At 42.7% G+C, this 45251-nt stretch carries 38 protein-coding genes and 1 pseudogene (1 of these 39 cut by a window edge); 19 read left to right on the forward strand and 20 right to left on the reverse strand.

The genetic code is table 11. The features are described 5' to 3' along the window. Positions 1-352, reverse strand: the 5' end (the start) of a protein-coding gene (locus tag HWQ23_RS27240; RefSeq protein WP_292835517.1) for a Uma2 family endonuclease. Its footprint begins 476 nt before the window's first position; 352 of the gene's 828 nt are visible here — the first part of the coding sequence; the start codon lies at positions 350-352; its stop codon lies off the left edge, out of view. A gap of 72 nt (positions 353-424) precedes the next feature. Here HWQ23_RS27240 and HWQ23_RS27245 point away from each other — a divergent pair, with 72 nt between their 5' ends. The 6 genes from HWQ23_RS27245 to HWQ23_RS27270 all read left to right on the forward strand — a co-directional run bounded on the left by HWQ23_RS27245 (position 425) and on the right by HWQ23_RS27270 (position 5104). Next, positions 425-625: a hypothetical protein gene (locus HWQ23_RS27245; protein WP_292835520.1), complete on the forward strand. Its 201-nt coding sequence runs from the start codon at positions 425-427 to the stop codon at positions 623-625. Positions 626-823: 198 nt separating this feature from the next. Next, a complete protein-coding gene (locus HWQ23_RS27250; RefSeq protein WP_292835523.1) occupies positions 824-1066 on the forward strand; it encodes a hypothetical protein in 243 nt (80 codons plus the stop codon). A gap of 278 nt (positions 1067-1344) precedes the next feature. Continuing rightward, on the forward strand, positions 1345-1671 hold the full coding sequence (locus HWQ23_RS27255) for a DUF6825 family protein (RefSeq protein WP_292835526.1): 327 nt from the start codon (positions 1345-1347) through the stop codon (positions 1669-1671). A gap of 155 nt (positions 1672-1826) precedes the next feature. After that, entirely contained in the window at positions 1827-3512 is a 1686-nt protein-coding gene (locus HWQ23_RS27260) for an ABC1 kinase family protein (RefSeq protein WP_292835529.1), read from the forward strand. A 22-nt stretch (positions 3513-3534) separates the two neighbouring features. Then, positions 3535-4272, forward strand: a complete 738-nt coding sequence (locus tag HWQ23_RS27265) for a Stp1/IreP family PP2C-type Ser/Thr phosphatase (RefSeq protein ID WP_292835531.1) — start codon at positions 3535-3537, stop codon at positions 4270-4272. A 634-nt stretch (positions 4273-4906) separates the two neighbouring features. Beyond that, complete coding sequence (locus HWQ23_RS27270) at positions 4907-5104, forward strand: NblA/ycf18 family protein (protein ID WP_094348015.1); 198 nt, start codon at positions 4907-4909, stop codon at positions 5102-5104. A 470-nt stretch (positions 5105-5574) separates the two neighbouring features. Here HWQ23_RS27270 and HWQ23_RS27275 read toward each other — a convergent pair whose 3' ends face one another. From HWQ23_RS27275 to HWQ23_RS27295, 5 genes and pseudogenes are all read right to left on the reverse strand, one after another. Continuing rightward, entirely contained in the window at positions 5575-7131 is a 1557-nt protein-coding gene (locus HWQ23_RS27275) for a serine/threonine protein kinase (RefSeq protein ID WP_292835579.1), read from the reverse strand. 860 nt (positions 7132-7991) lie between these two features. Further along, a complete protein-coding gene (locus HWQ23_RS27280) occupies positions 7992-9005 on the reverse strand; it encodes a glycosyltransferase family 2 protein (RefSeq protein WP_292835582.1) in 1014 nt (337 codons plus the stop codon). A gap of 730 nt (positions 9006-9735) precedes the next feature. Next, positions 9736-10182: a hypothetical protein gene (locus HWQ23_RS27285; protein WP_292835585.1), complete on the reverse strand. Its 447-nt coding sequence runs from the start codon at positions 10180-10182 to the stop codon at positions 9736-9738. Between the two features lie 110 nt (positions 10183-10292). Next, positions 10293-11532, reverse strand: a pseudogene (locus HWQ23_RS27290) (RNA-guided endonuclease InsQ/TnpB family protein). A 171-nt stretch (positions 11533-11703) separates the two neighbouring features. After that, a complete protein-coding gene (locus tag HWQ23_RS27295; RefSeq protein ID WP_292835588.1) occupies positions 11704-12963 on the reverse strand; it encodes an anhydro-N-acetylmuramic acid kinase in 1260 nt (419 codons plus the stop codon). Between the two features lie 251 nt (positions 12964-13214). On the opposite strand from HWQ23_RS27295, the gene HWQ23_RS27300 reads away from it, so the two are divergent. The 3 genes from HWQ23_RS27300 (at position 13215) to HWQ23_RS27310 (ending at position 17622) form a co-directional block, all read left to right on the forward strand. Then, the gene (locus HWQ23_RS27300; RefSeq protein WP_292835591.1) at positions 13215-14006 is read left to right on the forward strand and encodes an Npun_F0296 family exosortase-dependent surface protein; all 792 of its coding nucleotides are present in this window, start codon (positions 13215-13217) and stop codon (positions 14004-14006) included. Positions 14007-14483: 477 nt separating this feature from the next. Then, the gene (locus HWQ23_RS27305; protein ID WP_292835594.1) at positions 14484-15899 is read left to right on the forward strand and encodes a folate/biopterin family MFS transporter; all 1416 of its coding nucleotides are present in this window, start codon (positions 14484-14486) and stop codon (positions 15897-15899) included. Positions 15900-16125: 226 nt separating this feature from the next. Then, positions 16126-17622 (forward strand): carotenoid oxygenase family protein, encoded by a 1497-nt coding sequence (locus HWQ23_RS27310; protein ID WP_292835597.1) that lies wholly within the window; start codon positions 16126-16128, stop codon positions 17620-17622. Here HWQ23_RS27310 and HWQ23_RS27315 read toward each other — a convergent pair. From HWQ23_RS27315 to HWQ23_RS27340, 6 genes are all read right to left on the reverse strand, one after another. After that, complete coding sequence (locus tag HWQ23_RS27315) at positions 17594-18781, reverse strand: universal stress protein (RefSeq protein ID WP_292835600.1); 1188 nt, start codon at positions 18779-18781, stop codon at positions 17594-17596. The genes HWQ23_RS27310 and HWQ23_RS27315 overlap by 29 nt on opposite strands. 380 nt (positions 18782-19161) lie before the next feature. Next, positions 19162-19755, reverse strand: a complete 594-nt coding sequence (gene kdpC / locus HWQ23_RS27320; RefSeq protein ID WP_292835602.1) for a K(+)-transporting ATPase subunit C — start codon at positions 19753-19755, stop codon at positions 19162-19164. Between the two features lie 93 nt (positions 19756-19848). Next, positions 19849-21954, reverse strand: a complete 2106-nt coding sequence (gene kdpB / locus HWQ23_RS27325; RefSeq protein WP_292835682.1) for a potassium-transporting ATPase subunit KdpB — start codon at positions 21952-21954, stop codon at positions 19849-19851. A gap of 139 nt (positions 21955-22093) precedes the next feature. Further along, the gene (locus HWQ23_RS27330) at positions 22094-22444 is read right to left on the reverse strand and encodes a helix-turn-helix domain-containing protein (protein ID WP_292835605.1); all 351 of its coding nucleotides are present in this window, start codon (positions 22442-22444) and stop codon (positions 22094-22096) included. A 45-nt stretch (positions 22445-22489) separates the two neighbouring features. After that, positions 22490-24175, reverse strand: a complete 1686-nt coding sequence (kdpA, locus tag HWQ23_RS27335) for a potassium-transporting ATPase subunit KdpA (RefSeq protein ID WP_292835608.1) — start codon at positions 24173-24175, stop codon at positions 22490-22492. A 554-nt stretch (positions 24176-24729) separates the two neighbouring features. Next, positions 24730-24867: a hypothetical protein gene (locus tag HWQ23_RS27340; protein WP_292835611.1), complete on the reverse strand. Its 138-nt coding sequence runs from the start codon at positions 24865-24867 to the stop codon at positions 24730-24732. A 64-nt stretch (positions 24868-24931) separates the two neighbouring features. On the opposite strand from HWQ23_RS27340, the gene HWQ23_RS27345 reads away from it, so the two are divergent. Next, a complete protein-coding gene (locus HWQ23_RS27345; protein WP_375466464.1) occupies positions 24932-26035 on the forward strand; it encodes a sensor histidine kinase in 1104 nt (367 codons plus the stop codon). Between the two features lie 102 nt (positions 26036-26137). Beyond that, entirely contained in the window at positions 26138-26812 is a 675-nt protein-coding gene (locus HWQ23_RS27350) for a response regulator transcription factor (protein WP_335128704.1), read from the forward strand. Positions 26813-27385: 573 nt separating this feature from the next. Here HWQ23_RS27350 and HWQ23_RS27355 read toward each other — a convergent pair. Together HWQ23_RS27355 and priA are read right to left on the reverse strand one after the other, a co-directional pair. Next, on the reverse strand, positions 27386-29380 hold the full coding sequence (locus HWQ23_RS27355) for a PQQ-dependent sugar dehydrogenase (protein ID WP_292835619.1): 1995 nt from the start codon (positions 29378-29380) through the stop codon (positions 27386-27388). Positions 29381-30064: 684 nt separating this feature from the next. Beyond that, positions 30065-32632, reverse strand: a complete 2568-nt coding sequence (gene priA / locus HWQ23_RS27360) for a primosomal protein N' (protein ID WP_292835621.1) — start codon at positions 32630-32632, stop codon at positions 30065-30067. Between the two features lie 800 nt (positions 32633-33432). Here priA and HWQ23_RS27365 point away from each other — a divergent pair. Then, entirely contained in the window at positions 33433-34605 is a 1173-nt protein-coding gene (locus HWQ23_RS27365) for an RpoD/SigA family RNA polymerase sigma factor (RefSeq protein WP_292835624.1), read from the forward strand. Positions 34606-34676: 71 nt separating this feature from the next. Here the strand turns inward: HWQ23_RS27365 and HWQ23_RS27370 are convergent, their stop codons facing one another. Continuing rightward, positions 34677-34859: a hypothetical protein gene (locus HWQ23_RS27370; RefSeq protein ID WP_292835627.1), complete on the reverse strand. Its 183-nt coding sequence runs from the start codon at positions 34857-34859 to the stop codon at positions 34677-34679. Between the two features lie 223 nt (positions 34860-35082). Here HWQ23_RS27370 and HWQ23_RS27375 point away from each other — a divergent pair, with 223 nt between their 5' ends. The 4 genes from HWQ23_RS27375 to speB all read left to right on the forward strand — a co-directional run bounded on the left by HWQ23_RS27375 (position 35083) and on the right by speB (position 39639). Then, a complete protein-coding gene (locus HWQ23_RS27375; RefSeq protein ID WP_292835630.1) occupies positions 35083-35577 on the forward strand; it encodes a GNAT family N-acetyltransferase in 495 nt (164 codons plus the stop codon). Positions 35578-36040: 463 nt separating this feature from the next. Further along, the gene (petJ, locus tag HWQ23_RS27380; RefSeq protein WP_292835685.1) at positions 36041-36376 is read left to right on the forward strand and encodes a cytochrome c6 PetJ; all 336 of its coding nucleotides are present in this window, start codon (positions 36041-36043) and stop codon (positions 36374-36376) included. Between the two features lie 491 nt (positions 36377-36867). Then, complete coding sequence (locus HWQ23_RS27385; protein WP_292835633.1) at positions 36868-38457, forward strand: FAD-dependent oxidoreductase; 1590 nt, start codon at positions 36868-36870, stop codon at positions 38455-38457. Positions 38458-38595: 138 nt separating this feature from the next. Beyond that, the gene (gene speB / locus HWQ23_RS27390) at positions 38596-39639 is read left to right on the forward strand and encodes an agmatinase SpeB (RefSeq protein ID WP_292835636.1); all 1044 of its coding nucleotides are present in this window, start codon (positions 38596-38598) and stop codon (positions 39637-39639) included. Positions 39640-40238: 599 nt separating this feature from the next. Here the strand turns inward: speB and rsmG are convergent. Next, the gene (gene rsmG / locus HWQ23_RS27395; protein ID WP_292835639.1) at positions 40239-40976 is read right to left on the reverse strand and encodes a 16S rRNA (guanine(527)-N(7))-methyltransferase RsmG; all 738 of its coding nucleotides are present in this window, start codon (positions 40974-40976) and stop codon (positions 40239-40241) included. A gap of 247 nt (positions 40977-41223) precedes the next feature. Then, the gene (locus HWQ23_RS27400; protein WP_292835642.1) at positions 41224-41898 is read right to left on the reverse strand and encodes an ABC transporter ATP-binding protein; all 675 of its coding nucleotides are present in this window, start codon (positions 41896-41898) and stop codon (positions 41224-41226) included. A gap of 317 nt (positions 41899-42215) precedes the next feature. Here HWQ23_RS27400 and HWQ23_RS27405 point away from each other — a divergent pair, with 317 nt between their 5' ends. The 3 genes from HWQ23_RS27405 (at position 42216) to HWQ23_RS27415 (ending at position 44172) form a co-directional block, all read left to right on the forward strand. Further along, on the forward strand, positions 42216-43175 hold the full coding sequence (locus tag HWQ23_RS27405; protein ID WP_292835645.1) for a Sll0314/Alr1548 family TPR repeat-containing protein: 960 nt from the start codon (positions 42216-42218) through the stop codon (positions 43173-43175). Between the two features lie 104 nt (positions 43176-43279). After that, complete coding sequence (locus HWQ23_RS27410; protein WP_292835649.1) at positions 43280-43732, forward strand: DUF3531 family protein; 453 nt, start codon at positions 43280-43282, stop codon at positions 43730-43732. An 8-nt stretch (positions 43733-43740) separates the two neighbouring features. Then, positions 43741-44172 (forward strand): NUDIX hydrolase, encoded by a 432-nt coding sequence (locus HWQ23_RS27415; protein WP_292835652.1) that lies wholly within the window; start codon positions 43741-43743, stop codon positions 44170-44172. 16 nt (positions 44173-44188) lie between these two features. On the opposite strand, the gene HWQ23_RS27420 is transcribed toward HWQ23_RS27415, so the two are convergent. The 3 genes from HWQ23_RS27420 to HWQ23_RS27430 form a co-directional block, all read right to left on the reverse strand. Further along, positions 44189-44590, reverse strand: coding sequence for a type II toxin-antitoxin system HicB family antitoxin (locus HWQ23_RS27420; protein ID WP_292835655.1), 402 nt, complete (start codon positions 44588-44590; stop codon positions 44189-44191). Further along, entirely contained in the window at positions 44556-44744 is a 189-nt protein-coding gene (locus HWQ23_RS27425) for a type II toxin-antitoxin system HicA family toxin (protein ID WP_292835658.1), read from the reverse strand. The genes HWQ23_RS27420 and HWQ23_RS27425 overlap by 35 nt, the downstream gene beginning before the upstream one ends. A 157-nt stretch (positions 44745-44901) precedes the next feature. After that, positions 44902-45120 (reverse strand): hypothetical protein, encoded by a 219-nt coding sequence (locus tag HWQ23_RS27430; protein ID WP_229494754.1) that lies wholly within the window; start codon positions 45118-45120, stop codon positions 44902-44904. Between the last annotated feature and the right edge of the window lie 131 nt (positions 45121-45251).

Consider the following 45251-nt stretch of genomic DNA (forward strand, 5'->3'; position numbering starts at 1 on the left):
CTGTTGATTGCGAAAGAATTTCCAGAATTACATTCGGATATTTGCCATCTTCTTCCCAGACTACCCAACTTTTACGGGTTTTGCGTTCAGTTCCCAGCACTACAAAAAAGTCTGGGCCTCGGAAGTGTTCTGATTTAAGTTGGCGTGGACTGTAATAGATAGTCAGGTTTCCCGCCACATAGAAATCATTTCTATCTCGCCATAGCCATTTTAGGCATTTGAGTAAGAGGATGATTTGCTCTAGATGAAGTTCGCTTTCCAAGGGAGGTTCGTCACTATATAGATCACCTGGAGGAAATATAACATTTTGGCAGATGCCTTCTTGAGAATCTAATTCTTGAGCAATGGTCATAGAATGGATATGGCATCAAGTAGTTATGGATTTATTTTAGCAGTCTTGTAGTAGGCGATCGCTTAGTTATAGATGCAGGACATCTTTATCAAAATTCCTCCTGAACCTCTGCGTTCTCTGCGCCTCTGCGGTGAAAAATTTTTATTAACCACAGAGACGCAGAGGGCACAGAGAAGAAAAAGCGATCGCTACCCTTCCGAAATTCCTTCATGCTACACTGTAGTCAATATCAAACCTGATCACAACTCCAACGAGATAGCACAAATGAAGTAGTACCAAACACCTGTTGCGCCCAAGGAAAAAATGTCAACGAAGAATAAACGCAACTAGTTTGACAGGGTTACTTCACATAGTCATGCACTAAAATATTGTCATTACTCGTATCTACATTGAACGGCTTGGTAAGTGTCTGCGGCTAAGTTTATTTTGTGATCACGCGGGTGGAAGTTTGCGAATTGAGGTTTGAGAAAAATGCCGAAAAAATCAATATTGTTAGCTGAGAATTTAACCTACGAACTCAGCTTGGATAGAACTTTGTTTCAAAAAATTCAGGTGAGTATCGAAGCAGGCGATCGCAACCTATTTACCCAGTACACCAGAGCAATACTATCGACAGTTGCAGGAATGTCACGATATATAATATTATCCCAGATCGGTGTAGCTCTAGTTTGTGTGCCCTATCACTTTGCCAATTCTATGAGACTGTTGGCGTGATAGGGGATCTAACCCATCAGCCCCAATCCATCTTAATTTCAGTGCGTTTCAACGCACTTTAGCTATTAGCCCGCAATTTATTACAGAGCGGGAAAGCAACGCAAAACCAGGATTTTAGGGATGGGGGGTTTAACCGCTCGTAAATCGACCAACAGTATCTTCTATTCACCAGGGTTGAAGTAGCACATCGCGTCACATAAATCTCTAACTCCTCAGCAGAAGCCGTAAAGCATACTGGCAAGTTATAATTCTCTTGCGGATCAACGTCACAAAAATTTATGAGTAACCCCCTTGTGCAAGCCTTTTTCGTCGGCAGAGCAGTAGCTGAAGTAGTTAATGAGCGTTTAGAGGTCGCCTTGACCGATGCTTTGAGTGATTTGGGCAGATTTGATGCGGAAGCTAGAGAGCAGTTGCGCCAGTTTACAGATGAAGTCCTAGAGCGGGCAAATCGGGCAGCAGAAGCTGCTAATGGTGGTCAAGCTACTACAGGTGGTGGGCAAGCCAGTTCTGAATCAGTTGACTTGCAAGCAGATATTGATGAATTACGAGCAGAAATTGCCCTGTTACGCACAGAATTGCAACATTATCGCAGAGCTTCTGCATAATTTTATTTTAGTCATTGGTCATTAGTCATTGGTCAAAAATTATGTACAAATGACAAAGGACAAAAGACAAATGGCACTTGATCAAAAACAGTTTAGGAATCAGAGTGTCTTTTCTTCCAAATGATTCGGTTTCAAACCAACGGTACACAAAGCATATGGAACAAGGTTATTCAGATAAGGCATACCGTTGGAATCGGGAAAACTACTCTAGCAGACGGCGTTTTGTGGACATTTGGTCTTTTGTCTTGACCTTAATGTTCAAGCTTTGGCTATACAACAAATCTTGGAGTTACGCGGGTGGAGTAACTGAGGCAAAGCAAGCTGCAAGACGCAAAACTCAAGCGGTTTGGATTCGCAATACTCTGCTGGACTTAGGGCCAACCTTTATCAAAGTCGGGCAATTGTTTTCTACCCGTGCTGATATATTCCCAGGTGAATACGTAGAAGAACTAGCCAAACTACAAGACAAAGTACCAGCATTTAGCTATGAGCAAGTAGAAGCGACCATTGAGAAAGAACTAGGCAAGAAAATTCCTGAACTCTTCCATAATTTTGAACCTGTTCCCTTAGCTGCTGCTAGCTTGGGGCAAGTACACAAAGCTGTGCTGCATAGTGGGGAATCAGTTGTTATCAAGGTGCAACGTCCTGGACTAAAAAAGTTATTTGAAATCGATTTACAAATTCTCAAGGGAATTACTCGCTATTTTCAAAACCATCCCAAATGGGGAAAGGGGCGAGATTGGTTAGGTATTTACGAAGAGTGTTGTCGCATTCTTTGGGAAGAAATTGATTATCTTAACGAAGGTCGTAATGCTGATACTTTTCGCCGGAACTTTCGCGGCTACGATTGGGTGAATGTCCCAAGAATATACTGGCGTTACGCCACGTCCAGAGTGCTGACCTTGGAATATCTCCCTGGAATAAAAATTAGCCAATACGAAGCTTTAGAAGCAGCAGGTTTGGATCGAAAGGCGATCGCTCGTCAAGGCGCTCAAGCCTATTTAATACAGTTGCTCAATAGTGGCTTTTTCCACGCCGATCCCCACCCAGGCAATATTGCCGTTAGTGGAAGTGGGGCTTTAATATTCTACGATTTTGGGATGATGGGGCGGATTAAAGCCAACGTCCGCGAAGGATTGATGCAAACACTGTTTGGTATTGCCCAAAAAGACGGCGATCGCGTTGTTCAATCTCTAATCGATTTAGGTGCGATCGCCCCAACCGATGATATGGGGCCAGTCAAGCGTTCCGTCCAGTACATGCTGGATCATTTCATGGATAAGCCCTTTGAAAACCAATCGGTCGCAGCAATCAGTGACGATCTTTACGAAATAGCTTATAATCAGCCATTTAGATTTCCAGCAACCTTCACTTTTGTGATGCGAGCCTTTTCTACCTTAGAAGGGGTAGGCAAAGGTTTAGATCCAGAGTTTAACTTTATGGAAGTTGCCAAACCATACGCAATGCAGCTTATGACCGATATGAATGGTTCTGAGGGGAATAGCTTTATTAACGAATTAAGTCGTCAAGCAGCTCAGGTAAGTAGTACTGCCTTTGGTCTACCACGTAGGTTAGAGGATACGCTAGAAAAGCTAGAACGGGGAGACATACGCTTGCGCGTTCGTTCTATAGAAACTGAACGGCTGTTGCGGCGGCAGAGCAGTATTCAGCTCTCAATAAGTTATGCTCTGTTAATCAGTGGTTTCACACTTTCAGCTACGATCTTAGTGGTTAGTAATCATGCATGGTGGGCACTAGTCCCAGGTTTAATTGCAGCAGGGCTTTCAGTGATCCTGATCCGGCTACTTTTACGCCTCGACCGTTACGATCGTATGTATTAATTGTTGGTTGCAAAAAAAATTTATGAAACTTAATTTCACGGGTTTTAGCGATCCGGGACTTATTCGTTCTAATAATCAGGATGCTTACTATATCGACCCAGATGGGCGGTTTTTCGTTGTCGCCGATGGCATGGGTGGTCATGCCGGAGGTGAGGAGGCAAGTGGGATTGCCATTAAGGAAATTCAGGCGTATTTGGTGGCAAATTGGCAATCTTCTAAATCTTCTCAAGAATTGCTAGAGCAAGCTTTGTGGGGTGCCAATGAAGCGATTTTGCACGATCAGCAAAATCATCCTCAACGCGCCGACATGGGTACAACGGTTGTAGCGGTAATTTTTCGCTCCCCAGAGTCGCCCTGGTGCGCTCATGTTGGCGATTCGCGGCTGTATCGCTTCCGAGAGTCGCAATTAGAACAGGTAACGGAAGACCACACTTGGGTAGCACGGGCAATCAAAATCGGTGACATCACCTTAGATGAAGCACGGTTACATCCTTTTCGTCATGTATTATCGCGCTGTTTGGGGCGTGAAGACTTGCATCAGATTGATGTGCAACCACTGGATGTAAAAATTGGCGATCGCTTGCTGTTATGTAGCGATGGCCTTACAGAAGAACTTGTCGAACAGAAGATTGCTAGCTGCCTCCAAAATACTCCTTGGCTTGATAAAGCGGCCATCTCTCTAGTTGAGGCTGCCAAAGAGCATGGAGGGCACGATAACATCACAGTTATCATCGTCTCACTCGAAGAAAATAGTCATTAGTCATTTCTCATTGTCCAAGGACAAAGGACAATTGACAAATGAAGTAAATATACTCAGCAATTTGTTCAGCGTGAGCATTTTTCCTTTTTACAATTTGATACAAATACTTTTAGCCTCCAAAGTTCCCTAATGAGGCTAAATTTGCATAAATTGGTAGCCTTGACATCTTGCACGTAATAAGGTATAGCGACTATAATTCAAGCTTATTACCATTCATTCCCCAACCTCCTTAAAATCCCTAGCCTGCGAGTTTCCTCCATATTGGACCAGACAGCATCTTAGTTTTTCTGAAACAGAAAAACTATTGAGGGCTAAGGATAGCACCTAAGCTTCTCCTCAAAGAAGAGTTGTGCAAACCATCAAGGAGTGAGAAAGGTAGTTATACCTATCTGAGTCCAAACAGAGCCTATTTTCCGGAATATGGTTCGGCTGACTTGGGTGGTATATCAGTAGGATTAGGTGCAAGATATCAGAGCAGAAAAATTCCACATTTAGGAAGTGGGCAAATCTGTCAAACAGTTGTTATCTTTCTTAATACGGAGCAACAGTTGGACAGTTAAAAGTCCAATTATTATCCCATTTGGACTTCTGTAACCTAATATCACCTTTACACGTTGTTTTTTCGGAGTTAATTATGAACCAACCAATGAAACTATCCTTGGAACAGCAATTCAGTATCTGCTCATTTTCTACTCAGGTGCAAAATATGAGCCACGAGCAAGCTAAAGACTTTTTGGTCAAGCTCTATGAGCAAATGGTAGTGCGCGAGGCAACTTATCAAGAGCTTCTTAAGCACCAGTGGGGCTTAGATTCCGGTTCCACTATGGCATAGAGTCGTTCTGATGTCGCAGTGGACGACCTCCTTCTCTTGCTTGGTTCCAAAGAGGAAAAGAGCTGGGGCTGTCGGGGCGTCAACTTCGATAAGTAATTACACAAGAGTGGCGCAAAAGTTAAACTCACTAAATTAACTAAGAATGAGCAAACATTGTCTACGGCACATCTACTGGAGTCTAGACCTAACTTTAGCTTTGTAGGCTAAATTCATTGTTTGGTTTAGCCAAACTTGTTTTTGTTTCGTCTAGTCTGAGAATCACACCTGCGTAAATTTATAATCTTCTGGAATATCTACACAGGAAGATTTAGAGAGAATTTAGATCCCCCTGCTTTGACAGTTTGTGATTTGACTCTCTATACATATAACTAGAACTTACATGTTTATATATATTTTGTTTATAAAAGTTTACATTTCTGGAGTAACACCCCTTAGTTGCGTTTAAGATATGTAACATTAAGAAATTATTCTTAGCTGGAAAGATCGTGTGGAGAATCTGTATCAATATTTTCCAGTTTTGCCAGAATTTGAGGCTTAATCTTTTCGTACTCTCTTTTGAGTAAGCTTTTACTAAATTTCGGGTCGGCAGAGGACATCAATGTATTGCTCATTGCGACCCACTCTTGTAGTCGTTGGCGCTGGGCAGAAGCGATGCTGGAAAGTAAGATATGGGTACAGCGATTTGGTGTTTCTCGTGCAAAGAACAACAGGCGGTAGTAACCTCTATGCTCTAGTAAACGGGCAATTTCTTGACCAAGACTGGTTTTGAAATCAAGGTAATAAGGTAACCATTTAGCGCCATGTTTGCGGTTGTAGATGACAGTAATCCATAGCAGCATGGGATGGGGAATAGAAATGAAAAGAAATTGGTTATAGCGGGTACAGAGTAAGCGCTTTTGAATTTCCTCTTGCGGTAGCATCACCCACAGAGCTGGTAAAACCTCCCCATTGGTATGAATGGGCTGGGGAAACACAATATCGGCAATTGGTTTATTTTCGGGCCAGGAAATGGTACGAGCGATTTCATCGTTTGACCAGGATGGCGGCAAATCGGCTTTTTTCTTTAGTTCAACAACCTTAGGGGTAAGTATAGTAGCAGGAACTAGAGCATGGCTGCCTTGCTTAGGGATGCGTGTATGCTCAGGCTTTTCTAGAGATGCTAAAACTCTTAGGATTTCAGCGATATTTTGGGGGCGATCGCGTGGTACTTTAGCTAGACAACTCATCACCAAATTTTCGATTTCTTTTGGTAGTTCTAATCCCAGCGCAACCTCAGCAAAAGAACGTGGTTTTTGATAGTGATGTATTTTATACCATGATCCAAAAGAGTGAGTTGGTGCCACCAGTGGCATTTTGCCTGTGAGCATCTCAAACATCATCACGCCCAAACTATAAATATCAGCACGGTTGTCTAATTCTTTACCTTCCATCTGTTCGGGAGAAGAATAAGCCAGTGTCCCCAAATAAAATTTTGTATGGTCGCCATCTGACTGTAATAACTTGGCAATACCAAAATCTAGAACCTTCACCAATTCTCCGAAACTGGGATCTTGAATCACCAGTATATTGCTTGGCTTGATATCGCGATGGATAATTGGGTAAATTGTGCCATCAACTGGGATACCATCATGGGCGCACTGTAACCCCAGGCTGAGTTGACGCGCCATACTCAGGAATCTTGGTAAAGGCAATCGTTGCTTGCGAATAATATTGTTCAGGCTTTGTCCTTGTAGGTATTCCATGACGTAGAACGGGGTATTATTGTCATCTACGCCATAGTCCATAACTCGGACAATGTGGATGCTTTTTTGCCCTAGTAAAGCACAGGTTTTTGCTTCTCGCTCAAAGCGGTCTTGCAATCGCAGCTTTTCATTTTGGATTGATAGAGCGAGAAACTTAACGGCAACAGGTACACCTCCCAACAAAGTATCTTTAGCACGATAAACCCGACCCATTGCTCCAGTACCGATTAACTCCTGGAGTTGGTAGCGTTTGCTGAGTAAGCGACCAATGTTGGGGTCTGACATAGAGAATTTGAATCCAAAAGCAGGTTGTAAGTGTTTGGCAGGAAAAGTGCATTCAAACTGATATTTGAATTATTGCGCCGAGAAATGATTTTCTAAACTTGTACGGACAGGCAGAAGTCACAAGTCAAAAAGCTTATAGGGTAAGCTTTTGTGAAAATTTCAATCGTTGTCCTAGCTTTTTTCAGTCCTCTTTTAGAGGATTGAAACCATGATCTGGCAGTTTGCAACCGAAACGGTTATTACAACTGGTGCAGCATACTAGATCAAACAAGCAGAAAGGGCAGATTTATAATAACGCTTTGTACCATTTTGCACTTTAATTGTCGTGTAGTTTTAGTTTGCCCAATTTTGACTAAATAGATAACTCTAGGATTTGCCAAAAACCTTAATTAGGTAGCAGCGCACTCACCACACAGTTATCATAACTGTGTGGTGAGTGCGGAGTTTTGAATATCAATAAAGCCAGAGAGGGCGACATGAAGCCGTGCTGGGCAGATTTTATAAGCTCTAAGCCCTCATACTTCGTAAATAATACTCTAGCTTATTCGGATTTATAACTGTTATTTTAGTGGGCAATGACCCACAACTAAAGTTTTGCTTGATTAGCACTTTCCTCCTACCTCCAGCAAGACTGTCCTCTGCCTTGTTTTGTAAGTAGGGGTAATCACAGATACTTATTGCCTGACTAGCACGCCACGGCATAAATAGAGCAACCATTTCAAATCCCTCTCATAGCTTATTCCATAATACTTTTGAATGCGTGAATGCGTGACTTCCGCCCTGCGGTACTGGCTTATTAACCTTCAGGCTCATTCTGACTACGTAAGGATCTATTATTTTTTAATGAAACTGTGATAGTACTAATTGGGAATTTTTCGTTTTTTCTGGAGGTTATAAGACATGTCAAAAACTGATTTATTCCCCTTCACATAGTATTGAATTCGACGTTCGATAATATTGCTAAATCGAGAAATAAAATCAGAAACAAAGTACGGATTTTTGCTTATTTCTGTTAATGCTGTTAACCATTTCCTTTCTTTCATAGGCACTACAACTTGAAAGTAAGCTAGATTCCTCTTAAATACTGCAAGATTATAAGACAGAGCACGCATTAAAGCTGGATTTTTTTTCACAACTTCTTGTTGCATGAAAGAATTAGTAGCTATGCAGCATTGATTTAGACGTGACAATATGCTTTGACGTACAATAGAATTAGGGCGTGAGCGGTAGAAATAATAGGGTTCTGGCACCAGAAAAAAGCGAGCGCCATTGATTAAGCATTTCATATCAAGCCAAAAGTCCTCAGTTATCCTTATGGTTTCATCGTACTCAATGCCATGCTTAACCAGAAATTCTCGTTTGAATATAGGCTTACTTAAACCAAGATGCAACCCTATTTGTCCATAGACATCAGTTTCTACAAAATAAATGATATCAATTTGGAAAATTTTATCTATATGTTCTCCACTTTCTTGAATCAATGTACTCCAAGGAGATGTTGCACCATCTTTGATTAAATAAAGATCGTCAGCAATCATATCTGCATTTGTTTCCTCTGCCAGCAACACAAGCTTTTCTAATCTTTCAGGAGCATACCAGTCATCTGAATCAAGAATAGCAATCCATTCTCCTTGGGCTGCTCTGAGGGCACGATTACGCGCAGCAGAAACCCCAAGGTTTTGCTGATTAAGTATCACTTGGAGACGTTGGTCAGTAAAAGTTTTAGCGACTTCTACAGTTTTATCACTTGAACCATCATCGACCACGATAACTTCAATATCAGTGAGCGTTTGATCTAAGGCTGACTCTATTGCCTTGGCAATATAAGCTTCAGTATTGTAAGAAGGGATAATGACAGAGACTTTAGGATTCACAAAACTGAACTCCTGACTATTGACTACACCGTTAAATTAAAATGCTAAAACCCTAATGATAATTTGAAAATTTCTTTCTTACTATAAATACGTAGATATAAATAATTCAACCTTTGTAGTGAGCCGCTCTAGCCCTATTTTGAGCACTAGAGCCGCTTACTAACAGCCTATTTAATGAATTTTACATTGCGTAATATAGTTTGACCTATTCTTGCCTGCTTAGTTAGAACTTAGTCGTTAGGTGAGAATAAACGATTACTCCTTAAGTTCGGGCATAAGACATTCTATAGATCACAAACTTTTCTCCAAAGTGCGATCGCTGTCAGATCCTATACTCTGTAAAACCTTTTGTCAAGCAGCACTTGACCCGTTAAAACGACTATATCGAGATAAAGCTTTTTTCCGGGAATTTTTAGAGCATTAAGCTGCCCAGAGTTGTCAGAGCGGCGGCTTTCGATATCTTTGAGATCAAACTTCAGGATAATTGCCTTGCTCAATTTCTAAGAACTGATCAATTTGCTTTTGATCGATTTTAAATGGTTCTACCAAGAAGGCGAAGGGAAAAGGGGAAAGGTAAAAAGCGAGTGAAATTGTGAGCGAAATAATTCTTGTGTTATGGGGAAAGTAAAAAGCTATGAAGGTATGGTGGGCGACCTAATTCATCCTTTTGCCCTTTGCCCTTTACCCCTCTTTTTTATCTTTGCCGTGCTGTACTAGCTAGTTACTGCTCTTAGGTTGACTGACGCTCTAGACTAGCTTCCATTGTGTTAGTTAAAAAATGACCAGCCAAGACGCCACTACTGAGGTAGTATGTATCTTCCGAAATCCGATGTAGGGTTTCAAACCCACTACGACGCTGAGGATCGCCTAGTACCCGGTAATGCTGCACAATAGTATCTAGACCAATCCAGCCTTCGCCTTCAACCTGCCCCAAAAGATTATGTTGGAGTAGAAAAGTATACTGACGTTCTCCATCATGCAACCGCCCCTTGTATTGCAAAGAGATTTCCGAGCGATCGCTACCAGGAAATATCAGTTTTGTAGCCATAGTGAACCAGTTATCTCGATTCCAAGCTACCAAGGTCATACCCTTGACGCTGATTGGCATACCATTACGTTCCAGCCAATTTCCCTGCATTGCCCAGCGTCCTGGTTCCAATAAAAAAGTATGAGCCACCTTCTATTCCCTGCCTTGATCGAGTACCGCCAAGACTACAGTTATAGCAGTGCTGAGTAATGAAATGCTGATTGACACTCTCCGGGCTGAAGCCACGGAGATTCTTGGATCTATGACAGAACTTGCTCAATCAGGGTTTCCCCAGACTGAGTAGAGGTTTCATCTCCCCAAGTGTTGCTTACGTCTGTCTTGGAAAGGTTGACGCGGGAATCCTCCCGCGCCCAACTTTCCGCTAGCGCAAAGGTTCCGGTATGCCCTACCGTACCCAATCCACGACTAAGGATAATTCTAGCTGCATTTTCGTCTCTATCCATCACGCAACCACATAAACATACGTGTGTTCTGGTAGATAAAGTTTTCTTAACAACTTCACCGCAGCTAGAGCATTCTTGACTACTGTATTGCGGGTTAACCGCAACCGTAACTCGTTTAAACACTTTCCCAAAGTATTCAACCCAGACACGGAACTGATACCAAGATGCGTCATTAATAGACTTGGCTAAACAATGATTTTTCACCATATTTTTAATTCTCAAATCTTCGTAGGCTATCAAGTCGTTAGACTGAACTACGCACCGTGCTAATTTCACAGCATGGTCTTTACGTTGCCTACTTATTTTGAGGTGGCGCTTACCCAAAATCAGCCTAGCCTTACCCCGATTTTTTGAACCTTTTACCCTTCTGGAAACACGACGCCCAAGGCGCTTAAGAACCTTTTCCCCACTACGCAAAAACTTAGGGTTTTCAGTCATAGCGCCGTTAGAATCGGTGTAGTATTCCTTCAGCCCAACATCTAATCCAACTGTGTTACCAGTAGGTTCTATGTTTTCAGAACGGTCTACATCAATACAAAATTGAACATACACACCATCCGCACGTTTTACCAATCTCACCCGTTTAATCTGGTTGACTTGGTAGAAGTGCAAGTCACGAGTACCTTTAAGCTTTAGTCTCCCAATCCCTTTTTTATCGCTAAAAGTTATAGATTTTCGATTATCTGCAAGCTTCCATCCTGACGTTTTGTATTCAACAGAACGACAATTTTTATGGAATTGAGGATATCCTTTTAGACCTGGAATACCTTTTTTGCAGTTGTCGTAAAATTGAGAAATAGACGACCATGCTCGTTCGGCGCTGGCTTGTCTAGCCATTGAATTGAGTTCCGAGGCAAACGGAAAATTAGCCGCAAGTACAGCACAATATTTCTGCAAATCGTTTTTACCTATGCCTTGAACATCCATCCATAGCCGAATACAACTATTGCGGATGAACTTTGCTGCTCCGTTTTGCATCATCCACTGCGATCAATTGCGCTGACTTCCCATAAGCTTTAAACTCAAAAACTAGCATCGCTTTTACCTCCCACCTTATACTAGTCTGTTTGGTATAAGATGTCTAGATATTTGCGTTTTGTAAAATTCTGAAGGCGGTTAAAACGCGAAATGCGCCACGGGGAGTATCCCCGTGGTCACTTTCGCCGCTCGTGTCGTTTTTCATCCCTGCTCTGAAGAGACAGGGCTTTCAAACTTCCCAGTCTTTCTTGTAAATTTCTCCCAAAAGCACTTCTTGAGGTGCCCCAGTGGCAGTAGGTAGGTTGCCAGGAATACCCAAATGTCGCCAGTAGGCTAAAACTGCAAAGGCGATCGCTTCTTTAAAATCTGCACTCAAACCAACTTCATCTGTAGTCAAGACTGGTATTGATGGCAACAATAACTCTAATCGACGTTTCAAATAGAGATTGCGACTACCACCGCCACATAATAATACCCTTTGTGGCATTTCCGGCAAAAAAGTGCGGTAACTATGAACAATTGAAGCAGCTGTAAGTTCGGTGAGAGTTGCCAATACGTCGGCAGGATTGAGTTGGTATGCTTGAGCATCTTTTAAACACTGATGCATGTAAGTCACACCGAATAACTCTCGACCAGTAGATTTGGGTGGCGGTAGATGAAAGTAGTCTTGGTTGAGCCATTCTTCTACCAATGGATGGCAAGGAGTACCACTCGCTGCCCAATTGCCATCTTCATCGTAAGTTTTAGCACCAGCGCTTAAATGCTCCACCGCTAGATCCAATAGACTATTTCCTGGGCCAGTATCCCAAGCGCGAATTTTTGAGAGCCAGTCCCCATGCCGAGGCGGAATATAAGCAACATTACCAATACCGCCAATGTTTTGAATACAACGCCCTTCTTCAGGATGACTGAGTAAATAGGCATCTACTCTGGGCACGAGGGGCGCACCGTGACCACCAATAGCGATATCAGCAACGCGAAAGTTGCTCACCGTTGTAATGCCCGTAATATGGGCAATTAATGCACCGCGCCCTAGTTGGAGACTGTAACCCAAGGGAGTGCTAAGTGAGGAGTTAGAAATTAAGATTTCTCTCCTCCCCTGCTCCCCTGCTCCCCCTGCTCCCCTGCTCCCCTGCTCCCTTGCTTCCCCAGGTGGTCGATGATAAACCGTCTGACCGTGGGAGCCAATGAGAGTGGCTGGCTGATGACCAATTTGAATATTTTGGGCGGCTTGGGCAAAGACAATGGCGATCGCATCATCTATTTGTGCCAATTCTGCCATTGAGATGGCAACGCCTGCACCAACTGCCAATATTCTTTCTCTGAGTTCGGCTGGATAAGGATATGTTGCTCCGGCTAGCAACTCAACTTTGAGATCCAATTCTGTACCAGATATCTCTACCAACGCAGCGTCTATGCCATCTACGGATGTGCCACTAATTAAACCGATAACGCGAGTAAAGACAGCAGCTTCTTCAGTCGGATGCATTTATGCACCTTTTATAAAAAAAAGTTTGTTTACAATTTAGCACTGATAACTTTGCGCTTTCTACATAAAGCGATAGGCATCAGAGAACATAATATCAGTAATTTTCCTCTAAATGAAGTTCAATAAATTACATTTTTATCTGGGCGGAAGCAAATCGAAAAAGTAGTAATCCTTCTGATGTTGAAATCTATAAGCACATCGGACAATGAGCGTTGAACGAAAAGAATTTTAAAACCGAGAAGCATTCTAAAATGAAAAATCTTTTAATCAAGTCCGCGATCGCTTCTAGTGTTGTTTTGTCCTTAGCTACTCTTACCCGCCCTGTAATGGCTTCGTCTTTTACGGTATCAATAGAAAACGCAGGCGTACAAAATGCACAATTATCAAATCTTGTGAATGCTCATGTACAAACATTTGATGGACAAACACAAGGTTACACTACAACAGGCTTCCAATCGAATGATGGAACGACAAATGTTGGTAGCTATAAGAATACTCTGATCCAGAATGCAGACCAATATGGTGGTGCTGGTGGAACAGGCAAATATTTTGATGTAAACGCCAACATATCTGGTCAAACGCTTTCTACCCTAAATTTGACAACCGCACAAAGTTACTTTGGGCTTTGGTGGTCTGCGGGAGACGCTAATAACGTACTTACATTTCTTTCACAAGGTAAGGTTGTAGAAACTATCACTACTGCTGATGTGGTTAGTTATATCGGAAAGCTAGCAAATAAAGCCAGCTACTACGGTAATCCTAATTCGCCAACTCAAAATACTGGAGAACCTTATGCGTTCATCAACTTCTACGATGTTGCCGGAACTTTTGATCAGGTTCAATTCACCAATATTGGCGGAACTGGTTTTGAATCAGATAATCACACAGTCGCCACTGGCTACAAGAGTATCATCGGTGATGTAGTTACCAAAGCAGTTCCTGAGTCTTCTTCTCTATTAGGAGTTTTTGTGATTGGTTTTGTGGGTGCTGCTTCAGTTCTGACTCGTCGAGTCAACAAAAAGTCAGTTTTGCAATTGTCATAAGTCTAGCGGCTTGCAAACAAGACAATTTCTAGCTCACATTAAGGGTCTTCTGCACTTGTGATGAAATTTGCGGGAATGTCAATCTCAAGCGATCGCCACTTTCATAGCAGCGTTTTAAAGCAATCTTATTAAAGATACCAATTCTAGCTCAGTAAGATTTGCCTGATTTTCTCTATGCCTTACTCCCAGGCTCCACGTTCGCGTAGCGTGCCGTAGGCAAAATTTCAGAAGTTCCAGCCAGAAGTCAACATTAAATACAAGTTTGGGTGAGCTTACTTAGGTAAACTCGCCCTATTTATTTTATCAGCAGCCACTCTACAACACTTAGATAATGCTGGGATTGGCTCCTGCTTTAGCTTGGAGATGTCGTTATTACCCAGCCTACAGGCTTAACTTGGGATAGAGCTGATCCTAAAGCCGACTTTTTAAGAATCGATATGATAGAAAAGTAGATAAAACTTAAAAAATATTTATCGAATGGTGCTTCAATCATCTGGCTTGTCCAAGGTCAAAGACTCATTAACACAAAAAATCTTCTTGGGTAATGAACCTAATGCAGAGTTAATTGCAATTCTCACCGTTTATTTTGTCCAAGGAATTTTAGGATTATCGCGTCTAGCCGTTAGCTTTTTCCTCAAAGATGAACTGCTGCTGAGTCCCGTCCAGGTGTCGGCGCTGTTGGGAATTGTCTTCCTACCTTGGATGATCAAGCCGGTGTTTGGTTTTATTTCTGATGGGTTGCCGATATTTGGCTATCGTCGGCGTCCTTATTTGATTTTATCCGGGATACTGGGAACTGCTTCTTGGGCGAGTCTGGCCACAATAGTTCATACTAGCTGGGCAGCTACCTTAGCGATCGCTCTTAGTTCTCTCTCTGTCGCCATGAGTGATGTCATAGTTGACTCGCTGGTTGTAGAACGGGCTAGAGGCGAATCGCAAGCGAAAGCCGGTTCATTACAATCTCTGTGCTGGGGTGCTTCTGCGATCGGAGGTTTGATAACAGCATACTTTAGCGGTCTGCTGCTTCAATACTTTACTAGCCGTACTGTTTTTGGAATTACCGCCTTATTCCCTCTGATCGTTTCAGGGGTAGCTTGGTTAATTGCTGAGTCCCCGGTTAGCAAAGATGCTCAAGATAGTAACCACACCAACCCTTTACCAATCAAACATCAACTGGGGCAGCTACGCCAAGCCATTAGCCAAAAAACAATTTGGCTACCAACGGCGTTTATCTTCATCTGGCAAGCTACCCCAAATGCTGACTCAGCCTTTTTCTACTTCTCTACCAACGAACTCCACTTTGAACCAGAATTTTTGGGGCGAGTCCACTTGGTGACAAGTTTCGCTTCTTTAGCAGGTGTTTGGATTTTTCAACGTTTCCTCAAAAGCATCCCTTTTCGCGTGATTTTTGCTTGGAGTACTGTCCTTTCCTCAATTTTAGGGATGACAATGCTGTTGTTAGTGACTCACACAAACAGACGGCTAGGTATAGATGACCACTGGTTTAGTTTGGGTGATAGTCTGATTCTCTCTGTGATGGGGAAAATTGCCTTTATGCAAGTGATGGTGCTAGCAGCAAGGCTTTGTCCCTCTGGTGTGGAAGCGACATTATTTGCCTTGTTAATGTCGGTGTTTAATTCAGCAGGAACAGTTTCCCATGCATTTGGGGCATTAATCACCTATTGGTTGGGGATCACCGCAACGAACTTTGAATCACTTTGGCTATTGGTGCTAATTACTAACCTCAGCACGCTGTTACCCCTACCATTTATCAACTGGCTACCTGCTGCTGAAGAACAAGCTGAGACACCCAAAGATGAGGAACAAGTGTTTTTGCCAGATTTGATGTCTGAGTTGGTACTGAGAGAACCAGAGTCGAAAATAGTCGAATAAATCTCACGCTAAGTAGAGGTAGTGCGCTGCCTTACCGTTGTAAGCTGTTCCACATTTAACTTGCTCCCATTAGGGCGGGCTTTCCGGCCCACCCCACAAGAGTTCTGTTTAATTCGGTTATGCAAATTAGATGTTTTTCAGCTTAGTAACTAGTGTAGTAAATCTACAAAAAAGTCATTTTGAGTGTCTACATATCCTCGTGCAAAATAACAAGAGAACAAAGTATATGCATTTGAAAAGTCAAGAAAGCCAAGTTGCAGAAAAATCCTACACCCGTGCAGACTGGCAAGGAGGATATCAATCTCTCACCCAAGAGTTTGATTATTGGATTGATGATATAGAAGGACAAATTCCCAGAGAGTTACAAGGTACGCTATTTAGAAATGGCCCCGGTTTGCTGGATGTGAATGGGCAACTTCTTCATCACCCTTTTGATGGGGATGGGATGATTAGCAAATTTACCTTTACCAATGGTCGTGCCCATTTTCGCAACCGCTTTGTCCGCACAACTGGCTATTTGGCAGAGCAAAAGGCGGGAAAAATTCTCTATCGCGGTACTTTTGGTACTCACAAACCCGGCGGTTGGCTAGCTAATATTTTTGACTTCAAACTCAAAAATATCGCCAATACAAATGTTATCTATTGGGGTGGTAAACTGCTCGCACTATGGGAAGCCTCTGAAGGATATCGTCTCGATCCTTATACTCTTGAAACCTTGGGGAATGAATATTTTAATGGTGCTTTGTCAGCAGGTGAAGCTTTCGCTGCACATCCCCGTTTGGAAAAGAATTGTGAGCAAGATGGGGGCGCACCTTGCTTGGTAAATTTCTCGATTAAGCCGGGATTATCTACCACAATTACTATTTTCGAGCTAAACCCAGCAGGTGAAATTGTCAGGCAGCACGCTCATAAGGTTCCTGGTTTCTGTTTCATTCATGATTTTGTCATTACTCCCAATTACTGCATCTTCTTTCAAAATCCTGTCACTTTCAATCCCATACCTTTCGCTTTGGGAATACGTGCGGCGGGAGAATGTATCAAATTTCAGCCAAATCAGCCAACTCAAATTCTAATTATTCCCCGCTTCCCCAAAGAAGGGCAACTCGAGATAAAATTTCTGGAAACTCAGTCTGGTTTTGTCTTCCACCATGTTAATGCTTTTGAGGTAGGAGACGAAGTTTTGATTGACTCCATTTGTTACCAAAATTTACCAGAAGTGGAACCCAAAAGCGATTTTCGACAAGTTGATTTTGAGGCAATTTCACCTGGGCAACTTTGGCGATTTTGTCTGAATCTAAAAGATGGGACAGTCGGGCGGGAATTGATTGAGAGCCGATGTTGTGAATTTCCCAGCATACATCCGGCGAATGTGGCACGCCCTTATCGATATCTATATATAGGTGCGGCTCATGCGGAGACTGGTAATGCTCCCTTACAAGCATTGCTGAAAATTGATTTAGAGTCTCTTGAAAGACAACTTTGGAGTGCTGCACCCCGTGGTTTTGTCGGTGAACCGATTTTTGTCCCGCGCCCAGGTTCTGAAAAAGAAGATGATGGTTGGGTATTAGCTTTAGTTTATGATGCTACCCATCACCGTTCAGATTTGGTAATTTTAGATGCTAGTGATTTCTCTAAAGGAGCGATCGCACGGCTACATCTGAAGCATCATATCCCCTATGGTCTGCATGGGAGCTTTACTTCTGAGCTTTTTGAAGAAATTTGATCCCCTCTTTCGGTGAAACCATTTTTTCACTGGAAATGATATGCAAATCAATGTTTTTGAGTAAGCGCACCAATTTTTGCGTCAAAGATCCTTTGAGGAACATTTGCCAACGCGATCGCTGACTTTCACCAATAACAATTTGGGTGATCCGATATTTACCGGCGACTTCAGCGATCGCATTGGCTACGTTACTGTTGGTAACACGAAGAAAAGTACCTTCAAATTCTTTACAAAGTTTCTCACAAGTGTCAATATGTAGGCTTTCCTGCTTGGTGAGGAAGCGTTCTGGATTGGCAACGAACAAGCTATAAAGTGGGGCATTCATATAGTTAGCCAGCCTCGCACCCCGGCGTAACAGCTGCACTGAGTTGGGATAAGTGGATATGCACACCAAAACCCGCTCGTGAATATTACAGGATTGGCCGTTAGGAATAGTGGCGATCGCATTTTCTTCTACGTTGTCTGCTACTTCGCGCAAAGCCAATTCCCGCAAAGCAATCAGATTACGGCGTTGGAAAAAATTATCAAGGGATTGTTGGATTTTTTGGGGTGCATAAATCTTCCCTTCTAATAACCGTTCTTGTAGGGTTTCAGGTGTAACATCCACTACCACTATTTCATCTGCATCATCTAGAATCCTGTCAGGAACCCGCTCACGCACTACCACACCTGTAATTCTGGCTACTAAGTCATTGAGACTTTCCAAATGTTGCACATTCATTGTGGAGTAGACATCAATACCTGCTGCCAAAACTATTTCTACATCTTCGTAGCGTTTTTCGCGTGGTGAACCAGGGACATTAGTATGGGCAAGTTCATCGATTAAGACTAATTGGGGCGATCGCTTTAAAATAGCATCTGTATCCATATCCGTTAGCATCAATCCATCCCGAAGATATTGCTTGCGGGGAAAAATCTCCAATCCCTCTGCCTTCTGAGCTGTTTCCTTGCGCCCGTGGGTTTCCAAAAGCCCAACGACGACATGAATTCCTTCATGTTTGAGTGAATGTGCCTCTTCCAGCATCCGGTAGGTTTTGCCTACTCCAGGAGCCATGCCAATAAAGATTTTATGCTTGCCCCGCCGTCGTGGCGGATAAAGCGAGTAATTTGCAGAATTTAAAGGAGTGCCTGCCGAACTAGTATTACTATTATCTGACATTTTAAAATAGGGAGTAGGGAGTAGGGAGTGGGGAGTAGATATTTTCATCCTTTGTTGTGTTTGTGTAGCGTGCGCTTTGTACTCACTTTGTTTATGGTGCAATACGGTTCAGTTAAGGCTAAAACTCTTTATCAAAGCCAAATTTTTAACGTAGACGCTGCATCGGCTTGCCGCAAGCTACCGCAGAGGCGCAGAGTAAACACAGAGAAGAGAAAAAAATGCTTAACCCAAGCGTATTGGTTTATGGTATGTCTTGCACGAATATTTTAAAATATCCTTTTATGGTTCGCGCACAGCCGCAGAGAGTAACAAAAAAGTTATCTATTTATTCTTAACTCCCCACTCCCCACTCCCCACTCCCCACTCCCCACTCACTGATTTTACTGACGAGAAAAATCTTGCACGTCAAGAGCATAATTCAATCGGAGAACATTGACTCCCGGCTCACCAAAAATCCATAAAAATCTGCCATCAGTAAACTTATTAATTAAAGGTAGGATTTCATCTTCTTTTACTCCCCGCGCACTAGCAACTCGTGTCAATTGCTGCCGTGCTGCTTTCAAGGAAATATGCGGATCTAAACCGGAGCCAGAAGTGTAAATTATATCAGCGATCGGTTGAAGATTTTCGTCTCGCAATTGATTTGCCTGTTCTAGAATCCGCTTGAGTAGTTCTGGATTGCTAGCAGCGAGATTGCTGGCTCCAGAGATGCCAGTTGGCTTGGCTCTTTTGCCTTGGCTATATCTAACAGTACTGGGACGAGGATGGAAATAGCGATCAGATGTGAACACCTGACCAATCAAAGCCGAACCAATTGGTTCACCATTTTGATTCAGCCTGATGCTGCCATTAGCTTGGTAAGGGAAAAAAGCTTGACCTACTACAAGGATTATCAGAGGATAGATGATTGCAGTCAATAACCAAAGCATTAGAGTTATAAAAATTGCTCTGATAGTTTCTCGAATAATAGCCATAAAAATTTTCCAATTGCTGCTAATATTTTATTTTTAATTTTTGATGTGGTCGGTGCGCCAATTTGGTCAAGATGTGCTCGTTTACCAGCGTCCTTAAGCCAAGCCCACAACTGTAATTAGTATATCGATCAACTTAATGGCGATAAACGGCGCAATCACGCCACCTAAGCCATAAATTAAGATATTGCGTTGGACTAGCTGATTAGCTGTCAGGGGTCTAAATCGCACACCCTTCAATGCCAAGGGAATCAAAGCGGGAATAATTAAAGCATTATAAATCAGCGCTGATAGTACAGCAGACTTCGGGCTAGTCAAATTCATAATATTCAGGCTTTGCAGGTTAACAGCAACAAATATCACTGGGATAATTGCAAAGTATTTAGCAATATCATTAGCGATAGAAAATGTCGTCAATGCACCACGAGTAATCAACAATTGTTTGCCAATGCTAATGATATCGAGCAGCTTTGTGGGATCGGAGTCCAAATCGACCATGTTGGCGGCTTCTTTTGCAGCTTGTGTCCCTGTATTCATCGCAACGCCGACGTTAGCTTGGGCTAATGCTAGAGCATCGTTAGTTCCATCTCCCGTCATCGCAACCAGTTTGCCTCCTGCTTGTTCCTTTTTAATGACGCTGATTTTCTCTTCTGGTGTGGCTTCGGCAATAAAGTCATCCACCCCAACTTCTTTGGCAATGACAGAAGTTGTAATTCGGTTGTCTCCAGTTAGCATGATGGTACGCACTCCCATCCGTCGCAGTGCAAGAAAGCGATCGCGGATACCAGGTTTGACAATATCTTTAAGATAAACAATCCCATAGATTTCGTTATCTAGGCTGACTGCTAGGGGTGTACCTCCCAGGCGAGAAACTCGTTCGTAGGCAGCATTCAATTCTGGGGTCTCGCGGCCGTTGCGGGAACGGACAAATCCTTTAATCGCTTCTACTGCTCCCTTTCTGGCCTCATGTCCACCAGGTAAGTTAGTGCCACTTATGCGTGTTTTTGCGGAAAAATCGACTCCTTCTGCCTGACTGGAGTCAAAATCAAACCGTGCGCCTAAATTTTCTGCTAGTCGGACAATGGATTTACCTTCTGGTGTATTGTCAAAGACACTAGCCGCCCACGCAACATTAGCAATTTCCGACATTGAATGACCCCCTAGCGGAATAAACTCTTCCGCCAGGCGGTTGCCAAGGGTAATTGTACCTGTCTTGTCGAGAACTAAAGTGTTGACATCACCACAGGCTTCGACTGCTCCTCCTGAGGCGGCAATGACGTTAAATTGGGCAACTCGATCCATACCAGCAATGCCGATGGTACTTAGTAAGCTGCCAATGGTTGTAGGAATTAACGCCACTAATAGGGCAATCAAAATTGGGATGCTGACTGGACTGTTGACATAGTAGGCAAGTGCGGGCAGAGTGGCCACGACTAACAAAAACATTAAACTTAGAACTGCCAGCAATACCGTTAGGGCAATTTCATTGGGTGTTTTGCTGCGTTCTGCCCCTTCTAAGGAGGCAATCATCCGGTGAATGAAACCTTTGCCTGGGTCAGATGTGATATGGATAATCAGTTCATCTGAGATAATCCGCGTCCCACCAGTGACGGAACTAGCAACCTCGGAGCCTGATTCTTTTAATACTGGTGCGGATTCCCCAGTAATTGCTGATTCATCTACGGAGGCGACACCCATGATTACTTCGCCATCGGCGGGGATGAGATCACCAGCAACGACGTAGATGGTATCGCCCTGTTTGAGGCTGGTGGATGAAACTTCACTAATTGTGCCATCAAGAGCAAGTTTTTTAGCGATCGCTTCTGCCACTCTTGATCGCAAGACATGGGCTTTGGCTTTACCCCGCCCTTGTGCCAGTGCTTCAGCAAAATTGGCAAACCAAACTGTCAAGAATAAAATCCCTGACAATAAGCCGTTGAAAACTTGCGGGTTCTTTTGCAGGGCTGGCCCAAATAGGTTGGGATCAATTGTTAGCAATAGGGTGATGATTGTCCCCACCCAAACCACAAACATTACTGGGTTTTTGATTGCATACTTAGGGTTTAGCTTCACAAAAGCATCCCTAATTGCCCTTAAGTACAGCCACTTATTACTTGTCCTGGCCTTTTTACGTGCTTGGCGGCGATCGCCAGGACGAGAATTTGGGCGTCTAGCTTTGAAGTTAGTTGCCACTTGATTTATAAATAAAGTTTAGGAGTTAAGAAGTAGAAGTTAGCAGTTATTAGGAACTTACAGTCAACTGCCCCACCGACTTTTCGGTTGGGGCTTGTAACCAGGAAAGAGTATTTCCTGAAACATACAGGTATTGAGGTTAGATTTCCTAGATTACTTTATTGGGATCTTTGAGAAAATTAGCCTCAGCAAGTTTGCGTTTGCGTCCCAGATAAGTATTTACTGTACCTCTATTAATTTCAAGCAATTGTGGCACTTGACGTTGGCTCTGTCCTTGATCAATTAATTCATCTATTTTTGCTTTATCCTCATGGGTTAAACGTCGTTTATATTTACGACTATCAAAATATTCGCCAGATTCTGATTGCAATGGTAAAGGGACAGACACTTTGTAAGCATCCCACTTGGAATAAAGCTTAACTCCATTTACAGATTCTTTGGCAAATGAGATTGATGATGGAATGAAGTAGCAACTATCAGGGGTTACGACCCAAAGCATATCAAAATCCTCTATTCTATATTTATGAACTAACTCATAACTTTTCTAACTGCCAGATGCTAGTTTCAAACCTTCAGCTATCGGGCCTAAAGCCATAACGGGAAAGAAAGCCAACACTCCCAAAACCAGTGTCACTCCAGCCGTGATAGTAGTAAATACCAGAGAATCAGTTCTCAGGGTACCAGGGGTTTCTTGTACTTGTTGTTTGCCAGACATGCCGTGAGCTAACAGCAGTATGGCAATCATCGGAATGTAGCGTCCTGCGATTAAGCTAACTAAAGTACTCAAGTTCCACCACAGGGTGTTATCCCTCAACCCCTCTAAGCCGGAGCCATTATTTGCTGCTGCTGAGGCGTATTCATAAACTACTTGAGAAATACCGTGATTGCCAGGGTTGCTAATTCCAGATAGAGAGATGGGGTAAGCCAAGGCGATCGCACTGGGAATCAAAACTAGAATTGGGTGAATCAACAGCACCACGCCGGCGAGGACGATTTCCCGCTTTTCAATTTTGCGTCCTAAAAACTCTGGGGTGCGTCCTCCCATTAGTCCAGTTAGGAACACTGTGACAATTAAGTAAATAAATAAGTAAGCTGTTCCAGTTCCCTGACCACCCCAGATAACGCGGATAAATAAGTTGAAGAGAGTCGAAAATAGTCCTTGCGGCATCAAAGAATCGTGCATCCCATTCACAGCACCAGACATAGTAGCAGTAGTCATCACTGCCCAAAATGCCGTTTGTGCCCAGCCAAATCGAACTTCTTTACCCTCTAAATTGGGCTGTTCTAATCCAAAGGCGGTATTAACCAGGGGATTACCTTGCAGTTCTCCCACGGCTGCTACCCCCACCAGAACTACAAAAATCACAAACACCATCCAGAAAAGTAGCCAAGCTTGTTTGATGTTGTTGGCAAATATACCGTAGGTGTAAATTAAGGCTGCTGGTATAGAAATCATCGCGATCATTTCTATCAAGTTAGAAGCGCCATTGGGATTTTCAAAGGGATGTGCTGAGTTGACGCCAAAAAAGCCTCCGCCGTTGTCGCCGAAAAGTTTGATCATTTCAAAGGATGCTACTGGCCCTCTGGCAAGATATTGCGTCCCGCCTTCTAAGGTTCTCACATCCAAAGTCTTAGCTAATGTTTGTGGTACACCTGTTACAACCAAGGCGATCGCGCCAATAATCGAAATCGGCAGCAATATTCGCGTAATTCCACGGACGAGATCGACGTAAAAGTTTCCCAGTCCTCTACCCGTTAACCCGCGAATAAAGGCAATTCCCACAGATAAACCGGTAGCTGCGGAGGTGAACATCAAAAAGCCTAATGCCGCTACCTGGCTAAAATAGCTTAAGGTTGTCTCACCAGCATAGTGTTGCTGGTCGCTATTCGTCACAAATGAAATGGTTGTGTGCAGCAATACATCCCAGTCCGGCGCACCGAAGCCGTTAGGATTCCAGGGCAAGAGTCTCTGAAAGTATATCAGCAAATATACTGAAATACCCATGAGAATGTTGCTGTACAGTACAGCCACGATATACTGCCAACCCGTCATATCATCCTTCCTGCGAACACCCGCTAGTACGAACATACTTCGCTCTATCGGGTTCATTAAAAAATCAAGCAGTGTTCTTTCTCCCAAGAAGACACGCGCTATGTATCTTCCCAATCGCGGAGTGATTGCTATGACAATACACAGCGTTAAGCCTATTTGCAAAAAACCTTGTCCCATATATTTCGCGCTCAATTAAATTTAAGTGCTAGCAAGCCAATTCTTAGAAATAACAAATTAACTGTTGGAGTATTTTATTTCAAGGGATTTACCGAAACAGAATACATGCGTCAGTCGTCAGAATTCAGAATGAATTGAAATCCGATTGGCGAATGAATAACCGGCGTTTTTGCACCCCCACCAAATTTTATTGTTTTGTGGTCAACTTTCGTAGTGGCGGGTCTGAATCCCCTACTGATAGCGTAGTCGGTAGTAAGTCCACGTACCCTTACAATACAAGCAAGCTAGCAAGAGCGTCTATCTGCGACACGCTATTTGCGTTCGTAGAGAGCGTCTGAATTCTTATTCAATACTATTTTCCAGATACTTGTTAAAATTTTTGTTAAGAATATTTAATTTTTAGTCTTAATTCATTTATCTCACTAGTTAGGATTATTTGTTTATACAATACTTTTTCCAAGTTTGCTACTTTCAAAGAATATAAATATCCCAGAGGATTTTATTAATGGGATTAGGGATTGAGAAGATTGTGGTAGATACGCCGCTCGTTGTGGTCAAACTACCCAGTCTCCAATGACCATTACCGCGATTCCCCATTCCCCAGTTACCTTGACTGCATCTGGCTGGATAAACGTAATTTTAGGATTAATTCTCAAGTTGGCATTTGCAGATATAGATTGAAGATAAACCATAATTGGTGAATTAAATTAAATAGTTATACAGATTGTACGATCGCGATTTTTTAGTAAATCAGAAATGACGATGTTAAGTCGATTAGTGACTATGAAAGAAGCTATAAGTGAGCGTAGGGAGACATATGGGCTAATAGCGATCACCTTTGCTATCGTGATCACGTTGGAATATTTGACACCATCTGAGTACGTATTTGGCTACCTCTACACAGGGACGATTTTGTTAGCAGATTATCGATTGAATCGGGGAGCAGTATTAGCAGTCACTCTTGCAGCGACAGGATTAACATTATTGAATTTGTTTGTTCCCGGAGGAGAAATGATTCATCCCCCAACGTTGGCAAATAGGTTGATTGCAGTGTTGGCGTTGGTGGTAACGGGTTGGTTAAGCGATCGCAACCACCGCAATGAAGAAGCGATCGCTTATACGCAAGCACAATTACGTTCCCAAGAACAACTAGCTATCATGCGGGAAGATTTTGTTTCTACCCTAACGCATGATTTGAAAACACCCCTATTAGGAGCAATTGAAACGCTGAAATATTTTCAAAATGAGCAATTTGGTGAAATCACGCCAATGCAAGCAAAAGTTCTCCAAACAATGGCTCGTAGTCATCGGAGTACACTACAATTAGTCCAAACGCTTTTAGATGTATACCGCAATGATGCTGAAGGGCTGAAACTACAGATATCACCTGTTAATTTAGTGACAGTGGCGGAGGAGATCATCGCTACCCTGAGTGAACTAGCGAGAACACGTCAGGTTTATATTTCTCTGCACTATGGCGAATCAGATTTTCGCAGCTTTCTCTGGGTAAATGGCGATTCTTTGCAACTTGGGCGAGTCTTCACCAATCTTTTGAGTAATGGTATTAACCATACCCCGCGTGGCGGTAAAGTGGAAGTAGTACTTGAAGGTTATTCTAGCGATCAAGTGGTAAAAATACTTGATACTGGTTCCGGCATTACCGAAGAAGAGTTACCCCACTTATTTGAAAGGTTTTATCAAGGACATAGCGATCGCCACGTCTCAGGATCTGGACTTGGGCTTTATTTGACCAGGCAAATTATAGTTGCTCATCGGGGTACAATTTGGGCAGAGAATCGCTCACCACGGGGCGCACTGTTTGGTTTCCGACTCCCAGCTTGTCCACCACCGGGGAGTTGAGAAATCAATTCACGCATTCACGCATTGAAGAACTCTTGCCTTCTGCTTTCCCAATGACAAATGACCAATAACCAATGACCAATGCCCAATGCCCAATTACTAATGACAAAAATCTTGCTCGTTGAAGATGATGAATTATTTCGGCTTGGTCTGCGGATGCGCTTGCAACAAGAAACTAGTTTGGAGATTGTCGCAGAGGCAGAAGATGGGGAACAAGCTGTAGAATTAGCAAATCGCTATCCCCTGGATTTAGTCTTGCTGGATATAGGTTTACCAGGGATTGGCGGGATTGAGGCTTGTCGCCAAATCAAGCAGAAGCACCCAACTTTACCAATTCTGGTTTTAACGTCTCGTTCTGAAAAACCCTTGATTTCACGGTTAATTGCTGCCGGGGCGCAAGGTTACTGCCTCAAAGGTATTCCTGCTGAGTCTCTAATATTGGCAGTGCGATCGGTTGCAGCAGGGGCTTCTTGGTGGGATCAAACGGCAACAACAGAAATTAGAGCCGCTTTTGAGGGCAATTCTACTGTGTTGCTGCCTGCAAAAACTGAGGAACCCTTAGAAAATCCCTTAACCAAGCGGGAACAAGAAATTTTGGCACTGGTAGCACAGGGCAAAAGCAATCAAGAAATTGCTGAGATTCTCTACATCGCCCCTGGTACAGTGCGGGTTCATGTCCATGCTATTTTACAGAAACTAGAAGTACGCGATCGCACTCAAGCCGCAGTTTTAGCTATTCAAAAAGGATTGGTAGCACCAGAATTATTAATTAATTAGTAGAGATGCAAAATTTCTAAACTATTAGGACTTACGCACTGTACAAATGCATCGCGATCCCAATTAACGATCTTGAGAAAGTTTTCAGGCTTTTCTTAATTATCCAGGACTTACGCAAAATACCTCTCAAACTCTTATTCCTCCGTGTCCCGCCAGTTGCTTCTCCCTACACCTACAGCCCTGCGGGCATCCTACGGCAGGCGCTAGCCACGCGCGTGAGGGAGAAGGAAAGACCCGCAATTTCCAAGTCTTGCTTCACCGCTTTGCGTCTACGATTTTCCGTTACCTGTGCGTAAGTCCTATTATCCTGCGATGCCTACGGCGGTAAACTACGTAAATAGATCATGCTGTGCCCTTACGAAAGATATGGTTTTTAACCTTGCTCCATATTTGGTATTTCTTGTCAATGCGTAAGTCTTAGTTAAAATGAAGGGCTGATAAAGCTTTTGGAAAACTTCGATCTACTGATAAGCTGTTCCACATTTAACTTGCTCCCATTAGGGCGGGCTTTCCGGCCCACCCCACAAGAGTTCTGTTTAATTCGGTTATGCAAATTAGATGTTTTTCAGCTTATTAATGCAGTGGACGCAGAAGTGTAATTTTGCCCATGCCAGTCCCTTCATTGAGTTGCGCCACGTATATATGTCCATTTGTCGGATTCTCAACCAAATCCAATGGACTTGGGTTAAAACCGGTGAAGCCAGTAATACCCGTTTGGAAATCTACAATATTTAATTTTGCGCCACCTGGTGTTAGCACAATGATGTCTTTACCAGCACTGTAGCGTGTCACCAGGAGTTTGCCTTGTAGCTTGCCACCTAAAACATTACTACGGTACTCAATGATACCATTGGGTGAAAAATGCTCTCCGAAATCGAAAGCAATACCCTTCCAATTCCGGTCAGGTAGAGTACCAATGGGATATTCTTTTACCTCACCAGGGTCTGTAGCAGCTGTGGGATTTCCTCCATTCAACACCCACTCACAACGCTTAGAATTGGGGTGTCCATAGTAACCGTTTTTAACAACCCGAAACAGATAATCTCGCTGCGTGCCTATATTCTTGAGGCTAGGTACGGATGGACTGGTATAAGCCCTATTAGTAGCTTTATCGATCCGGTTTTGGCAGGCAAGAGGTAGGGGGATAGGTGTATTTGGCGTATTGCCACCAGCAGCTGAACCATTTGTTGGCACATACAACTGACCATTGGTATGCCAAACCAGATCGTAGCCATTGCGTATACCGCTAGCAAAGATAGTTACAGCTGCTCCCGCCTTAAAGGGATTATAAGTACCTCCATCCTCCGTTTTAACGCTTAAAGGAAGTGAGGTGATCTTGGACAGGTCAACTCGTAATACAGCAGCACTTAATAACCGCTCAGGACGGTTACTCCAGGCATTGTTTGGTGCGCCCGTACTATTATTACTACCCTGCAACACATACAGCACTTTTGGCTGATTAGGCTTAAACTCAATGCTGTTGGTTTGATGATCCCGGCTTGATCGTGGTAAATCAACCACATAGTCTTGTACTGTCTCTAGGTTGGAACCACTCAACCGAGTAATTTTACCACTCCACTCCGGCGCATTAACAGTTCCATTCCAGTAGTAGTTGTTTGTTACCCATAGAATTAGGTTGCTAGCATTTGTTGATGAGGGATCAAAGTGCATACCAATGATAGTTCGGTTACCACCATTTGCAGTCTGCAATGAGGAAATCGTTTGTGGCTTACCCAGAGTGCCATTAGCATTGATCGGGAAGCGCAAAATCTCACCTTGTAAGGTGGCAGCATAGAGTTTATTGTCAGGCCCAATCGATACTGTGGTGTAAGGTTTGGCAGGTACATTCGGTAGTGAGATTTGCTCAAAACTAATATTGCTTAGAGATGGGGCTTTGGTGCCTGTTGTGAAATTGATGCTATAGGGTAAGAATCCAACACCATTGCTATCTTTAACCCCGTCGGTGATTTGTAACAAATATTTGGTATTATTTTTGAGATGATTTATCGGGGATACTACAATCACATCTCCGCCACCCGAAGTGTTGTAATTGGCATCCACTTGTGTATTAGTGCTGCTATCGATCAGCTTGATGGTTGAGGCTGAAAGGGTATTAACCGCAATCCCACTGTTGGGGAGATTTACGTCTGCTGTAATCGAGATATCTGGCGGGACATTTGTCTGACTATCAGTAAGATTGCTCGTTCTGACCGAGGGAAGTTTACCCGGTGCGATCGCAATAGAGTTGAGCTTGGTATTGTTACCACCTTTAGCATCAATTGTCAGCTTGCCGTCGGTAACATTAACAATTCGGGTAACTGTGGTCAACTTTTTGCTTGCCGTTGGTACAAATAAGCTATCTTCACGCACCCAACCAAAGTTCCGAGTATCATTGTAGGCTTGACCAATGTCTTTAATATACTTATACTCAGATGGTACAAGAGCGCTATTTGGTTGAAAACTAATCGTTTGAACAATTGCTAATACCAGTATTTTGGGTTTGATGTTGTAAATCATATATACCTTGCCGTTGTAGTCGTAGTTGATACGTGAGTCGTCTATTGACATTGGCCAAGTATTTGCAATGATTATTCCTGATGATTTTTTACTGGACAGAAACGAAAATGATGACCGCAAGGGTCAGGGAAACCTATTTTGCTCGGTTCTCCGCTCACTCCACTCACCAACGTTAGAGCGCACAGCATTCTGTTCTTGAAGAAGGCAGTCCCAATCAAAAAACTTCACTACCAAGCATAAAAAACGGACTGGAAACTAATATTTATACTCACCACGGGCTAAACCCTAGCTATGGGCTAACAGCACTTTCAAGCTAGAGGGTACAAGGGATGGAATACTGTGTACAGATTATTTACAAATACTTGAAATTACGTAACCCGCCAACTTCTTTTTTAAGGGAACATTCTAAGTCATCAGCTTGCCGCAGTATGATTACGTAAAAAGCAATAAATCTTCAAAATTATCATCGCAACCCTTTAACTTTTGCTGGCATTCATTTTTGTCTGTGCTGCCAATATCTAAGTAATATCATGATTCATCCCGCATTTATGCAACGCCAGAAAAAGATTTTTAGGCGGTGATTGTGTACGCAATTCATAATCAGATAAGGGACTTCCAACAAATAAATTACCCAATATTGTGGGGTGGGCATCTTGCCCGCCCGTATAGAAAGGCGGGCAAGATGCCCACCCCACAAGAAGTAGTTGAGTATTTTTTTATTTGGAAGTCCCTAATTCACATAATATTTAATGGGTCTACATCTATTGTCAAGCTAACAGACGGCGGGCAAAGCGATCGCACTTCTTCCCAATCTGGTAATTGTGGCAATGCATCCGGGGCAAATTTAATCAATATCTGCCAGCGATAACGATTAGCTACTCGTAAAATACTCGCTGGTGCTGGCCCCAATATCTCGAATTGTTCTTCTGTACTCAAGGCTGTAGCAATAATTTGTGCCGTATTCTGCACTTGAATCGGGTCAAGACTACTTAAGCGCAATAAAATTAACCGCCCGTATGGGGGATAATTGAGTGCTTGGCGTTGTTCTAATTCCGCTTGAGAAAAAGACAGATAATCGTGCGATCGCACTGCTGCAATTACTTGATGCTCTGTAGTATAAGTTTGCACAATGACTCTGCCGGGATCGTCGCCTCTACCAGCACGTCCAGCGACTTGAGTCAAGGTTTGAAATGCCCGTTCACTGGCGCGATAATCTGATAAATTTAGCAATCCATCGGCGGCGACAACGCCCACAAGTGTCACCTGGGGTAAATCTAAACCTTTGGTGAGCATTTGCGTACCCACTAATAAATCTGCTTCGCCATTGGCAAATTGTGTGAGTAAGGTACGGTGTGAGCCTTTGTTGCGAGTGGTATCGCTATCAAAACGAATTAAGCGTAACTCTGGGAATTGTCGCGCTAGTTCCTGCGTTACTCGCTGAGTACCGCTACCGAAAAATTTCAGGTAAGGGGAACTACAATCAGGGCAGAATTTGGGATGCGATCGCGCATAGTTACAGTAATGACAACGCAATAATTCTGGCGCTTTTTCTTCGGTGTGGTGATACGCTAACGACACGTCACAGTGCGGACATTCTAAGACATATCCACAACTGCGGCAAGATACAAAAGTACTGTGTCCCCGCCGATGGATAAATAAAATTCCCTGTTGTTTTTTCTCTTGCAACTGTTGCAAAGCTGCTTGCAGCGATCTACTAAATATAGAACGATTTCCCTGCTGCAACTCTTGCCGCATATCGACGATTTCCACCGGCGGTAGAGGCCGGGAATTGATCCGTTCCGGCAAACTTAAGTAATAACTCCTGCCTGCTGACTTCTGATTTCTTTCTTGTCCCCCCTCTCTGCTTGCAAAGAGGGGGCTAGGGGGTGAGGTTCCGACGCTTACCCAACTCTCCAACGAAGGGGTAGCGGAACCCAACACTAAGGGACAATTTTCTAATTCGGCTCGCCACTGGGCGACGGTGCGGGCGTGGTAGGTGGGTATGGGGGAGTCTTGTTTAAAGCTGCTGTCGTGTTCTTCATCTAAAATAATTAAACCCAATTTAGGCAAAGGGGCGAAAACGGCGCTGCGGGTACCAATGACAACTTGGGGTTCTCCTGTGAGCATTTGCCGCCAAGTGTCGTAACGTTCACCATCTGAGAGGGCGCTGTGATAAACGCTGACTTTATTACCAAAACGGGCGCGAAAACGATCAGTTAGCTGGGGTGTGAGTCCAATTTCTGGCACTAAGACAAGCGCGGATTTGCCGACTTTCAAAAGGGGTGCGATCGCTTGTAAATATACTTCTGTTTTTCCCGAACCTGTCACCCCATGCAACAAAATTTGAGCAAATCCATCTAGTGTTTGGATTGTTTCTAGGGCGTTAGCTTGGGCAGTAGTTAAGGATTTAGCACCATCGCCTACTAATGCTGGGCCTGTTTCTGTTCGCAATACTTCCCGTTCTTCGATGACGATGTAACCCTTTTGGGCCAGCGTCTTCAGGATAGAGGAACTAGCATTGCAAATTACGAGTAATTCATTTTGCCACAACTCACCCCCACGCCGCCGTAGTATTTCCAAAATCTCTCGTTGGCGAGTAGTTAAGTCGTGGTCGATTGTACCTGTGAGTGTGACTGCTTTTTGCAGCTTTGGTCGAGTTAGCCGTGGTGGTTCTAAATAGCTTTCTACTAAACCAGATCGCAACAACTCTCGAATCCCCCGATAAGCAGATTTGACTTTTTGTTGGAGGTAGACGAAACTGTAGTCTCCCGCCGGCTGCGCTTGTAAAAGTTCCCAAATTTGCCGCGCAGTTGATGTCAGAAAAGCTGAAGGATTGCCAGATGCAAGTAAATAATTACTCCCCTCCCCTCGGCTTCTAATGACGCGGATACGACGCTGCGATCGCCCCAGCAACCCTGGTGGCAGAGCAACCCGGATTACTTGAATCAGGGGCGTATAGTAATATGCAGCTACTCGATTGAGTAATTCCCAATAAGCACTTGGGAAAAATCCAACGCTGACTATATCTTCTACTTCCCGGATTTTTTCTGGTGGTAAATCGACATTTGGTTGTGTCAGTAACCGAATGGCGATCGCTCCTAATTGTTGTGCCCCAAATGGCACGCTCAAAATATCCCCTGGTTTTATTTCTAACTGGGCTGGCAATCGATAAGTAAATAGTCCTGTACTTCCTGGACAGTCTACCAGTACTTCAACCCACCTATTAAGAGTTCCACCTGACTGGTATGATTCACTCGCTTGTGCCACCACGAAAGGAGATAATTTTATGTCCTTAATATACATACTTGCTGATTTTATAGTTAAATATTTTACTCACATAGCTGGTCAAAATTAACCTAGCTAACTGAACTCTAATTTCTTGCTTTCTTGAATTTAAATAGTATTTCTCAATACTGTTATCCTTCATAATACTTGATAAGTTTCCTCTTATGTAATCTACTAGACAAATTCGTATCAACTATACATGCAATAAATATTTGATGCCCACTATACAAATAAAAGCATGTCGGCTCTTGCTGCAACAGTTGCTCTATCTACTAAATAGGGAGTAGCCTTTTTCCGCCTATCGATAGATATTAAACCCTTTCTGTATATGAGAATATTTTATACAAATAAGAACATCCCGAAATTAACCTGCCATTATTGTAATTTGTATCATCTCGGTAACTTGGAATCGGGAATGCATAACCCTAGCACCAGGTTTTCGATTTATCTACTTACTTCTAACGCCTAAACATTAAAATTATTTAGAAAAATATATGAAAGTTTAAGAACTTGGGATGATTAGCTGAGATTTTTATATTTGTTAAGGTTGAGAAAGTTTGAGGGGGGTTTGACATATTTGATAATTCAGAAAAAAATGAAGAATATATCTGTTGAGAGGCTGAGAAAAAAGTTTTATTGGGTGCCAAGTCCAGTTGAGTTATAGGTTATATCTAACCGTAACCTATAGTGGGTAGGTAGATACTGATTTTTATTACTGAATATCAAATTAGCAGAAGCTTGTATTTCGCTATATAAACGGGTGCATTCGTCCCTTAGGGAAAACTACCAAGCCTCAAACGAGTAGCTGTAACTAAATTATGTACCAAACAAAGCAACAATCCCTAAAGGAAACTATGAATATTGTTGAATTGGGAAAAATGGAAATAGTGGAGAATATTACTGATAGCGAAGAACCATCACTCGAAAGTTTAGATGCAGTAGCAGAAGAAGAGTCTCCAATTGTAGTAGAAAATCCCGAATCAGATGAACGGGATGGAGATGAGATGGCTGCGGCTCGTCCTTCGGGATACAATAAAACCGAACATGATGATGCTGTAGGCGCATTTTTTAAGGAAATGGCGCGTTATCCGCTTCTAAAACCTGATGAAGAGGTAGAGTTAGCCCGGCGAGTCAGGTTTCTAGAAGAAGTTAGGGAATTACAAGCTGCTTTACACTTAAAACTCGGACAAGAACCTAGCAAGCTAGAAGTGGCTTCCGAGCTAGAAATGACGGAAAAGCAATTAGAAAGTCGCTTGTATCAAGGTAGAGTAGCAAAACGCAAAATGATTCGCTCGAACCTGAGATTGGTAGTTTCTATTGCCAAGCGATATCTAAATCGGGGAGTTCCTTTTCTGGATTTAATTCAGGAAGGAGCAATGGGTTTAAATCGCGCTACAGAAAAGTTTGATCCAGATAAAGGATATAAGTTTTCTACTTACGCCTATTGGTGGATTAGACAAGCGATTACCAGAGCTATAGCTAATGATGCGCGGACAATCCGGCTACCTATTCATATTGTTGAAAAGCTTAACAAGCTGAAAAAAGCACAACGGGAACTCAAACAAAAACTCTGTCGTAATCCCACTGAAGCTGAAATGGCAGAAGTTTTGGAAGTTAGTGTGCAACAACTACGCCAGCTACAACAGCTACGGCGTCAAGCACTTTCTCTCAACCACCGCGTCGGTAAAGAAGAAGACACGGAATTGATGGATTTGCTAGAAGATGAAGATAACCTGTCTCCAGAAGCAAAAATGAATGAAAACATGATGCGTCAGGAGATTTGGGAAGTCTTGGGTGACGTGTTAACTCCACGGGAGAAAGATGTGATTTCTCTGCGCTATGGTTTGACAACCAGCGAACCCTGTACCTTAGAAGAAGTTGGCAACATGTTCAATCTTTCTCGTGAGCGAGTGCGACAAATTCAAAGCAAAGCCATGCGGAAATTGCGGCGTCCACACATAGCTAAACGTTTAAAAGGTTGGTTGATTTAATTACATTCATAAAAATAGACCTGATCTAATTAGCTCTACTAACGAACATGGATGAAATAAAGTCCAAAACTTTAAATTTCATCGGGGAGCCAGTGCGTTGTGGTGTTAGCGTAGCGGTAGCGACGTAGGAGCGTCGGCAGTCGCTCAGAGGGGGTTTTCACGCCACTTGACGCCAGTCCGCCTAAGTCGGGAGACCCGAAAGAGCGGCTGGCTCCTTTAAGCCTGTTAACCCGTCCAACGCAGTGGCTCCCCATGAGGAACTGCCGTTAGCGTCACAAAGAGCGAGTCATGTCTACAGACACGCTACTCGCGTTCGAGCCTCACCCGTACCCCTACACATACAAGCAAGCTAGCAAGAGCGTCTGCGACAGGAGAAGGGCGTTTTGTACCTTTTTTCGGCTTTTGTTTAGTCATTACTCAAAAAAATTTGCACAGTTGCCTATAGACTATGGACTATGAACTATGGACTATAGACTAATGACTTCGCGTAGCAATTTGATTGTGCGTTTTGCTGAACCAGCTGATTACAGCGTACTGTTTAAATTAATTCAGGCGCTTGCAGAGTATGAAAAATTATCTCACGCTATTACTGGCAATGCTCTAGCACTTAAAGAGCATTTATTTGGTTCGCGGAGGTATGTAGGGGCAATCTTAGCAGAATCTGCGGGTCAAGCTGTTGGTTTTGCCCTATTTTTTCATAATTATTCAACATTTCTGACTAAGCCAGGAATTTATCTGGAAGATTTATTTGTTTTACCAGAATATCGCAGGCAAGGTATTGGTAAGGCTCTGCTTACTAAAGTAGCCCAGATAGCTGTAGAACGTGATTGTGGGCGCTTAGAGTGGAGTGTGTTGGATTGGAACGAATCAGCCCAAGCATTCTACCGTAGTATGGGAGCATCTATATTAGGTGATTGGCGAATTTGTCGTGTTACAGAAGATGTGCTTATTCAGTTAGGGGCTGTCAACTAAAGAACAAAGGATGAAACGAGACAATTTTTATCTAGAATATTTCATCCTTAAGTTTTTATAATTTATTGGTTGTAAAGCATTCAAACTTATATAGCAATTCTGAATCATTTCTAAGAAATAAGATCCCCGACTTCGTAAAAGTTGTCGGGGATCTGGGGCTTGCAATTCTCACAAATAAAATAGGATTGCTATATATAAAGAAAGTATTTTAATCATCAGTTTAGATGTATACTCCTGCAAAGAAACAAGCTACGTGTAGCATCCCGCAAGGAACGTAGAGAAGCACCTTGTCGTCAAATATCGCTCTGTACTAACAACCGTAAATCTAAAACCTCGAATATTCAAAATTAAAAAAATTTTCCGGCGAAGTTTGACAGCTTGTCATTTGACTATGGCAACGCCTCAACTGACAATTATGGAGGATATTGCACCGAATAAGCCGTTATTGCACAGGGAACACGAAATGAAAAAAATTATTACAGTGATGCTGTTAGGCATAGCAATCTTCACCTTTGCCTTCAGTAGTCCAGTATTGGCAGCAGATGCTGTTAGTGGAGCTAAAGTATTTAGTGCCAATTGTGCTTCTTGTCACGCCGGAGGTAAGAATCTGGTTCAAGCTAACAAAAACCTGAAGAAAGATGCTTTGGAAAAGTATGGTTTGTACTCAGAAGAGGCGATTATTGCTCAGGTTACAAAAGGTAAAAATGCCATGCCCGCCTTCGGCAGTCGTTTGAAACCTAACCAAATTGAAGATGTAGCGGCTTATGTGCTTTCACAAGCAGATAAGGAGTGGAAGTAGACTAAAATCTAACTTCAAGAATTAACAATTCGCGGGGCTTTTTGTCCCGCGAATTTTAGAGTTGGCGTCAAGGTTTTGAAACCCACGGAGGTGGCTTTTGCCTTGTGTAGACGAGCCAGTGCGTTGGGCGGCTCCGCCGACTTGTTCGCGCAGCGTCTCCCCTTCTCCCAAAGGGAGAGGCTAGCGCCAAGGGAGAAGCACCTGGCGTGCCGTTTCTAGCCGCACTTTTATTTTAACCTTAAGTTGACAGCAATAAGCAATGTTCTGTACCAACGTATTTGTATCATTATTAAAGTGAAACGGCTTAGATAAGAGCAATAAATTTTGAAGCGAGATTGAACCCAAGCTGGTGTTTTAGATAAAAGTCTGATCGCGGCAAAATATTTAACTTGTTGCATTTCATTTTAATATTATTGTGTCATAGTATCTTAGTTGATAGCTAATAGCTTTCCACATTGCCGAGCTTCTATCCAAGATTTCTGTGTATAAATATGCTAGAAACTAAATCAAGTCCTGATACACATACAGACACATCAATCAAAGCTGATACCTTGACTGGCTCTGTTGTCTTTTCTTCTCCTCCTGAAGAAATCTACGATGTTGTAGTGGTTGGCGCTGGGCCTATTGGGTTAGCAACTGCTATTGGCTTACGTAAACGTGGTATTGAAAATGTCCTTGTCATCGATCAAACTCGCGCCTTTCGTCAAGTTGGTCAGGGTTTGGATCTTCTCCCAAATGGATTAAAAGCTCTCAAATATTTAGATCCTAACGCCTACGAAGAAGTCAAAAAAGCTGGACTTGGTTTATTGAATCCCCAGCAGTCTAATGGCCAGAAAACTGTCGAACCTACTCAAGAGCAACAACCTCCAAAGACTTCACCCCAATGGGTTTACAAAAATTTACAGGGGCAGATAATTCGGTCAATTTCGCTTAGTTTTGACGACTGGTTTAAAGATTATGGCGAGGGTCGAGTGTCAATTTCTTGGTACAATTTGCAGACAACCCTTAGACAGCTACTTCCCCAAGACCGAGTTAAAGCTAATCACCGTTGTATTAATGTTGTGAATGAGCCGGAAAACGGTTGTGTCCGCATAGATTGCTTATCTGACACGGAAGCCAACCCCTATGCTTATTGGACAGATGGGCAGAAACAGAATGACACGCAGCCCCACAAATCGGATGCTGTCCCCCAAGAATTAGCAACAAAATCGATTCGAGCTAAACTAATTGTTGCAGCAGATGGGATTAATTCTACAGTTCGTAGACTGCTTTACACAGATAGTCAATACCATGATTTTGCCAGAGCTGAATACTCTGGGTTTGCAGCTATATTTTGTAGAGAAATAGCCGACATAAAAACCGAACTGTGGACGAAATTAGAAGAATATTTCTTTGAAGACTCACCACTTGTAACAATCACTAATGATCAAATATCTGGAAATTCTGTTTGTATAAATAACATCAAGATGATTTTATTTCGCAGACCAATTGGTGAACTAGGGTACGTGATACATCTTGCTTTGCCTTTAGACTTGTTACAAGAAAAGTCTGAAAGCTCTTTAATTGACTTAGCTCTCCAGGAGTTGCAGAAGGCAAGCTTTCCGGATGCACTTAAGCAATTAGTACGTATATCTCCTCCTGCCAACATGCAGCAACGCCCATACTATATTCACCGCGCTACTATTTCAGATTCTGTAGAAGTTCCTAGCACAATTGACCCCAATACTGAAGCTGATCCTGTCAAAATTCCACCAGCCTGGAGTGTAGGGCGAATCGTATTAGTTGGCGATGCCGCACATGGAATGCCCCCCTTTATGGCTCAAGGAGCTAATCAAGGATTTGAAGATGCACTCTTGATTGCAACATTAATCGCTAAAATTGCCGAGGAGAATAACTGGGATGATCCGCAAGCTATAGCCAAAGCCTTCGAGAAATATGAGTGTCTTCGTCGCCCATTGATGGCATACGTCCAAGAGGCAACATTAAAACCGTCACCCTACTCCTCAGACACAGAGCGGCAAGAATATGCCCAACAAGTGTATAGTCGCAATTTCGATCAATTGATAGAGGGGCTGTTGTAGATACATACACCAGAAGTCAGGAGTCTGGAGTTGTGTATTTGGAAGATAGTACTTTACCGCCTGTGAAAAATTTTTATTACAATGCAGGTGTCCACTAGGCGGCGTGCTGTCTATCCACGTAAATCCAGAAGATACTCAATGAGTAATCAACTACAAGACTACAATCCCAGCGGCGTAGGTGAAGTAAATGGCAACCTCTTAGGTTTGCCCTGCGATTATGAGTCTGCAAACCTGATTGTCTTTGGTGTGCCGTGGGAAGTCACCGTTTCCTATGGCGCAGGCACTGCTAATGGCCCAAAGCGAATTCTCGATGCTTCAACTCAACTGGATTTGTTCGATTTTGATAACCCTGATGGTTGGAAGCAGGGAATTTTCATGGTGGAAATTCCCCAAGATATTGTAGAGAAGAACACATACTATCGCACCTTGGCAGCAAAAATTATTGAGCGATTAGCCCAAGGTAAACAACTCTCAGATACACCAGATTTAACACCTGTGCTGACAGAAATTAATCAGGCTTGTCAACAACTTAATCAATGGCTGTTTGAAAATTGTCAAGAAGCAATTAATAATGGTAAACGAGTTGCAGTCATTGGTGGGGATCACAGTTCGCCGTTAGGTTATTTCCAAGCATTAGCAGCTAAATACACAAACTATGGTATTTTGCACATTGATGCCCACGCAGATTTACGCGATGCCTATGAGGGATTCGAGTTTTCCCATGCGTCTATTATGTTTAATGCGATGAAAATACCGCAAATTTCCAAGCTGGTGCAGGTCGCTTTGCGTGATATTAGTCATGATGAAGTGCAAATGATCGACCAATCTAGCGATCGCATTATTGCTTATTATGACCCAGCTATTAAGCAAAAGCTTTACTCTGGAACAACTTGGATTGATTTGTGCCGAGAAATTATCAGTCATTTACCTGAGTATGTTTACATTAGCTTTGATGCAGATGGTTTAGATCCAAAACTCTGTCCGAGTACAGGTACTCCAGTTCCAGGTGGGTTGGAATTAGAGCAAACTTTTTGTCTGTTCCGGGAATTGGTCAATAGTGGCAGAAAAATTATTGGCTTTGATATCTGCGAAGTCGGTGATGGGGAGTGGGATGGTAATGTTGGAGCGCGGGTAGTTTACAAGCTGGCGAATTTGATGGATTTGTCTTGGCAGAAAATATAAAGGATAAAATTTTGCCAGAGTGGCAATAATACTGAACTCAAGGCGATGACAACAGCAATTCCTCCGTCTCTAACCCTCGAAGAGTTCCTTTCAATTTTAACACAAAGCCATGCTCAATCTGGAGCGACTAACTCATGACTATAAGTCACGAGTGTGCGGCTTGTAGAAATCAAATTGTATTGAGGCAATGTGCGATCCAAACTCCTACGTGTCTACCCTTGATCTCAAGTCTTGTCGTTACCCACATTTTTGTAACAGTCAGAATGTCGCGCAGACAGGCAATCCCGCCCAGAACTGAAGTTCGGGGCTAATAGCTCAAGTCCACTAAGCGTGGACTGAAATTTTCGTTTTTATAGAGTATAGCTATCTACATCGCTTAAAATCTTGTATTTAGTCCTCTTCAGAGGACTTTAGCTATAAGAGAGGGAATTTATTCCAAGGCGGGATGGGAACAAAGCGAAAAATTTAGAAAAATGTTGGTAATGACAAGCCGTTGCGCGTCTACGCTTCACCTCAAAGCCTCACCATTCCACCTCTGAACTCGAAAGTGGCTAATTTATACTTTCACTAAGCAACGCCCTTTTTCTCAGACTCTTCCCTCAAAGCGGTTTTTGAGAAGGTACACCTACAGCACGGGGAAAATTAGCTGGTGTGTTTGCTACCTTACGCAGATAAAGGCAATGACGGATGCTATCACTTAGAGGAGTGGTAAATTTTTCAATTAATTCAATCACGCCACCTAGCTGATTAACCGTATTTTGCAAAACTGTGGTTTCTTCCTCTGTCCAATTACCACGATAAATTATGGCTAAACCACTTCGTTTAAGTAGTGGTAGGGCATATTCTGCACAAACAGAAGCTGTCCCAACAGCGCGGATCAAGGCAATATCATAAGCTTGTCGGTGCTGGGGTTGCTGACCGATTTCTTCAGCCCTACCAACGAGAGTTTTAGCATTAATAAGGGCAAGTTCAGTTAATATATTGTCAATAAAAGTAATTTTTTTCCGGGTTGAATCCATCAGAGTAATTTTGCAATTAGGTGCAGTAATTGCCACTAGAACACCCGGAAAACCTGCACCCGTGCCAATATCAATCACAGATGCAGCTTCTTGAAGAGACGGGATAAATTGCCCCTGTGGCGCAATTCCTCGCAAAGAATCCCACAGATGTTTTTCCCAAAACTCTTGGGGGTCAGTGATCCGAGTTAAATTTAGTTGGCGATTACCTTCTAGAATTAACTCATAAAGCCTTTGGAATTGCGCTTGCTGTTGGGCTGTTGGTTGCCAATTGAGAGTTTGCTGCCAGATTTCGGCCATCTTAGGCAATAAGTTTGTCATTGGGCATTAGTCATTAGGTGATTTCTGATTAAAAAAATACCATGTTGACGAGTTTCGACTTCGCTCAACTCTCGGCCACTCAGTTGGTTGAGCGAAGTCGAAACCAACGGCTATGGTAAATTTATTACTGGAATTCACCTTAGTCATTAGTCATTAGTCATTAGTCATTGGGCATTGGGCATTGGACATTAGTTATTCTTTCTTCCCCTACTCCCTACTCCCCACTCCCTACTCCCCACTCCCCCTTTTATACTGCTGGTAGAGGTTCTTTAACTTTGGCTTCTAGTGTCTTTGGGTCTACTGATTCTAGTTCACCGTGGTTGAGTGTCCAGCAACGGTCTGCGATCGCTAAGAGATCCCCAGCATCGTGTGTCACTACCAACAGTGTCCAATCTTGTTTCAGTTTCGCTAATAAATTTACCAGTTGCCGACGCATTGACCAATCTAACCCAGCTGTGGGTTCATCCAATAACAATAAATTTGGCTGGCGAATTAATTGTACTGCCAAAGCTAAACGTCGTTGCTGACCACCACTCAAAGCATGGGGGGCAGCGGAAAGTGATAAATGCTCTAATCCCACCTCACTCAGCGCCTGTCTGACTCGTTCTGACCCTAACTCAGGATGTCCTAAACGCAATTCTTCTAAAATCGAACCACCACAAAAGTGCCGCTCTGGAAACTGAAATACCAACCCAGCCAATTGTTGTAGCTGTTCGGCTATAAGTTCTTGTTCCCGCCAGAAGAGTGCGCCGCTAGTGGGTTCGGCTAGCCCCGACAAAATTTCTAGTAAGGTACTTTTTCCCGAACCACTCGCGCCAATAATCAGACCTAGCTGCTGGGGTGCTAATTCCAAGTTGATCGATTTGAGAATCGCTGTTGGGCACGCTGTGGGGTGATAAATTAGATTTCGGAGATAGAGCATTTGTTAAGATTACCAAAAAGTCGGCAAATTACTGATTAGCTACACTGAGAGTATCTGGAAAATTCTGGAAAATTTCTAGCGCATTACCTGGATTAACACCTTAATTTAGCAGCAACAATCATCCATTTTTTCTCTATTGTGGCAGACTCACCCTTAAACAATCGCTATAACAAGCCTGGGAACATCGAAAAATTACCAAAGTCAACCTTTTATATAAGAAAATTTTGGTTGAAGCACAGGCAAGTTAAAATTAACCGTTTTTTGCATTCTAAGTAACACATACAACTATTTCAACCGCAATTATTCTGAGGGTTAAAATGACTAAAAGGTTTTCTTCGCCTCGATTAGTAGTGTCTGCTAGACTGACTACCCTTGCTCAGACTGCTTTTGCGACTGTGTTCGCCTTTGGCGTTGCCCCTTGGGCAATCGCACTTAATTTCTGGGTAAATCCCTCCTTGGCTGGCGATCCGTTTCGCAATAACAAACCTCATCAAATTGGCGACCAAACAGAAGCAGCTTTTAAAGCGATTTTCCAACAGGGCAACTATCCCGCCGCCGAGCGTTATCTGGAACAAGCACTATCCAAAGAGCCAAATGAACCTCTAGCTTATGCCATCAAGGCATCTTTAGCATACGGAAATAAGGATTGGGCTAAACTCGACACCTACAGCCAGAAAACTTTAGAAACCGCACAAAAACTGATTCCTAGCGATCCATTACGTGGTAATTTATACACTGCTGTTGGTCATTTTTTAGAGGGTGCAGTAGTTATCAGCCGTGAGGGTACAGTCAACGGTGTGCCGCAAGCCTTTAGTCGGCTGCGACAAGTTTATGAATATTTAGACAAGGCTGAGGCAATTTCTGCCAACGATCCAGAACTCAATTTAATCAAGGGTTATATGGATTTATTATTGGCGGTTAATTTGCCTTTTGCTAGCCCAGATCAGGCAATTGGAGGGTTAGAACAAAATGCTGCTCCTCGCTATCTAGTGGATCGGGGTATTGCTCTTGCTTACCGGGATTTAAAAAGGTATCCACAGGCACTAGAGTATGTCAACCGGGCGATCAAAACTACATCTGATAATCCAGAAATTTATTATCTCAAAGCCCAAATCCTCAAAGAACTGGGGCAAAAAGAAAAAAACCAGCAGTTGTTCCAGGAAGCGATCGCTAATTTTGACAAGGCATTGACTAAAAAATCCCAACTCCCAGGCGATTTAGTCAAACAAATTGAGCATGAACGCAAAAATGCTATTAGCCTAAACAATCCTAGATAATTGGGCATAAGGCAGGCGGGAAATAATAACTCCTAACTCCTAACTCCTAACTCCCTACTTTGATATGCTTATTTTCAGAAGAGTAATTGAGATACTAGACCAAAATGGAGATTCAGTTCCGCGAAATTAATCCTTTTGATATGTGGATTTGGCTAAAATTCAGCACAAATCCTTCTGCGCGTGAAAAGCAATATGTAGAAGAAGTTTTCAATTCCTGGTTTTATTTGGGTAAATTGGGTGCATTTAATGCAGAGAATCTTCAGGTGCAGGACACTGGACTCGATATCAGCTACATGAATTATGATGAACAAGGATATGACAAAAGCCTACTAGCACTGATGCACAACATCGGTGAGTTTGAATATCAGGGTCAATGGGGGCGTTGTTGGTTTGACTTAGGAACCAGTGATGCGATCGCTCTGGATATTTTAATCAACGCCCTCAGCCAGCTAAGTCAGGAATATGTCACCATTGAAGAATTGTACATCGGTGGCGAAAATACAGATTGGCCTATTGAGGATAGCGAAAGTCGTCCTCAGTCTATTTACGATAATTAGTTATAAAAATGAATAAAGCAGGCGAAATTCGGGTAATAGCCTTGGGGCTAATTCGGGATGGCGAACGCATATTTCTTTCTGAAGGCTACGATCCCGTCAAGCAAGAAACATTTTATCGTGCTTTAGGCGGTGGTGTTGAATTTGGCGAAACCAGTCGCATTGCCTTAGAACGCGAGTTTCAAGAGGAAATTCAGGCAGACTTAACGAATATTAAATATTTAGGTTGTATAGAGAACCTGTTTACATTTAATGGTAGGCAAGGTCATGAAATTATTCAGCTTTATCAATGTGACTTTGCTGATTCCAAATTCTATCAACTGGAAAGTTTAGTTTTTTCAGAATCACAAACTCATAAACATAGAGCGTTATGGATAGATATCTCTCGCTTGAAATCTGGGGAATTCCGATTAGTACCTGAAGTATTTTTTGAATATTTATAAATCATCTAGAAATTTACTAAGATTGCTTTGCTGTTAATGATGCTCCCGCACTCAGCAAAGACAGAATATACTGGTTGAGACTAACGCCTTCTTGTTCAGAAGTCTCAGCTAGATGTCGATGTAAAGATTTAGGTATCCGTACTAGTAGTTTACCGCTATAGCTATTATTACTAATTGGTAAGGGAATATTATCGTCGGCTTCATAAGCTGTCTCAATCCATAATTCCCGCGCCTCATTGAGATTTGCCATTGTCTCTTCAAGGGTTTCACCTTGGGTAAGACATCCAGGTAAATCTTTAATTTCAGCTACGTAACCTCCCTCTGGATCGGGATAAAGTGTTACAGAGTACTGAAGATTTAAATAATATTCTAAGGACGGCTTCTCAATCTGCTGGTTCTTCTGGTTCAGTGTCTTCATCAATCCACTCTTCTAAATTTAATAGTTCAACTATTTGCTGTATATAAACTCCTTTAACTTTTTGTCCTCCTGTTTTGGGTAGAGTGATGGTTTTACCTTGGGAGTTTCGGAAGCTATGATGGCTACCCTTAGACCTTTTCTCTTCAAAGCCCAAAAGCTTCCAATAGATAGTAAACTTCCTGAAACCGCACTTCTGGAGGTCGCTTTAGGAACTGATCTACTAATTTTCTTAATTTACTCTTTGAAAGATGATACTATATATAGTATCAAATTTTTGAGATAAAAAAGCGATCGCTCTAATTAACAGCAATCTACGTTAATTCTGCTTTAGATTTTGCCACCCTTCTTGCACGGTATTCAGCCATTGCCTCGGCTGCAAGTTTGGCAAGTATGTCTGGAGAACGGGCAAAAGCTTCATCCCAAAATTGTTCATCTTCTAGTTCTGCCAAAATCATCGCTGCTATCGCATCTTGTTCATTGGCAGGTAAATTTTTTAGTTTAGCGATCGCTTGTTCAAGTAACTCTGTCATGGCTGTGAATCGTTACGAAAGTCATACTATAAATTATCTCTGCTTACACTCTGTTGGGTGCGATCGCTTGTAGTACTTAGGGTTTGCTGAAAAAGTAGTAAAAAAGTAAGAGGAGGGTTGACTAGTAGTCT

Source organism: Nostoc sp. JL33 (assembly GCF_017114985.1).
GTDB lineage: Bacteria > Cyanobacteriota > Cyanobacteriia > Cyanobacteriales > Nostocaceae > Nostoc.

Excerpts from the sequence above, each read along its gene's own strand:
- HWQ23_RS27430 (WP_229494754.1), bottom strand. The coding sequence starts at position 45,120 with ATGACAGAGTTACTTGAACAAGCGATCGCTAAACTAAAAAATTTACCT.
- HWQ23_RS27375 (WP_292835630.1), top strand. The coding sequence starts at position 35,083 with ATGACTTCGCGTAGCAATTTGATTGTGCGTTTTGCTGAACCAGCTGAT.
- HWQ23_RS27315 (WP_292835600.1), bottom strand. The coding sequence starts at position 18,781 with ATGTCAGATAATAGTAATACTAGTTCGGCAGGCACTCCTTTAAATTCT.
- HWQ23_RS27300 (WP_292835591.1), top strand. The coding sequence starts at position 13,215 with ATGAAAAATCTTTTAATCAAGTCCGCGATCGCTTCTAGTGTTGTTTTG.
- HWQ23_RS27245 (WP_292835520.1), top strand. The coding sequence starts at position 425 with ATGCAGGACATCTTTATCAAAATTCCTCCTGAACCTCTGCGTTCTCTG.
- HWQ23_RS27400 (WP_292835642.1), bottom strand. The coding sequence starts at position 41,898 with ATGCTCTATCTCCGAAATCTAATTTATCACCCCACAGCGTGCCCAACA.
- HWQ23_RS27270 (WP_094348015.1), top strand. The coding sequence starts at position 4,907 with ATGAACCAACCAATGAAACTATCCTTGGAACAGCAATTCAGTATCTGC.
- HWQ23_RS27355 (WP_292835619.1), bottom strand. The coding sequence starts at position 29,380 with ATGTCAATAGACGACTCACGTATCAACTACGACTACAACGGCAAGGTA.
- HWQ23_RS27420 (WP_292835655.1), bottom strand. The coding sequence starts at position 44,590 with ATGAAGACACTGAACCAGAAGAACCAGCAGATTGAGAAGCCGTCCTTA.
- kdpC (WP_292835602.1), bottom strand. The coding sequence starts at position 19,755 with ATGGCTATTATTCGAGAAACTATCAGAGCAATTTTTATAACTCTAATG.
- HWQ23_RS27250 (WP_292835523.1), top strand. The coding sequence starts at position 824 with ATGCCGAAAAAATCAATATTGTTAGCTGAGAATTTAACCTACGAACTC.
- HWQ23_RS27350 (WP_335128704.1), top strand. The coding sequence starts at position 26,138 with ATGACAAAAATCTTGCTCGTTGAAGATGATGAATTATTTCGGCTTGGT.
- HWQ23_RS27305 (WP_292835594.1), top strand. The coding sequence starts at position 14,484 with ATGGTGCTTCAATCATCTGGCTTGTCCAAGGTCAAAGACTCATTAACA.
- HWQ23_RS27330 (WP_292835605.1), bottom strand. The coding sequence starts at position 22,444 with ATGCTTTGGGTCGTAACCCCTGATAGTTGCTACTTCATTCCATCATCA.
- HWQ23_RS27275 (WP_292835579.1), bottom strand. The coding sequence starts at position 7,131 with ATGTCAGACCCCAACATTGGTCGCTTACTCAGCAAACGCTACCAACTC.
- HWQ23_RS27385 (WP_292835633.1), top strand. The coding sequence starts at position 36,868 with ATGCTAGAAACTAAATCAAGTCCTGATACACATACAGACACATCAATC.
- HWQ23_RS27310 (WP_292835597.1), top strand. The coding sequence starts at position 16,126 with ATGCATTTGAAAAGTCAAGAAAGCCAAGTTGCAGAAAAATCCTACACC.
- HWQ23_RS27295 (WP_292835588.1), bottom strand. The coding sequence starts at position 12,963 with ATGCATCCGACTGAAGAAGCTGCTGTCTTTACTCGCGTTATCGGTTTA.
- petJ (WP_292835685.1), top strand. The coding sequence starts at position 36,041 with ATGAAAAAAATTATTACAGTGATGCTGTTAGGCATAGCAATCTTCACC.
- HWQ23_RS27370 (WP_292835627.1), bottom strand. The coding sequence starts at position 34,859 with ATGGGGAGCCACTGCGTTGGACGGGTTAACAGGCTTAAAGGAGCCAGC.
- HWQ23_RS27255 (WP_292835526.1), top strand. The coding sequence starts at position 1,345 with ATGAGTAACCCCCTTGTGCAAGCCTTTTTCGTCGGCAGAGCAGTAGCT.
- HWQ23_RS27260 (WP_292835529.1), top strand. The coding sequence starts at position 1,827 with ATGGAACAAGGTTATTCAGATAAGGCATACCGTTGGAATCGGGAAAAC.
- HWQ23_RS27265 (WP_292835531.1), top strand. The coding sequence starts at position 3,535 with ATGAAACTTAATTTCACGGGTTTTAGCGATCCGGGACTTATTCGTTCT.
- HWQ23_RS27410 (WP_292835649.1), top strand. The coding sequence starts at position 43,280 with ATGGAGATTCAGTTCCGCGAAATTAATCCTTTTGATATGTGGATTTGG.
- HWQ23_RS27365 (WP_292835624.1), top strand. The coding sequence starts at position 33,433 with ATGTACCAAACAAAGCAACAATCCCTAAAGGAAACTATGAATATTGTT.
- HWQ23_RS27415 (WP_292835652.1), top strand. The coding sequence starts at position 43,741 with ATGAATAAAGCAGGCGAAATTCGGGTAATAGCCTTGGGGCTAATTCGG.
- HWQ23_RS27345 (WP_375466464.1), top strand. The coding sequence starts at position 24,932 with ATGACGATGTTAAGTCGATTAGTGACTATGAAAGAAGCTATAAGTGAG.
- rsmG (WP_292835639.1), bottom strand. The coding sequence starts at position 40,976 with ATGACAAACTTATTGCCTAAGATGGCCGAAATCTGGCAGCAAACTCTC.
- kdpA (WP_292835608.1), bottom strand. The coding sequence starts at position 24,175 with ATGGGACAAGGTTTTTTGCAAATAGGCTTAACGCTGTGTATTGTCATA.
- priA (WP_292835621.1), bottom strand. The coding sequence starts at position 32,632 with ATGTATATTAAGGACATAAAATTATCTCCTTTCGTGGTGGCACAAGCG.
- HWQ23_RS27340 (WP_292835611.1), bottom strand. The coding sequence starts at position 24,867 with ATGGTTTATCTTCAATCTATATCTGCAAATGCCAACTTGAGAATTAAT.
- HWQ23_RS27405 (WP_292835645.1), top strand. The coding sequence starts at position 42,216 with ATGACTAAAAGGTTTTCTTCGCCTCGATTAGTAGTGTCTGCTAGACTG.
- speB (WP_292835636.1), top strand. The coding sequence starts at position 38,596 with ATGAGTAATCAACTACAAGACTACAATCCCAGCGGCGTAGGTGAAGTA.